The organism is Paracoccus sp. SJTW-4, from assembly GCF_047716885.1.
GTDB lineage: Bacteria > Pseudomonadota > Alphaproteobacteria > Rhodobacterales > Rhodobacteraceae > Paracoccus > Paracoccus solventivorans.
Genome location: NZ_CP136681.1, coordinates 168,640 through 222,627, shown reverse-complemented (window position 1 = coordinate 222,627; position 53,988 = coordinate 168,640). Strand labels below are relative to the sequence as shown.

Annotated in this window: 60 protein-coding genes and 1 tRNA gene (2 of these 61 cut by a window edge); 18 read left to right on the top strand and 43 right to left on the bottom strand. The window is 68.3% G+C overall.

The window, feature by feature from the left end; translation table 11 throughout:
- Window positions 1–363 carry the 5' portion of a Fur family transcriptional regulator gene (locus tag RSP45_RS01085; protein WP_073066350.1) on the bottom strand. 69 nt of this gene lie to the left of the window's left edge, so the window shows 363 of its 432 coding nt (coding positions 1–363); the start codon lies at window positions 361–363; its stop codon lies off the left edge, out of view.
- A 135-nt stretch (window positions 364–498) separates the two neighbouring features.
- On the opposite strand from RSP45_RS01085, the gene RSP45_RS01080 reads away from it, so the two are divergent.
- The 5 genes from RSP45_RS01080 (at window position 499) to RSP45_RS01060 (ending at window position 5,423) form a co-directional block, all read left to right on the top strand.
- Window positions 499–1,395 (top strand): metal ABC transporter substrate-binding protein, encoded by an 897-nt coding sequence (locus tag RSP45_RS01080; RefSeq protein ID WP_415392907.1) that lies wholly within the window; start codon window positions 499–501, stop codon window positions 1,393–1,395.
- On the top strand, window positions 1,392–2,285 hold the full coding sequence (locus tag RSP45_RS01075) for a manganese/iron ABC transporter ATP-binding protein (protein WP_415392906.1): 894 nt from the start codon (window positions 1,392–1,394) through the stop codon (window positions 2,283–2,285). The genes RSP45_RS01080 and RSP45_RS01075 overlap by 4 nt, the downstream gene beginning before the upstream one ends.
- Window positions 2,282–3,139 (top strand): metal ABC transporter permease, encoded by an 858-nt coding sequence (locus tag RSP45_RS01070; protein WP_415392905.1) that lies wholly within the window; start codon window positions 2,282–2,284, stop codon window positions 3,137–3,139. Before RSP45_RS01075 ends, RSP45_RS01070 begins: the two co-directional genes overlap by 4 nt.
- Window positions 3,136–3,972, top strand: a complete 837-nt coding sequence (locus RSP45_RS01065; RefSeq protein WP_415392904.1) for a metal ABC transporter permease — start codon at window positions 3,136–3,138, stop codon at window positions 3,970–3,972. The genes RSP45_RS01070 and RSP45_RS01065 overlap by 4 nt, the downstream gene beginning before the upstream one ends.
- Before the next feature lie 242 nt (window positions 3,973–4,214).
- Entirely contained in the window at window positions 4,215–5,423 is a 1,209-nt protein-coding gene (locus RSP45_RS01060) for an NnrS family protein (protein ID WP_415392903.1), read from the top strand.
- Between the two features lie 3 nt (window positions 5,424–5,426).
- Here RSP45_RS01060 and pqqE read toward each other — a convergent pair whose 3' ends face one another.
- The 7 genes from pqqE to rpsB form a co-directional block, all read right to left on the bottom strand.
- A complete protein-coding gene (gene pqqE, locus RSP45_RS01055) occupies window positions 5,427–6,491 on the bottom strand; it encodes a pyrroloquinoline quinone biosynthesis protein PqqE (RefSeq protein ID WP_415393968.1) in 1,065 nt (354 codons plus the stop codon).
- 80 nt (window positions 6,492–6,571) lie between these two features.
- Window positions 6,572–6,856, bottom strand: coding sequence for a pyrroloquinoline quinone biosynthesis peptide chaperone PqqD (pqqD, locus tag RSP45_RS01050; protein ID WP_415392902.1), 285 nt, complete (start codon window positions 6,854–6,856; stop codon window positions 6,572–6,574).
- Window positions 6,853–7,599 carry a pyrroloquinoline-quinone synthase PqqC gene (gene pqqC / locus RSP45_RS01045; RefSeq protein WP_415392901.1) on the bottom strand — a complete coding sequence of 249 codons (747 nt, stop codon included), beginning with the start codon at window positions 7,597–7,599 and terminating at the stop codon, window positions 6,853–6,855. The genes pqqD and pqqC overlap by 4 nt, the downstream gene beginning before the upstream one ends.
- A complete protein-coding gene (gene pqqB / locus RSP45_RS01040) occupies window positions 7,596–8,474 on the bottom strand; it encodes a pyrroloquinoline quinone biosynthesis protein PqqB (RefSeq protein ID WP_415392900.1) in 879 nt (292 codons plus the stop codon). Before pqqB ends, pqqC begins: the two co-directional genes overlap by 4 nt.
- A 12-nt stretch (window positions 8,475–8,486) precedes the next feature.
- A complete protein-coding gene (pqqA, locus tag RSP45_RS01035; RefSeq protein WP_073066373.1) occupies window positions 8,487–8,588 on the bottom strand; it encodes a pyrroloquinoline quinone precursor peptide PqqA in 102 nt (33 codons plus the stop codon).
- A gap of 563 nt (window positions 8,589–9,151) precedes the next feature.
- Window positions 9,152–10,039 (bottom strand): translation elongation factor Ts, encoded by an 888-nt coding sequence (gene tsf / locus RSP45_RS01030; protein WP_415392899.1) that lies wholly within the window; start codon window positions 10,037–10,039, stop codon window positions 9,152–9,154.
- Between the two features lie 79 nt (window positions 10,040–10,118).
- A complete protein-coding gene (rpsB, locus tag RSP45_RS01025; protein WP_159435570.1) occupies window positions 10,119–10,928 on the bottom strand; it encodes a 30S ribosomal protein S2 in 810 nt (269 codons plus the stop codon).
- A gap of 281 nt (window positions 10,929–11,209) precedes the next feature.
- On the opposite strand from rpsB, the gene RSP45_RS01020 reads away from it, so the two are divergent.
- Window positions 11,210–11,286: transfer RNA gene (locus tag RSP45_RS01020), tRNA-Arg, on the top strand.
- 329 nt (window positions 11,287–11,615) lie between these two features.
- Entirely contained in the window at window positions 11,616–12,968 is a 1,353-nt protein-coding gene (locus RSP45_RS01015; protein WP_415392898.1) for a ferric reductase-like transmembrane domain-containing protein, read from the top strand.
- 485 nt (window positions 12,969–13,453) lie between these two features.
- Here RSP45_RS01015 and istB read toward each other — a convergent pair whose 3' ends face one another.
- From istB to RSP45_RS00940, 15 genes are all read right to left on the bottom strand, one after another.
- Window positions 13,454–14,248: an IS21-like element helper ATPase IstB gene (gene istB, locus RSP45_RS01010; RefSeq protein WP_072464014.1), complete on the bottom strand. Its 795-nt coding sequence runs from the start codon at window positions 14,246–14,248 to the stop codon at window positions 13,454–13,456.
- Window positions 14,238–15,770, bottom strand: a complete 1,533-nt coding sequence (istA, locus tag RSP45_RS01005) for an IS21 family transposase (protein ID WP_083539302.1) — start codon at window positions 15,768–15,770, stop codon at window positions 14,238–14,240. Before istA ends, istB begins: the two co-directional genes overlap by 11 nt.
- Before the next feature lie 72 nt (window positions 15,771–15,842).
- Window positions 15,843–16,166 carry a YceI family protein gene (locus RSP45_RS01000; protein ID WP_415392897.1) on the bottom strand — a complete coding sequence of 108 codons (324 nt, stop codon included), beginning with the start codon at window positions 16,164–16,166 and terminating at the stop codon, window positions 15,843–15,845.
- Between the two features lie 439 nt (window positions 16,167–16,605).
- Window positions 16,606–16,821, bottom strand: a complete 216-nt coding sequence (locus RSP45_RS00995; RefSeq protein WP_415392896.1) for a hypothetical protein — start codon at window positions 16,819–16,821, stop codon at window positions 16,606–16,608.
- A gap of 64 nt (window positions 16,822–16,885) precedes the next feature.
- A complete protein-coding gene (napH, locus tag RSP45_RS00990; protein ID WP_415392895.1) occupies window positions 16,886–17,770 on the bottom strand; it encodes a quinol dehydrogenase ferredoxin subunit NapH in 885 nt (294 codons plus the stop codon).
- On the bottom strand, window positions 17,767–18,429 hold the full coding sequence (napG, locus tag RSP45_RS00985) for a ferredoxin-type protein NapG (RefSeq protein ID WP_324329983.1): 663 nt from the start codon (window positions 18,427–18,429) through the stop codon (window positions 17,767–17,769). Before napG ends, napH begins: the two co-directional genes overlap by 4 nt.
- Before the next feature lie 46 nt (window positions 18,430–18,475).
- Window positions 18,476–19,696: a cytochrome-c peroxidase gene (locus RSP45_RS00980; protein WP_415392894.1), complete on the bottom strand. Its 1,221-nt coding sequence runs from the start codon at window positions 19,694–19,696 to the stop codon at window positions 18,476–18,478.
- A 4-nt stretch (window positions 19,697–19,700) separates the two neighbouring features.
- A complete protein-coding gene (mauJ, locus tag RSP45_RS00975; protein WP_415392893.1) occupies window positions 19,701–20,606 on the bottom strand; it encodes a methylamine utilization protein MauJ in 906 nt (301 codons plus the stop codon).
- A 10-nt stretch (window positions 20,607–20,616) separates the two neighbouring features.
- A complete protein-coding gene (locus tag RSP45_RS00970) occupies window positions 20,617–21,003 on the bottom strand; it encodes an amicyanin (RefSeq protein ID WP_415392892.1) in 387 nt (128 codons plus the stop codon).
- Window positions 21,004–21,067: 64 nt separating this feature from the next.
- The gene (gene mauA, locus RSP45_RS00965) at window positions 21,068–21,634 is read right to left on the bottom strand and encodes a methylamine dehydrogenase (amicyanin) small subunit (protein ID WP_073066397.1); all 567 of its coding nucleotides are present in this window, start codon (window positions 21,632–21,634) and stop codon (window positions 21,068–21,070) included.
- A 43-nt stretch (window positions 21,635–21,677) separates the two neighbouring features.
- Window positions 21,678–22,271, bottom strand: coding sequence for a methylamine dehydrogenase accessory protein MauD (gene mauD / locus RSP45_RS00960; RefSeq protein WP_415392891.1), 594 nt, complete (start codon window positions 22,269–22,271; stop codon window positions 21,678–21,680).
- Window position 22,272: 1 nt separating this feature from the next.
- Window positions 22,273–22,833, bottom strand: coding sequence for a MauE/DoxX family redox-associated membrane protein (locus RSP45_RS00955; RefSeq protein ID WP_415392890.1), 561 nt, complete (start codon window positions 22,831–22,833; stop codon window positions 22,273–22,275).
- A gap of 1 nt (window position 22,834) precedes the next feature.
- The gene (gene mauB / locus RSP45_RS00950) at window positions 22,835–24,121 is read right to left on the bottom strand and encodes a methylamine dehydrogenase (amicyanin) large subunit (protein WP_415392889.1); all 1,287 of its coding nucleotides are present in this window, start codon (window positions 24,119–24,121) and stop codon (window positions 22,835–22,837) included.
- An 86-nt stretch (window positions 24,122–24,207) separates the two neighbouring features.
- Window positions 24,208–25,023 (bottom strand): methylamine utilization protein MauF, encoded by an 816-nt coding sequence (locus RSP45_RS00945; protein ID WP_415393967.1) that lies wholly within the window; start codon window positions 25,021–25,023, stop codon window positions 24,208–24,210.
- Between the two features lie 253 nt (window positions 25,024–25,276).
- Window positions 25,277–26,158, bottom strand: a complete 882-nt coding sequence (locus tag RSP45_RS00940; RefSeq protein ID WP_415392888.1) for a LysR family transcriptional regulator — start codon at window positions 26,156–26,158, stop codon at window positions 25,277–25,279.
- Between the two features lie 213 nt (window positions 26,159–26,371).
- Here RSP45_RS00940 and RSP45_RS00935 point away from each other — a divergent pair, with 213 nt between their 5' ends.
- A complete protein-coding gene (locus tag RSP45_RS00935; protein WP_415392887.1) occupies window positions 26,372–26,875 on the top strand; it encodes a hypothetical protein in 504 nt (167 codons plus the stop codon).
- Window positions 26,876–27,064: 189 nt separating this feature from the next.
- Here the strand turns inward: RSP45_RS00935 and cysW are convergent, their stop codons facing one another.
- The 6 genes from cysW to RSP45_RS00905 form a co-directional block, all read right to left on the bottom strand.
- Window positions 27,065–27,847: a sulfate ABC transporter permease subunit CysW gene (gene cysW, locus RSP45_RS00930; protein WP_415393966.1), complete on the bottom strand. Its 783-nt coding sequence runs from the start codon at window positions 27,845–27,847 to the stop codon at window positions 27,065–27,067.
- Window positions 27,848–27,906: 59 nt separating this feature from the next.
- Window positions 27,907–28,764: a sulfate ABC transporter permease subunit CysT gene (cysT, locus tag RSP45_RS00925; RefSeq protein WP_415392886.1), complete on the bottom strand. Its 858-nt coding sequence runs from the start codon at window positions 28,762–28,764 to the stop codon at window positions 27,907–27,909.
- Between the two features lie 10 nt (window positions 28,765–28,774).
- Window positions 28,775–29,767 carry a sulfate ABC transporter substrate-binding protein gene (locus tag RSP45_RS00920; RefSeq protein WP_415392885.1) on the bottom strand — a complete coding sequence of 331 codons (993 nt, stop codon included), beginning with the start codon at window positions 29,765–29,767 and terminating at the stop codon, window positions 28,775–28,777.
- Complete coding sequence (locus RSP45_RS00915; protein ID WP_415392884.1) at window positions 29,764–30,882, bottom strand: sulfate/molybdate ABC transporter ATP-binding protein; 1,119 nt, start codon at window positions 30,880–30,882, stop codon at window positions 29,764–29,766. Before RSP45_RS00915 ends, RSP45_RS00920 begins: the two co-directional genes overlap by 4 nt.
- 754 nt (window positions 30,883–31,636) lie before the next feature.
- Window positions 31,637–31,984, bottom strand: coding sequence for a cupin domain-containing protein (locus RSP45_RS00910; RefSeq protein WP_415392883.1), 348 nt, complete (start codon window positions 31,982–31,984; stop codon window positions 31,637–31,639).
- Window positions 31,985–32,011: 27 nt separating this feature from the next.
- On the bottom strand, window positions 32,012–33,388 hold the full coding sequence (locus RSP45_RS00905) for an NAD(P)/FAD-dependent oxidoreductase (protein WP_415392882.1): 1,377 nt from the start codon (window positions 33,386–33,388) through the stop codon (window positions 32,012–32,014).
- Between the two features lie 129 nt (window positions 33,389–33,517).
- Between RSP45_RS00905 and RSP45_RS00900 the strand changes: the two genes are divergently transcribed.
- The 8 genes from RSP45_RS00900 (at window position 33,518) to RSP45_RS00865 (ending at window position 41,729) form a co-directional block, all read left to right on the top strand.
- The gene (locus RSP45_RS00900; protein WP_415392881.1) at window positions 33,518–34,951 is read left to right on the top strand and encodes a PucR family transcriptional regulator; all 1,434 of its coding nucleotides are present in this window, start codon (window positions 33,518–33,520) and stop codon (window positions 34,949–34,951) included.
- Between the two features lie 872 nt (window positions 34,952–35,823).
- The gene (locus RSP45_RS00895) at window positions 35,824–36,129 is read left to right on the top strand and encodes a c-type cytochrome (protein ID WP_415392880.1); all 306 of its coding nucleotides are present in this window, start codon (window positions 35,824–35,826) and stop codon (window positions 36,127–36,129) included.
- Window positions 36,126–37,409, top strand: a complete 1,284-nt coding sequence (locus RSP45_RS00890) for an NAD(P)/FAD-dependent oxidoreductase (RefSeq protein ID WP_415392879.1) — start codon at window positions 36,126–36,128, stop codon at window positions 37,407–37,409. Before RSP45_RS00895 ends, RSP45_RS00890 begins: the two co-directional genes overlap by 4 nt.
- Window positions 37,406–38,437 (top strand): YeeE/YedE family protein, encoded by a 1,032-nt coding sequence (locus RSP45_RS00885; protein ID WP_415392878.1) that lies wholly within the window; start codon window positions 37,406–37,408, stop codon window positions 38,435–38,437. Before RSP45_RS00890 ends, RSP45_RS00885 begins: the two co-directional genes overlap by 4 nt.
- Window positions 38,434–39,777, top strand: a complete 1,344-nt coding sequence (locus RSP45_RS00880; RefSeq protein WP_415392877.1) for an FAD-dependent oxidoreductase — start codon at window positions 38,434–38,436, stop codon at window positions 39,775–39,777. Before RSP45_RS00885 ends, RSP45_RS00880 begins: the two co-directional genes overlap by 4 nt.
- A gap of 1 nt (window position 39,778) precedes the next feature.
- On the top strand, window positions 39,779–40,255 hold the full coding sequence (locus RSP45_RS00875; protein ID WP_415392876.1) for a thiosulfate oxidation carrier protein SoxY: 477 nt from the start codon (window positions 39,779–39,781) through the stop codon (window positions 40,253–40,255).
- 9 nt (window positions 40,256–40,264) lie between these two features.
- Window positions 40,265–40,591 carry a thiosulfate oxidation carrier complex protein SoxZ gene (locus RSP45_RS00870; protein WP_415392875.1) on the top strand — a complete coding sequence of 109 codons (327 nt, stop codon included), beginning with the start codon at window positions 40,265–40,267 and terminating at the stop codon, window positions 40,589–40,591.
- Between the two features lie 481 nt (window positions 40,592–41,072).
- The gene (locus tag RSP45_RS00865) at window positions 41,073–41,729 is read left to right on the top strand and encodes a hypothetical protein (RefSeq protein ID WP_415392874.1); all 657 of its coding nucleotides are present in this window, start codon (window positions 41,073–41,075) and stop codon (window positions 41,727–41,729) included.
- 26 nt (window positions 41,730–41,755) lie between these two features.
- On the opposite strand, the gene RSP45_RS00860 is transcribed toward RSP45_RS00865, so the two are convergent.
- From RSP45_RS00860 to RSP45_RS00845, 4 genes are all read right to left on the bottom strand, one after another.
- Window positions 41,756–42,196, bottom strand: a complete 441-nt coding sequence (locus tag RSP45_RS00860) for a cyclic nucleotide-binding/CBS domain-containing protein (protein WP_415392873.1) — start codon at window positions 42,194–42,196, stop codon at window positions 41,756–41,758.
- Window positions 42,197–42,208: 12 nt separating this feature from the next.
- Window positions 42,209–42,406 carry a hypothetical protein gene (locus tag RSP45_RS00855; protein WP_415392872.1) on the bottom strand — a complete coding sequence of 66 codons (198 nt, stop codon included), beginning with the start codon at window positions 42,404–42,406 and terminating at the stop codon, window positions 42,209–42,211.
- 360 nt (window positions 42,407–42,766) lie between these two features.
- Window positions 42,767–43,246, bottom strand: coding sequence for a DUF6522 family protein (locus RSP45_RS00850; protein WP_415392871.1), 480 nt, complete (start codon window positions 43,244–43,246; stop codon window positions 42,767–42,769).
- A gap of 21 nt (window positions 43,247–43,267) precedes the next feature.
- On the bottom strand, window positions 43,268–43,699 hold the full coding sequence (locus tag RSP45_RS00845; protein ID WP_415392870.1) for an RrF2 family transcriptional regulator: 432 nt from the start codon (window positions 43,697–43,699) through the stop codon (window positions 43,268–43,270).
- Between the two features lie 116 nt (window positions 43,700–43,815).
- Between RSP45_RS00845 and ytfE the strand changes: the two genes are divergently transcribed.
- A complete protein-coding gene (gene ytfE / locus RSP45_RS00840; protein WP_415392869.1) occupies window positions 43,816–44,484 on the top strand; it encodes an iron-sulfur cluster repair protein YtfE in 669 nt (222 codons plus the stop codon).
- A 426-nt stretch (window positions 44,485–44,910) separates the two neighbouring features.
- Here the strand turns inward: ytfE and RSP45_RS00835 are convergent, their stop codons facing one another.
- The 10 genes from RSP45_RS00835 to RSP45_RS00790 form a co-directional block, all read right to left on the bottom strand.
- Window positions 44,911–45,795, bottom strand: a complete 885-nt coding sequence (locus RSP45_RS00835; RefSeq protein ID WP_415392868.1) for a F0F1 ATP synthase subunit gamma — start codon at window positions 45,793–45,795, stop codon at window positions 44,911–44,913.
- Complete coding sequence (locus RSP45_RS00830; protein WP_415392867.1) at window positions 45,782–47,314, bottom strand: F0F1 ATP synthase subunit alpha; 1,533 nt, start codon at window positions 47,312–47,314, stop codon at window positions 45,782–45,784. The genes RSP45_RS00835 and RSP45_RS00830 overlap by 14 nt, the downstream gene beginning before the upstream one ends.
- Window positions 47,311–48,084 carry a hypothetical protein gene (locus tag RSP45_RS00825; protein WP_415392866.1) on the bottom strand — a complete coding sequence of 258 codons (774 nt, stop codon included), beginning with the start codon at window positions 48,082–48,084 and terminating at the stop codon, window positions 47,311–47,313. The genes RSP45_RS00830 and RSP45_RS00825 overlap by 4 nt, the downstream gene beginning before the upstream one ends.
- A 3-nt stretch (window positions 48,085–48,087) precedes the next feature.
- The gene (locus RSP45_RS00820; protein WP_073066476.1) at window positions 48,088–48,366 is read right to left on the bottom strand and encodes a F0F1 ATP synthase subunit C; all 279 of its coding nucleotides are present in this window, start codon (window positions 48,364–48,366) and stop codon (window positions 48,088–48,090) included.
- Window positions 48,367–49,107, bottom strand: a complete 741-nt coding sequence (locus RSP45_RS00815; protein WP_415392865.1) for a F0F1 ATP synthase subunit A — start codon at window positions 49,105–49,107, stop codon at window positions 48,367–48,369. It lies immediately after the preceding gene.
- Complete coding sequence (locus RSP45_RS00810) at window positions 49,107–49,403, bottom strand: hypothetical protein (RefSeq protein ID WP_415392864.1); 297 nt, start codon at window positions 49,401–49,403, stop codon at window positions 49,107–49,109. Before RSP45_RS00810 ends, RSP45_RS00815 begins: the two co-directional genes overlap by 1 nt.
- Entirely contained in the window at window positions 49,400–49,789 is a 390-nt protein-coding gene (locus RSP45_RS00805) for an AtpZ/AtpI family protein (RefSeq protein WP_415392863.1), read from the bottom strand. The genes RSP45_RS00810 and RSP45_RS00805 overlap by 4 nt, the downstream gene beginning before the upstream one ends.
- On the bottom strand, window positions 49,786–50,184 hold the full coding sequence (locus RSP45_RS00800; RefSeq protein WP_415392862.1) for a F0F1 ATP synthase subunit epsilon: 399 nt from the start codon (window positions 50,182–50,184) through the stop codon (window positions 49,786–49,788). Before RSP45_RS00800 ends, RSP45_RS00805 begins: the two co-directional genes overlap by 4 nt.
- On the bottom strand, window positions 50,181–51,584 hold the full coding sequence (atpD, locus tag RSP45_RS00795; RefSeq protein ID WP_415392861.1) for a F0F1 ATP synthase subunit beta: 1,404 nt from the start codon (window positions 51,582–51,584) through the stop codon (window positions 50,181–50,183). Before atpD ends, RSP45_RS00800 begins: the two co-directional genes overlap by 4 nt.
- Window positions 51,585–51,952: 368 nt before the next feature.
- Window positions 51,953–52,600: a helix-turn-helix domain-containing protein gene (locus RSP45_RS00790; protein ID WP_415392860.1), complete on the bottom strand. Its 648-nt coding sequence runs from the start codon at window positions 52,598–52,600 to the stop codon at window positions 51,953–51,955.
- 302 nt (window positions 52,601–52,902) lie between these two features.
- Here RSP45_RS00790 and RSP45_RS00785 point away from each other — a divergent pair, with 302 nt between their 5' ends.
- Window positions 52,903–53,988 carry the start of a nitrate/nitrite transporter gene (locus RSP45_RS00785; RefSeq protein WP_415392859.1) on the top strand. The gene runs 1,638 nt beyond the window's last position, so 1,086 of the gene's 2,724 nt are visible here — the first part of the coding sequence; the start codon lies at window positions 52,903–52,905; its stop codon lies off the right edge, out of view.

Below are 53,988 nucleotides of genomic sequence, written 5' to 3'. Positions count from 1 at the left end.
CAGCCGGTCCAGCAGCTCGCGGCGCAGGCGGTTGATCTCGTCGCAGGAAATCTCGATCACCTCGCCGCTGTCGATGTCGACGATATGTTCGTGTTCGGCGGCGGGGGTGATCTCGTAGCGGGCGGGTTCGTTTTCCAGGGTCAGTTTGCGGATCAGCCCGGCCTCTTCCAGCGCCGACAGCGTGCGATAGACGGTGGCCAGCGCCACGGAATCATCGACCGCCCGCGCCCGCGCCAGCAGCTCGTCGGCGTTCGGGTGGTCGGCCGAGCCCATCAGGATCGACAGCAGCACCATGCGCTGCGGCGTGACCCTCAGCCCCGCGTCGCGCAGCGCCTGCGCAAAATCCGTCGTCTCTGCGCCCATCGCCTGACCCTTTGCCCTGTCCTGTGCTGTAGCCTCTCTGGCTGCTGCAATCAAATGAGAATGGGTCTCATTCGCCTTGACAGTTGCGAATGCGTTGCATTTACATGACCGTGGAGCATCAGGAAGGGAGCCTTCATGGCGGGGCGGATGACACTGGCGGCGGCGCTGGTGATGCTGGCAGGCACGGCCGCGGCCGAGCCGATCAAGGTCGTGACCAGCTTCACCGTGATCGCCGACATCGCCCGCAACGTCGCGGGCACGCGGGCCGAGGTGGTCTCGATCACCCGCCCGGGGGCCGAGATCCACGGCTATTCCCCCACCCCGCGCGATCTGGTGGCGGCGCAGGGGGCGGATCTGGTGCTGTGGAACGGCCTGAATCTGGAGCTGTGGTTCGAGCAGTTCCTGCACAACCTGCGCGACGTGCCCGCGGCCGTGGTCAGCGAGGGGATCGAGCCCTTGCCGATCGCCGGCGGCGATTATGACGGCAAGCCCAACCCCCATGCCTGGATGGGGTTGGACAACGCGATGATCTATATCGACAATATCGCGGCCGCCCTGTCCGCGCACGACCCCGAAGGCGCCGCCGACTATGCCGCCAACGCCGAGCGTTACAAGGCCGAGCTGCGCGCTGCCATCGAGCCCTTGCGCGCCCGGATCGCCCTGATCCCCGAGGACAAGCGCTGGCTGGTCAGCTGCGAGGGCGCCTTCAGCTATCTGGCCCGCGACATGGGGCTGCGCGAGCTGTTCCTGTGGCCGATCAACGCCGACCAGATGGGCACGCCGCAGCAGGTGCGCCACGTCATCGACACGGTGCGCGCGCAGGAGATCCCGGCGGTGTTCTGCGAAAGCACGGTCAACCAGGCGCCGGCGAAACAGGTGGCGCGGGAAACCGGGGCGCATTACGGCGGCGTTCTGTATGTGGACAGCCTGTCCGCGCCCGACGGGCCGGTGCCCAGCTATCTGGAGCTGCTGCGCGTCACCTCGGCGACCGTCGCCGAGGGGCTGGCGGCGGGGATCGAGGCGCAGGAATGAGCGCGCAGGACAGCAGCGCGCAGGGCATCGTCGCGCGGGACGTGACCGTCACCTATCGCAATGGCCATACCGCCTTGCGAAACGCCAGCTTCACCACCCCGCAGGGCACGATCACCGCGCTGGTCGGCGTCAACGGCGCCGGAAAATCGACGCTGTTCAAGGCGATCATGGGCTTTGTGCCGCTGGCCGCGGGCCAGATCACCCTGCTGGGCCTGCCGGTGGCCGAGGCGCTGCGCCGCAATCTGGTGGCCTATGTCCCGCAGGCGGAAGAGGTGGACTGGTCCTTTCCGGTACTGGTCGAGGATGTGGTGATGATGGGCCGCTATGGCCATATGGGTTTCCTGCGCCGCCCCCGCGCCCCCGACCGTGCGGCGGTGGATGCGGCGCTGGCCCGGGTCGGCATGGCCGAGCTGCGCCACCGCCAGATCGGAGAGCTTTCGGGCGGCCAGCGCAAGCGGGTGTTCCTGGCGCGCGCGCTGGCGCAGGACGGCCGGGTCATCCTGCTGGACGAGCCCTTCACCGGCGTCGATGTGCAGACCGAGGACCAGATCATCGCGCTGTTGGGTGAATTGCGCGACGAAGGCCGGGTGATGCTGGTGTCCACCCACAACCTCGGCTCGGTGCCCGAGTTCTGCGACCGGGTGGTGCTGGTCAAGGGCACGGTGCTGGCCCATGGCCCGACCGAGACGACCTTCACCCGCGAGAACCTGGAACGCGCCTTCGGGGGCGTGCTGCGCCATATCACCCTGGGCGGCGCGGCGCTGCATGACGACGACGACCCGCGCCACGTCACCATCCTGACCGACGACGAACGCCCGCTGGTCCATTACGACGACCGCGCCCATGTGCGCGAAATCGGGGACGCTGCGGGCGAAGGGCCGGACCCATGATCCTGCTGGAGCCCTTTGCCTATGGCTACATGACCAATGCGATGTGGGTGTCGGCGCTGGTCGGCGGCGTCTGTGCCTTTCTGTCGGCGTATCTGATGCTCAAGGGCTGGTCGCTGATCGGGGATGCGCTGTCGCATTCGGTCGTTCCCGGGGTGGCCGGCGCCTATATGCTGGGGCTGCCCTTTGCGCTGGGGGCGTTCATCTCTGGCGGGCTGGCGGCGGCGGCGATGCTGTTTCTGTCGGAACGTTCGGGGCTCAAGGCCGATGTGGTGATCGGGCTGATCTTCACCGCGTTTTTCGGGCTGGGCCTGTTCATGGTGTCGCTGAACCCGGTGGCGATCTCGGTCCAGACCATCACCATGGGCAATATCCTGGCCATCGCCCCTGCCGACACCCTGCAGCTGGTGCTGATCGCGGCGGTGTCGCTGGCGGTGATGCTGCTGAAATGGCGCGACCTGATGGTGGTGTTCTTCGACGAGACCCACGCGCGGTCGATCGGGCTGCGGCCGCGGCTGCTGCGGGCGGTGTTCTTCACCCTGCTGTCGGCCTGTATCGTGGCGGCGATGCAAACGGTGGGGGCGTTCCTGGTGATCGCGCTGGTGGTGACGCCGGGGGCCACCGCCTATCTGCTGTGTGACCGCTTTCCGCGGCTGATCGCGCTGTCGGTCGCCATCGGCACGGTGACCAGCTTCCTTGGCGCCTATCTCAGCTATTTCCTGGACGGCGCGACCGGCGGCGTCATCGTCTGCCTGCAGACCGCGCTGTTCCTGGCCGCCTTTGTCTGGGCACCGAAACACGGGCTGCTGGCCGCCCGCGCCCGGGCCCGCGCCGCCATCGAGGAGCCGCTGCCGTGACCGAGACCCTGCTGCTGCCGTTCCAGTTCCCCTTCATGCAGAACGCCTATCTGATCGCGCTGATCGTGGCGGTGCCGACGGCGCTGCTGTCGTGTTTCCTGGTGCTCAAGGGCTGGGCGCTGATGGGGGATGCGGTCAGCCATGCGGTGCTGCCGGGGATCGTGCTGGCCTATATCCTCGGGCTGCCGCTGATCCTGGGCGCATTCGCCGCCGCCATGCTAACCGCCGGCGCCACCGGCTATCTGGCGGAAAACAGCCGCATCAAGCAGGACACGGTGATGGGGGTGGTGTTTTCGGGCATGTTCGGGCTGGGGATCGTGCTTTACACGGCGATCACCTCGGACGTGCATCTGGACCACATCCTGTTCGGCAACATGCTGGGGGTGGGCGCGGGCGACCTGTGGACGGCGCTGGCGATCGGGGCGGTGGTCTCGGCCGGGCTGCTGGTCTGGTGGCGCGACCTGATGCTGCACGCCTTCGATCCGGCGCAGGCGCGGGTGTCGGGGCTGCGGGTGGGGGCGCTGCATTACGGGCTGCTGACCGCACTGTCGCTCTCCATCGTCGCCACGCTCAGCGCCACCGGGCTGATCCTGGCGGTGGGGCTGCTGATTTCCCCCGGCGCCATCGCCTTCCTGCTGGTGCGCAGCTTCGGGCGGATGCTGGCGGTGGCAGTGGCGGTCAACGCGGCGTCGATGCTGGCCGGGGTGCATCTGAGCTTCTACCTCGACAGCGCGCCGGCGCCGACGATCATCCTGATCCTGACCGCCGCGTTCATCGCCGCCTTCCTGCGCCGCACGCGGCTCACCCGCCGCGCGCAGGCACAGGCCGGCTGACCCGACTGCTTCGGACGGTCATAAATGCTTTCAGCGGCGGGTTCCTCGCCGCCTTCGTCCGCCGCATCCGGCTTAGCCCTCGCGCGCGGGCTCAGGCCAACTGCTTCGGGCGATCTCAAATATCCTCGGGGATCGTCGTATACGACGATGGGGCAGACAGCCCCCGGCTCCGGCCGCGCCACCGCGACCAGCCTTCGCTGCCCCACCCTTCCATTCCCCACCGCACCCCCTATCCTGCGCCCATGCCAAAGCCCCCTCCCCGCCGCCCCGGCGGCATCCCCCGCGGGCTGGACCACCACGGCCCGGCGCTGTTTTCCTATGGGTTCCGCCCGTTCTTCCTGGGCGGGGCGGTCTGGGCCGTGCTGTCCATGGCGCTGTGGGTCGCGGCGCTGGCGGGCTTCGGCACGCCGGGGGGGAGCTATGGCGCCTCGCATTGGCACATGCACGAGATGCTGTTCGGCTTTGCCCCGGCGGTGCTGTGCGGTTTCCTGATGACCGCGGTGCCGAACTGGACGGGGCGGATGCCGGTGTCGGGGCCGCCGCTGATGGCCTTGGCGGCGCTATGGCTGGGGGGGCGGCTGAGCTTCAGCTTTCCGCCGCCCGCCGCGCCGCTGTGGCCGGCGATACTGCTGGAATCGCTGTTCCTGCCGCTGATGGCGGCGCTGTTTTGGCGCGAGATCGCGGCGGGGCGGAAATGGCGCGACCTCAAGCTGGTGGGGCTGGTGGCGGTGATCGCGGCGGCTAACCTGTGGTTTCACGCCCTGGTGCTGACGGGCGCCGACCCGCGCCCGGCGGCGCGGGCGGCGGTGGCGGGATATGTGGTGCTGATCCTGATCATGGGCGGGCGGCTGGTGCCGAGCTTTACCCGCAACTGGCTGGCCCGGCACCGCCCCGGCCCGGTCCCCGCGCCGCTGGACGGGTTCGACCGCGTATCGGTGGCCCTGTCGGTGGCGGCGCTGGCGCTGTGGGTGGCGCTGCCGGAAACCCCCGCCGCCGCCGCGTCCTGCGCCCTTGCCGCGGCGGTCAACCTACTGCGGCTGGCGCGCTGGCGCGGCTGGCGGGCGTGGCATGAGCCGATGGTCTGGGGGCTGCATCTGGGCTGGCTGATGGTGCCGCTGGGCTTTGCCGCGGTGGCATTGGCGGCGCTTGGCGGGCTGACGCAGGCCGCGGCGCTGCATGTGTTCGCCGCCGGCGCCATCGGGGGCGAGATGCTGGCGGTGATGACCCGCGCCACCCGCAGCCACACCGGCCGCGCCACCGAGGCGACATGGCCCACGACGCTGGCCTTCCTCGCCATCGCGGCCTCGGCCCTGCTGCGGGTCGGGGCCGAGTTCGCCGCCTGGAACACCCTGATCGCCGCCGCCGGCGCCGCCTGGATCGCCGGGTTCACGCTCTACATCGCCGAACACGCGCGGATGCTGCTGGCCGCCCGCAAGCCGCGCGGGCGCTAGGCGCTACCCCCGCCCCATCCGCCGATAGACGAAATCGGGCGGCGGCGCCGAGGATTCCGCCGCGATGATCGCGTCCAGCCGCGCGCGGTGGGGCGAGCGGCGGCAGACCGGGTCGGTCGCCCGCGCATCGCCCGCGATCGCCATCGCCTGGCAGCGGCAGCCGCCATAGTCGATGTCGCGGCGCTCGCAGCTCTGGCAGGGCTCGGGCAGAAAGTCGGTGCCGCGAAATTGGTTGAAGGCCGCGCCCTCGTTCCAGATCCGCGCCAGCGGCGTCGCCAGCACATTGTCAAAGCTCAGCCCCGGAATCGTCGCCGCGGCGTGGCAGGGCAGCACGGTGCCATCGGGGGTGACGTTCAGCCCGGTCGAACCCCAGCCGTTCATGCAGGCCTTTGGAAAATCGGCGAAATAATCGGGCGGAACAAAGTCGATGGCGAGCTTTCCGGCATAGTCGCGCCGCGCCTGCGCGACCATGCGCTTGGCCTGATCCACCTGTTCGCGGGTGGGTTGCAGGGCGGCGCGGTTCTTCAGCGCCCAGCCCTGGAACTGCACACAGGCGATCTCGATCCGCCGCGCGCCAAGCTGGTGGGCCAGCGCGATGGTCTGCGCCAGATCGCCCAGATTGTGGCGGTGCATCACCGCGTTGAGGGTCAGCGGCAGGCCGATGCGGGCGATCTCGGCCGCGACCTGCATCTTGCGGTCGAAGCCGCCGCGATAGCCGCCGACGAAATCCGCCACCCCCGCATTCACCCCCTGCAGGGACAGCTGCACATGATCGAGCCCGGCGGCGTCGAGTTCGTCCAGCCGCGCACCCGTAAGCCCGATCCCCGAGGTGATCAGGTTGGTATAAAGCCCGGCCTCTCGCGCCGCGGCGACGATGGCGACCAGATCGGAACGCGAGGCCGGTTCGCCCCCCGAGATATGCAGCTGCAGCACCCCCAGCGCCACGGCCTGGCGGAACACCTCGGCCCATTCGGCGGTGGTCAGCTCGCTGTCGCGGGCGGCCAGCTCCAGCGGGTTCGAGCAATAGGGGCAGGATAGCGGGCAGCGGTGGGTCAGCTCGGCCAGCATCGCCAGGGGCGGCGCCGGCGGTGGGCGGACCAGTCGCGCCGGCGTGGCGTCCGGCGAAAGCGTGGGTTGCGGAATTGCGGTCATGCGACCTCCACCAGCCGCTGCGCGGCCATGTTGCCCAGAAACTCGATCACGTCGGCCTCGATCACCTCGACCGGCGCGGCGTAGCGTTCGGCCAGCGCCGCGCTGATCGCGGCGATGTCGCGGGCGCCGTCCAGCTCGGCCAGCACCGCGTGGCCCACCGGATCCAGCATCAGCGCGGTTTCCGGACCCAGCAGCACCGGCAGGTCGCGCACCCGGTCGTGGTGCAGCCGCACCCCGCGCGGCAGGAACGGCCGGTCCGTGGGGGTCAGCGGCCCGGTCATCCCAGCAACCCTTCGCCCGGCTGCCAGCCGCCCGGGGGGATGCGGCCGGGGGCGACATAGGCCGAATACAGCGCGTCAAGCTGCGCCCACAGCACATCGGTCTTGAACACCAGCGCGGCGGCGGCCATGTCCTGCTGTTCGGCGGTCCGGGCGTGGTCCAGCACCCAGCCAAGGCCAAAGGCCACGTCCTTGGGGGCCTCGGTCAGGCGGTGCTGGAAATAGCTGATGGTCTGCGGATTGGCGAAATCGTAATGCGCCAGCAAGCCGGCGATGCGCTGTTCATGGATCGCCGGGGCGAAAAGTTCCGTCAGGGACGAGGCCACCGCCGCCAGCAGCGGCTGATCGCGGACATAGCGCACATAGGCGTCGACCGCGAAACGCGTGGCGGGCAGCACGCCCCGGGTCGAGGCCACGTAATCCGGGTCGAGCCCCACCCCCTCGGCCAGCCGCAGCCAGCGCCAGATGCCGCCGGGGTGATCCTCGGTGCCGTCGTGATCCTCGATGCGCGAACGCCAGGCCCGGCGCAGCGCCGGATCGTCCACCCGCGACATGAAGGCCGCGTCCTTCATCGGGATGCGCGACTGATAGTAATAGCGGTTGATCACCCAGGCCCGCACCTGGTCGATGTCGCAGCCGCCCGAATGCAGCAGCGCGTGGAACGGGTGCTTGTCGTGATAGCGCTCGGCCCCGATGCGGCGCAGCCGGGATTCGAAGGCGGAACGGTTCGGGGTGTGGTCGTTCACGGGTCGATCTCCATGCCGTCGTGGGCCAGTTCCCAGCCGGCGGCGGCCACTGCGGCGCGTTCGGGCGAGCCGGGCTGCAGCACCGGGTTGGTGTTGTTGATATGGGTGAAGATGCGGCGCGCCCGCAGCCCGGCCAGCCGGGCGATGCTGCCATGGGGACCGTCCATCGCCAGATGCCCCATGCGGGCGCCGGTCTTGACGCCGGTGCCGCTGCGTTCCATGTCGTCGTCGGCCCAGACCGTGCCGTCGAACAGCAGCAGGTCGGCGTCAGCCAGCCGGTCCAGCAGCTCGTCGGTGACCGCCGCGCAGCCGGGAATATAGAACGCCGTGCGGCCGCCGTGGTCCAGCCGCAGCCCCACGGTCTGTTCGCCGATCAGCGCGGTATCGGGCTCGCCCTCCTCCTGCCACAGCGCCACCTTGCCGGGGACGGCAAAGGCGGTAACCGTCAGACCCGGCAGCGGTTGGAACTTCTGGTCCAGACGGATGGGCGTGCGGGCGACGTGATCCTGGTTCAGCACCCGGAAGATCGGCTGGTCGAGGATCGCCAGCGTGGACGGCGTGGCGTGGATGGTGAACGGACTGTTCTCGCGCAGGCTCAAGAGCCCCGCGATGTGATCCACGTCGCCATTGGTCAGCACCACCGCCCGCAGCGGACTGCCGCGCAGCCCCGGCGGCACCAGCCCGCAGGCGGGCAGCTGCGCACGGATATCGGGCGAGGCATTCAGCACCACGGTTTCGCCCCCCACCGTCACCGCGACCGAGGATTGCGTCATCGGCGCAATCCGTCCCGTCCGCGCGTCACGGCAATTCGGGCAGCCGCAATTCCATTGGGGCAGCCCCCCTCCGGCGGCCGCCCCAAGAATCCTCAGCTTCACTGTGGACGGTCGTCAGAGAACGTCGCGGGCGTCGCGATCGTCCTCGGCCGGACCATACATGTTGATTTCCATCCCGCACCTGACTTCGCGGGCGATCGGTTTCGACCAGGCCATGCGTCACCTCCTCCGTTGTCGCATCTGGGATGAAGATTGGAAGCACGGGCGGGCAAGTCAACGCCGGGGGGCCGGGTGTCCGCCTTTGGTCGCAGGAAGTTGTGCCGCGGTGAGGAGTGGAACTGCGGCGCTGGATGGCGCGGCCGGAGCCTCCGGCGGGGATATTTGGAGGACAGAAGATGAGGCGGAGTGTAGGGGTTGCGCTGCCGCGGGCAACGGCTGTCCGGCGCCTGGAGCGCGGCAAAGGGGAAAGCCCGGGTCCAGAGGGGCTTGTCCGGCGGCGGGGGCTTGTGACCTGGGCGCTTACCATCTTCGCTTCGGCGCCGCGGGTAGCGGTCACTCCGATACCGGAAACCTGCAAGAAAACGCCCGCGCAGCACAGGGTCCTGTCCGGCGGGCGGGTGCACCTTGGCTGAGGCGCTTGCCGCACCGCTGTGGTGTAGTGGACGACAGTCAATCCGGCCTTTTAAACCAGCCCTGAACGCGCGACACCCATCCGGCATCTGCAACGAAAACGGCCGGCCCCCGTGGGGACCGGCCGGATCTTGGAGCAGAGGAGTTGCTCAGGCGCCTTGCAGGGTCTTGGCGACCTCGGCGGCGAAGTCTTCCTCTTTCTTCTCGATGCCTTCGCCGACGGCGACGCGGGCGTAGCCGGTCACTTCCAGCCCGGCCTCGGCCGCGGCCTGGGCCACGGTCACGTCGGGGTTGATGACGAATTTCTGGCCCAGCAGCGTCACTTCCTCGAAGAACTTCGACATGCGGCCGACGATCATCTTTTCGATCACCGCCTCGGGCTTGCCCGATTCGCGGGCCTGCTCGGTCAGCACCGATTTTTCACGCTCGACCAGCGCCGGGTCCAGGTCGGCCTCGGACAGCGAGGCGGGCGAGGTCGCCGCGATGTGCATCGCGATCTGCTTGCCCAGCTCCTGCGCCTTGTCGGCGTCGCCCTTCAGCGCGACCAGCACGCCGATCTTGCCCATGCCGGGGGCGGCGGCGTTGTGGACATACGAGACCACGTGGTCGCCACGGACCGCAACCATCCGGCGCAGAGTCATGTTTTCGCCGATGCGGGCGATGGCGTCGGTCAGCACTTCGCTGACCGGCTTGCCGTTCAGCGGCGCGGCGGCCAGCGCCTCGGTCGAATCGACCGACAGCGCGGTCCGGGCGATGTCGCCGACCATCGACTGGAACTCGGCGTTCTTGCCGACGAAATCGGTTTCCGAGTTCACCTCGACAGCGACGCCCTTGCCACCCTCGACGGCGACGGCCACCAGACCTTCGGCGGCGATGCGGCCGGATTTCTTGGCGGCTTTCGCCAGGCCCTTGGTGCGCAGCCAGTCGACCGCGGCTTCCATGTCGCCCGAGGTTTCCTGCAGCGCCTTCTTGGCGTCCATCATGCCGGCGCCGGTCGATTCGCGCAGCTCTTTCACCATCGCGGCCGTGATAGCCATGGTCATCTCCTTGCTTGAACGGGTCAGGCGGGGAATGCCCCCGCCTGCATGTGGTTGGGTGCCTGCGGCCGGTCGCGGCTTACGCGTCGACGGCGCTGGCCTGTTCCTCGGCAGCGGCGGCGGCTTCGTCCCCGGACAGATCGTCCAGTTCCTCGGCCGGCAGCTCGGCCAGCGCACCCAGGTCGACGCCGGCGGCGCCCATCTGCGCGCTCATGCCGTCCAGCGCGGCGCGGGCCACCAGGTCGCAGTACAGCGCGATGGCGCGGGCGGCGTCATCGTTGCCCGGGATCACATGCGCGATGCCCTTGGGCGAGCAGTTGGTGTCCACGATCGCCACCACCGGGATGCCCAGCTTGTTGGCTTCCTGGACCGCGAGGTCTTCCTTGTTCACGTCGATCACGAACAGCAGGTCCGGCAGGCCGCCCATGTCGCGGATGCCGCCCAGGCTGGCCTGCAGCTTGGCCTGCTCGCGCTCCATCCCCAGGCGTTCCTTCTTGGTCAGCCCTTCGGCGCCCGAGGCCATCTGCTCGTCGATCTGCTTGAGCCGCTGGATCGACTGCGAGACGGTCTTCCAGTTGGTCAGCGTGCCGCCCAGCCAGCGGTGGTTCATGTAGAACTGCGCGGATTTTTCCGCGGCATCGGCCACTGCGCGCTGCGCCTGGCGCTTGGTGCCGACGAACAGCACCCGCCCGCCCTTGGCGACGGTATCGCGGATCACCTGCAGCGCCTGGTCCAGCAGCGGGACGGTCTGGGTCAGGTCGATGATATGGATGCCGTTGCGGTCGCCATAGATGTATTCGGCCATGCGCGGGTTCCAGCGCTGGGTCTGGTGGCCGTAGTGAACGCCAGCTTCCAGCAGCTGACGCATGGAGTATTCGGGAAGCGCCATGTCCATGTCCTTTCCGGTTTGCGCCTTGGGCAAGGGATCAGGGGTCGCCCCCAACCGGTGGACCTGAACGGATGTCTCCCGCCCGCGGCCCGCCCTTGCCTGTGAAGTGCGCGCCACATATGCGCGATCGCCGGCGATTGCAAGCCTTGGCGGCGATTTCCGCGCGCCCGGGGTGGCGGGGCGGCGGGGCGGCGGCGCCCGCCCTGCCCGCCCCCGCCCCGCCGCGCCCCGCACGAATACGGGTTGCGGGCCGCGACGGCTTGCACTAAACGACCCGGACGGCACCCGTAGCTCAGCTGGATAGAGTGCTGCCCTCCGAAGGCAGAGGTCACAGGTTCGAATCCTGTCGGGTGCGCCATTTCAGAACAGAACTACACCGCGTTTCATACCAGAAGCGGCGATTAGCGTTCGCAGCAATTCCGATTTCGATCCCATGATGCGAATCTCGTCGTCGGCAATCTCGACGCGCTGCGCCAATGCGCGCCGCCCTCTCAAGCTCTGACGCTATTGTGGCTGACGGCAGCAATGCGCGCCCCTACGCCCCGAACTGTTGCCCGCAGGTCCGGTTGATTTTCACAATTTCGCGACAGGCGCACGGCGTGCCCCACTCTTGACCTGCGTCAACGAGCTCGAAGCCTTCGAGCAATACACAAAGCGCAATGGCCACTACAAAAAGAACCTGCCACGATGCGACATATCAAGTTCACCTTCTGGGGCGCTCTGGCGCTGTTGACCGTTTTGTGGTTGGCGGCAGAACCAACAGTGTTCCAGACAACCGGCTTCTTCGCGTTCCGTGGGGTGATAGTCCAGTACACCGGCATTATTGCCATGGCAGCCATGAGCATCGCCATGATTCTGGCACTACGGCCGCAATGGCCGGAACGGTGGTTCGGTGGGCTGGACAAGATGTACCGCCTGCACAAATGGCTGGGCATCACGGCTCTCGTCGTCGCTGTGATCCACTGGCTTTGGAGCAAGGGGCCGAAATGGGCCGTAGGCTGGGGCTTGCTCGAGCCGCCGGTACGAGGCGAAAGACCGCCCCTGGAAAATACCATCGAACAATTTTTCCTGAGTCAGCGCGGGACAGCAGAGGGTGTAGGCGAATGGGCATTCTACGCTGCCGTACTGCTGATTGCGCTGGCACTTATCAAATATTTCCCTTACCGGCCGTTCTATAAAACGCACCGCCTGCTGGCCGTCGTCTATCTGGTACTCGTGTTCCACACTATTGTCCTGACCACGTTCAGTTATTGGATGTCGCCAATCGGGGCGGTAATGGCATTGCTTCTTGCGGCAGGGACTTGTGCGGCGGTTGTGGTTTTGCTGCGCCTCGCCGGCGCAAGACGGCAGGTTCGGGGCAAGATCGTCTCTCTCCAATACTACCCAGGTGTGAAGGCTCTCGAGATTGAGATCGAGGTGCTCGAGGGCTGGCCCGGCCACAAGCCCGGCCAGTTTGCGTTCGCCATGTCTGATAGCGCCGAAGGGGCTCATCCCTACACGATCGCCTCTGCCTGGAACGAAAAGGATCGACGCATCATCTTTATAACCAAACAACTCGGCGACCACACCAGCCGCCTGCGCGAGAAGCTGAACGTGGGCCAAGAGGTCAGGATCGAAGGGCCATATGGCTGTTTCAATTTCGAGAACGGTCAGCCCCGGCAGATCTGGATAGGCGGCGGCATCGGCATCACGCCGTTCATCGCCGGCATGAAGCATCTGGCGCAGGAACGACACGCACATCCAGACCATCCTCATCCAGTAATCGACCTGTTTCATACGACTGCCGAATACGACGAACAGGCTATCACCAAGCTGACAGAGGATGCGGCGGCAGCGGGAATCCGCCTTCATGTCCTGGTTGATTCCCGCGACGGCTTATTGACGGGCGATCGCATTCGTACGGCTGTGCCGGATTGGCGCAACGCCAGCATTTGGTTCTGCGGTCCGGCAGGGTTCGGTGAGGCGCTCCGACAGGATTTTGCCGCACAGGGACTGCCAGTCGCGAAGCGGTTCCATCAAGAGCTATTCGCCATGAGGTGACCACTAGCAGGCCGGTGAAATAACGCGGATCCACATATGTGCGCTCTGCGCCGTCCGGCGCAGAGCGGGTTTCGACAGGAGGCATCTTCGCCGTCGAGGCCGTTCACCTTTAGGCAACCAGCAACCTTGACAATCGTGCCAGGTTGCTGGCGGTCATGATGTCGATGGAACAGGATCTCGGTTGACCTTAATTTCAATGTTGGGCGTCCTGAACTCTGGGTATCTGTCCCGGAAAAGTCGGCTGATCGCTTCGGGGAAGCCTTCAGTCCGCCCACCATCGCGATCAGGATCTCCTGTAGGATCCGGTTTTCCAATTCACTCATCACCGAGAGCCGGAGTTTGGCGCCTTCATCTTCGCCGACAGAGCCGCGCAAAGCCGCGAGATCGGGAAAATGCGACTAGATGTCCCGGACTGTTGATTTTCACCCAGAACTGAGCCGGGTTTTCCATCGAGAATTGAGCCACCTCTGACTATGGATTGAGGGTCAAGCTGGGGTCAAGGCATGTGACGTCCCCTCCTTTTTCTGGGCTGCTGCGGCTGAACTGGCCTTGAAGCGGAAGCTGTCGTTTCCGGTCTCCAGGATGTGGCAGCGATGAGTAAGCCGGTCGAGCAGCGCGGTGGTCATCTTGGCATCGCCGAAGACCGTCGCCCATTCGCTGAAGCTGAGATTGGTGGTGATAACGACGCTGGTGCGTTCGTAAAGCTTGCTCAGCAGATGGAAGAGCAATGCACCGCCGGAGGCGCTGAAGGGCAGGTATCCCAGTTCGTCGAGGATCACGAGGTCGAGGCGGGTCAGGCTTTCGGCGACCTGCCCGGCCTTGCCCCTGGCTTTCTCCTGTTCGAGGGTGTTGACCAGTTCTATGGTCGAGAAGAAGCGAACCTTTCGGCGGTGATGCTCGATGGCTTGGATGCCGAGTGCGGTCGCGACATGGGTCTTGCCGGTGCCCGGCCCGCCGATCAGCACGATATTTTCGGCGCCGCTCATGAACTCGCAGCGGTGCAACTGGCGCACCGTCGCCTCATTCACCTCGCTGGCCGAGAAGTCGAAGCCCGCCAGATCCTTGTAGGCAGGGAAACGCGCGGCTTTCATGTGATAGGCGATGGAACGGACTTCACGCTCAGCCAATTCGGCCTTCAGCAGCTGCGACAAGATCGGGATGGCGGCTTCAAAGGCCGGGGCGCCTTGCTCGATCAGATCAGTGACAGCCTGCGCCATGCCATGCATCTTCAGGCTGCGAAGCATGATGACGATGGCGCCGCTGGCGGGATCATGACGCATGGCGGCCTCCGGCGATTTGGGTGCGCAACCCGTCATAGCGCTCGACATTGGCCTTGGGCTCACGGCGCAGGGCCAGCGCGTGTGGCGTATCCAGCGGCGGTCCCCCCACCACCTTGCCGTCGACCAGCCGGTGCAGCAGGTTCAGGACATGGGTCTTGGTGGGCACGCCCTCGGCCAGGGCCAGTTCCACGGCGGTGAGCACGGCTTGCTCATCGTGATGGAGCACGAGAGCGAGGACATCGACCATCTCGCGATCACCACCGGGCTTGCGTAACATGTGCTCCTGCAACTGCCGGAAAGCCGGCGGCAATTCCAGGAAGGGCGCGCCATTCCGAAGCGCCCCGGGCTTGCGTTGCACGACCGCCAGGTAATGTCGCCAGTCATAGATCGTTCGCGGTGGTAGCTGGTGGCTGCGCTCGATGATCCGCCGGTGTTCGCACAGGATGTTGCCCTCGGCCGCCACGACCAGCCGGTCCGGATAAATCCGCAGGCTGACAGGCCGGTTCGCAAAGGGTGCCGGAACGCTGTAGCGATTGCGCTCGAAGCTGATCAGGCAGGTGGGCGAGACGCGCTTGCTCTGCTCGACGAAGCCATCAAAGGCTGTGGGCAACGGCATCAAGCTCGCCCGCTCCTCGCCCCAGACATCGGCGATCGAGCCCGGCAAGGTGCCGTGTGCCGTCTCGCGCCACAGGTCCTGACAGCGCTGCTCCAGCCAGACATTCAGCGCGGCAAGGTCGGGAAAGTCCGGCATCGCTTGCAAGATCTGGTGGCGGGAATCCCGGACGTTCTTCTCGACCTGCCCCTTCTCCCACCCTGCCGCCGGATTGCAGAATTCCGGCTCAAAGACATAATGGTTTGCCATCGCGAGGAAGCGGATGTTGATCTGCCGTTCCTTGCCGCGGCCGACGCGATCCACCGCCGTCCGCATATTGTCGTAGATCCCGCGACCGGGCACACCGCCGAAGACGCGGAAGCCATGCCAATGGGCATCGAACAGCATCTCGTGTGTCTGCAAGAGATAGGCGCGAACCAGAAAGGCGCGGCTGTGCGCCAGCTTGATATGGGCCATCTGCAGCTTCGTGCGCTCGCCGCCCAGAACGGCAAAGTCCTCGCTCCAGTCGAACTGGAAGGCTTCGCCTGGGCGGAAAGACAGCGGAACGAAGGTTCCGCGCCCCGTGGTCTGCTGCTCACGCTGCCGATCTGCCCGCCATTGCCGTGCAAAGGCTGCAACCCGGCCGTAAGAGCCGGTGAAGCCGAGCGCCTCAAGATCGGCATGCAATTGCTTCAGCGTCCGCCGCTGCTTGCGCGACTTCCCGGCCTCGGTCTTCAGCCAGCCGGCCAGCTTCTCGGCGAAGGGGTCAAGCTTGCTCGGCCGCTCCGGCGTGGCAAAGGTCGGCTCGATCGTGCCCGCCGCAAGATGCTTCGTCACGGTATTCCGTGACAGTCCCGTGCGCCGCGCAATCTCGCGGATCGACAGATTCTGCCGCAAATGCATTCGTCGGATGATGTTCAAAAGTCCCATGTGGATCACTCCGTTGCCCCCGCCGCTCACTGCGTTGGGGAAAGGTTCACATGGCTCAATTCTCAGTGAAAATTATGCGCCTACCCGGCTCAGTTCTGGGTGAAAATCAACAGAGCTCGGATCAATAACAACTTCAATCGAAGATTCCTCGATCTTCCCGGGATCAAGCTTCAATACTGCACTAATTTCACTGAATCTCGCAGTATAATTGGAAATTCCGTTGTGCTTGACCGACCACAACAATATCGCATGCGTTGGGTCCAGCTCATAAGTGCCAGCAGGAGCTTGCACCTGGACATTCGACTGCAGATCTTGTGCAACTACGGAACTAGATGCAGCTCCGATCAATGCGGAAGCAACGAAAATTGACGCTACGGCCTTGGTGACGACCTTCATATCAACAGCATCCTTTGGTGGGATAAGAAGCGGGCGGAAACTTAGCGGATATCGTTATTTTTTTAGTTGATATTCATCAAGATGTCGTCCTGCTTTTAGCCGACAGCAGTGCGACAAAGCGAAGCACTCCAGAACGCGCATTTTCTTCATCGGTATCTTTTGTTTTCAGTCTCCTCCTACGAATTCAGGTTCAGGGAACCTTCATATGATCAACGCCAGACATAATAACACCCGCACTCCTCGAGAGCGCGCGGGCCGCGCAACCGCAGCAGATGCCAGTGAGTCAGGTCACGCTGCCTGCCGCTCACCGGCAACGATCGTATACTTCACAACCATTCCCATACCGGCCTGCGCAACAGGTTATTATCCGGTTGAAACCGGCACAAATTGAGGAAGCAGCACGACCACGACGCCCCCTCATTTTCACAATTTCAGCGGATTACATTTTCTCGCGTGGTTCGAAATGTGCTCTCATGAGGGTACCCCCGCCGATGCGGAAGTCGATGACACCATTGACGTCGCGCAAGCTGACGCGGGCGGCCACGGTCGCCTCCGTGGCCTTCAGCATTTCATTCGCGGGCATGGCACCTACAACCAATAAATCTTCCGATGTGGCGGAATATTGGAGGCGCCCCGGTTCAAGGTTGAGCAGCACCCGCCGCCCGTGTCGGTCATGGTCAGGCGGCCAGGGGTTGCGCGACGACGGCGGGTCGTCGTCGTTACCCGCGGCCTTCTGTAAGTAGCGCGCGAGCCCCTCCGCGCCCGTGGGTCGAGAGGTGGAAGACCTTCACCGGGCAGGAATCGATGCAGCCGCCGCAGTTCTGGCAGTCTCCGGACAGGATCAGGGGGCTGCCCTCGCCTTTCAGCGCGGGGACGATCACATGCGGCTCGGGGCAGATGTTGAAACAGGCGCCGCAGTCGGTGCAGGCATCGCGGCGGGCGGCCGAGACCCGGACGACCGAGGCCCGGCCGACCAGCCCGTAAAAGGCACCGACCGGGCACAAATGGCTGCACCAGGCCCGGCGCGCCACGACCAGATCCAGCAGGAACACCGCGAGGATAATGGTCCAGCCAAAGCCGATGCCGGAGATCAGGCCGCGCTGCAGCAGGCTGACCGGGTTGACGAACTCCCACGCGATGGTGCCGGTCAGGCCCGAGGCGACCAGCGTGGCCCCGAGGATCACCAGCCGGCTGCGCCGGTCCAGCTTGCGGTCCCGGGTCAGGCCGGTCTTTTCGCGCAGCCAGTGGGCGGTGTCGGTGACGATGTTCACCGGGCAGACCCAGCCGCAATAGGCGCGGCCGCCGACCACCAGGTAGAGCAGCAGGATCAGCAGGGCGCCGACCACCACCGGGGCGATGGGCACGGCCCCGCCCGCCAGCGATTGCAGCAGCACATAGGGATCGGCCAGCGTCACCACCCCGCCGATGTCGCTGGCGGCGAAATTACCGCGAACCAGCCAGATCCCCGCCATCGGCCCCAGCATGAACGGCCCCAGCACCCAGACCTGGCAGAGCCGGCGCAGCAGCCACCATTTATGCGCGGGCAGCAGCCCGCGGGAAGCGACCGCCAGCTTGCGGCTGTCCGAGATCCACCAGCCGATCACGTCGCCCGCCCGGCCCGGTTGCGGCCGTCGCCGCCAAGGCCCAGATCGCGCGGCAGCACCCGGATCGAGGCGTGGCCGGTGACGCAGTGCTTCTCGCAGGTGCCGCAGCCGGTGCAATGCGCGGAATGCACGGTCGGGACCATGATCTTGCGGCCGTTGAACTCGCCCTCCTCAAGCGTGATGGCGTCGCCGCGGATCGGGCAGACCCGCACGCAGATGCTGCAATTCATGCCCTTGTAGTTCAGGCAGTCCTCGTGCCCGACCAGCACCGCGACCCCCATGTCCGCGTCGCTTATGGCGATGTCGCGGTCCAGCGCCCCGGTGGGGCAGGCGCGCGCGCAGGGCACGTCGCGGCACATGTAGCAGGGCACCTCGCGCGGGGTGAAGAACGGCGTGCCGACGGCGGGTTCCTGCCCCCATTCGGCCAGCGACAGCGTGCCATAGGGGCAGGCCTGCACGCACAGGCCGCAGCGCACGCAGGCCGACAGGAAGTCCGGTTCCGGCTGGGCGCCCGGCGGGCGAAGGGCGCGGGCGTCGGCCTGGTCGGCCGAGCGGACCAGCGCCGCCAGCGACAGTCCGCCCAGACAGACCGCGCCGGCGGTGCGGGCGACCTCGGCGATTGCGGTCCGCCGGTTCATCTTGCGTTTGCCGGATGCCATTCTGCGCCCTCCTTCCCGGGGTGCGTGGTCCTGGGGTGCGTGGTCGTCACCTGCCGGCGGCGGCCTCCTCTCTTGCGCGTTTCTGTTCGGCCAGCAGCGGCTCGTAGCGCCGGTCGGTCAGGGTCTCGAGAAAGGCGACCAGCGCATCGATGCGCGCATCGTCCAGCATCAGCCCCGACTGCAACTCGGTCAGCGACAGGTTCTCGGCCACCTCGGGGTCGCCCCAGGGCGCGCCGGTTTCCGGGTTGATCTGCGACTGCGGCCGGCGGCTGGTGTATTTGTTATAGAACAGAACCGCGGTGCGCAGGTCGCTGAACACGCCGTTGTGCATGTAGGGGCCGGTCACGGCGACATTGCGCAGCGTCGGCACCTTGATCCGCCCCGCCTGGGCCGGATCGTCGATCCCCGGCCGCGACAGCAGCCCCTGATCGACATGCCCTGCGCCCAGCCCGTTCACCCGGCGCACCTTATGGTTCACCGGCACGCCGATATTGTGGAACTCATAGCTGGTGAAGGTTTCCTGCGCAACGAAGCTGGGTTGGCGGACCTGATGGCAGAGCCGGCAGTTCCAGGTGATGAACACGGTGTGGCCGAACTCTTCCTGCGGGGTCAGGGTGGCCTCGCCGCGCAGATAGCGGTCGAACCTGGAATCGAAGGGCGCGAACTCCTCGGTCTGCTGATAGGCGGCCAGCGCCGAGGCCGCGTGGTCGAAGGCGCGGTCCACATCCGCCAGCGCATCCTCGCCGAACAGCCCGGCAAAGGCGGTGCGATATTCGGGGCTGGCGCGCAGGCGGGAAACCACCGTCTCGCGATCCGGCATCGCCATTTCGGCCGGGTTCAGCATCGGCTGGCCGGCCTGGTCGCGCAGGTTGTCCGCGCGCCCGTCCCAGAACTGCCCGCCCTTGAAGGCGCCGGGGGCGGTCTGGTGGAAATCGGGGCTGAACGCGGCATAGGACAGGGTCGGGGTGTTGCGGTCGCCATGGGACACGCCGTCGTCGCCCAGCGACACCGCCCGCCCGGCCGTGGTTTCCCGCGGGTCGGTAAAGGCAAACTCGGGGTCGTGGCAGGTCGCGCAGGACTGGGTGCCGTCGCGCGACAGCCCGCGGTCGTGGAACAGTTCGCGCCCCAGCGCCGCCAGCTGCCCTTCGTCGCGGGGCGAGGGGTCATGCCGGCCCTGCTCTGGCGTCGCCGCCAGCACCACCCCGGCCGCGGCAAGCAGGACCGGGGACAACAGGACCAGGGCGCGCGGCAGCGGTGGCCTCGTCATCACCCTACCCTCCCTCGACCAGTTCGGGGACAGGCGGGCGGGCGGCGGGCGCGCGAGAGTCTTGCCGCGCCCGGATCTCGCCGACGATCAGGCGATGCGCGGCCAGGTCGGCAAGGTTCGCCAGCACCGCAAGGCGCCGCTGCCCCGTCAGATCGTCCAGCACCGGCAGCAGCACCCCGTCCGCGCCGACCAGCCGCTCATGCTCGGGGCGCAGCGTGGCGACAAGCTCGGGCAGCGACAGGTCCAGCAGCTGGTCCGACAGCGCCAGCGCGCCGGCATGGACCAGCATTTCCTGGGTGACGCGCAGCGCCCCTGCCCCGCAGCCGGCCATGGCGGGATGGCGAAGCGCCGCGACCAGCACCGCGAACCCCGCCAGCAGCCGGCTGGCCGCATCGGGGGCGTTGCGGGCGCGCTGGAACAGCTCGACCACCGGCGCCAGATCCGCGTCCAGCGGCGACAGCGCCGCATGGTTCACCTGCATCGCGCTTGGCCGGAACGGCGTGCAGCGCCAGCGCGCGCCATGGGCCATGTCCGCGACCCGCCAGCCGGCGATGGCCATGCCGCGGCCGATCTCGACCAGCCAGCGCAGCATCCGGCGCTGCATGTCGGCATGGGTCAGCTCCAGCGCCTCGGTCGCAGAGCGGGCCGGCAGGCGATAGATCACCTCGGCCAGCTTGCCGGCCTGGTTGGGATGCAGGCTCAGATACGCATCCGGCAGCTCGGGCCCGGCCGGCAGCTCGGCCGAGCCCTCGTCCGCCACCAGGTCCAGCTCCCACGCCTGGGTGACCGGGTTGCGCAGGAAGAACCCGACCACGAAATCCCGCGGGCGCGGATCCGCCTGCGACAGCCGCAGGGTGTCCCTGCGGCTGTCGGCCTTGAGCGAGGCGCGGATGTCGTAAGGAATCCACATCCCGACCGGCCTATTCGACGATGACCTTGCCGCGCATGAACGGATGCGGCGTGCAGAAATACTCGAAATCACCGGCCTCGTTGAAGGTGATGGCGTAGGCCTGATCCTTCTTCAGCATCTCGCCCCGGAAATCCCCGTCGCCGACGATGCCCTTCTTGAAGGCGACGTTGTGGGGCATCACCTCCTTGTTGACCCAATAGACGGTGTCGCCGGCTTGGACGGTCAGTTCCGGCACGTCGTATTTCATCTTGTCGATGTTCACGACGATGGCATCGGCCGGCACTTCGGCGGCCGCCACCGGCGCCTCGGTCAGCACGGCGATCCTGTCCTGTGCAAATGCTCCGGTGGCGCTGACGGCGGACAGCAGGAAAGCGGCAAGCGCGGATCGGAACGTCATTGCGGAAATCATGGAAACCTCCTGGGGGAATTGGACCGGGCGAACCGCCGCCCGGCCAGGATCGTCAGCTGGCGCGGCCGACGATGGGCGAGATGGTGCAGTGATAGGTCATGGCGTCATCCTCGGCGCCGAAGCACCAAATGATGTCGTTGGCGAATTCCGGGCGATAGACCGGCAGCTCGCCCTCGGTGTTCAGGCAGGGGCAGCGGCCGGGCATGTTGGTGCCGCAGCAGTCGCGATAGGCGATCAGGTAGCTTTGCCCGTCGGTCGGGTTGTAGCAGCTGGCCACCCAGGACGCCGTCGCCAGCTTGGTCCCCGGCGGGCAGTTGGTCAGCGACCCGCCCGAGCAGTCGCAGATGTTGCCGTCGATGGAACAGTGCCGCCAGTAGTCGCAGGACTGGATATCGGTGTCCTGCGGCTGCCACTTGGCGCGCGGATCGCTGCCCTCGGCCGGCGTGGCGGCATTGGCGCGGCTGACGCGGCCGCGGCGGTCCACCGGCAGCAGCGGCACCAGCGCCACCCCGGCCAGCACCGTGCCGATGCGGCCGATGGCGCCGCGGCGGCTGGTGCGGCCGGCCACCCGGCGCGACATCTTCTCGACCATGGAATCGAACCTGAAGTTCCCCAGCATCGTTTATCCTCCCTCTGCTTGGGATTGCGTGGAATCGGCCGGGTCAGGCCGCGGTTTTCTTGCGGCTGGCCATGAACTGCTGCAGCGAGGCAAAGCCGGTCTTGTCGGCCTCGAGCAGGCTTTCCAGATGCTCGCGGGTGTTGGTCAGGCCCTTGGCGCGGATGATGCCGCCGGCATCCAGCAGCACGCCGTAGGGGATCTTGCCGACCTGGAAGGCCATCCCCAGCTCGGCCGAGACGACATAGCGGATCTGGCCAAGCTCGTGGGTCTTCAGGAACCGGGCGTGTTCCTCGGGGGCGCCGTCGCTGATCATGACCACGCCGATATTCTCGGCCCGGGCAATCGACTTGATGATCGGGAACAGCTTGTCGCAGACCGGGCAGGTCGGCGCGGTGAACATCAGCAGCGTCGGGCGTTCCGAGGCCCCGCCGATATGGACCGGGCGGCCGAAGTAATCCGGCAGGTCGAACTCGGGCGCGTTGTCGCCGATGTCGGGGCCGTGGTCGGTGATCATCGCCCCCATGGGCGAGGAGCGTTCGTGCAGCAGCCCCACCTGCCGCATCAGCCCCAGCATGACCACGGTCACGCCCAGGAATGCGACCCACAGCAGGATGTTGGAAACCATCAGGAACGTCATGTCAGCGACCTTTCACGGCAGCGGTTGAGGGGCGCCGGGCGGGCAATCCGCCCAGCATCGAGGCGCTGAGATAGAGAAGGATCAGGACCAGTCCCGCGATGATGCCGGTGGCGGCATCGACCAGCCCGGCCGCGCGGGCGCCGGGCAGCGCGAGCGCCGCGGCCAGCGCCATCGCGCTCAGCACGGCGTTGCGGGCGACCATGGCCCAGCTGATCCGCTGCTTCATGCCGTTGCGGAAACAGCCGCAGTCGATCTGGGTCCGCCCGCGCAGCACGTTGATCGCGATGGCAAGGCCGAACCCGGCCAGCAGCAGCGCCGCGGCCAGCGCCGCAGGCCCCGCCAGCGGCGTGATCAGCAGCCCCGCGGCCACCGCCAGCTCTGCCACCGGCAGGACCATCGCCACCGCCCTTGCCAGCGCATCGGGCAGCAGGCGGAAGTTGCGAACCACGCCGTAGAACTCTTCCATGCCGGTCAGCTTGGACAGCGCCGCGGTGGCGAACAGCGCCGCGAGAAAGCTGCGCAATGCCCAGTGAAGCAGCGGTTCTTGCACGAGCTGCTGCATGTCACGCCCCCATGTCATGGGTCATGAGGATCTGCGGACCGCGGCCAAGCTGGTCGACGCTGCGCAGCTCCTGACCCGAGGCGGCGTCGTAGATGTGCAGGGTCCTGCTGCCCGACGACAGCCCGTAAAGCAGCGGCTCGGCATCCTGGCTGACGTTGATCGAGTCGATCTCGTGCCCCAGTTCCAGCATGTCGATCCGCTCGCCGGTCGCGGCGTTCATCACCACCACGAAGCGGCTGGCGGTCTTGTGGCGCCATTCGTCGCGCTGGTCGACCAGCAGGTAGATGCGGTCCGAGGGGCGGTGATAAGCGGTCTGCTGCCAGCCGCCGGGACGCCAGTCGTCGGCGCGCTCGGCCTCGGTCAGGGCCTCGAAGGGCGGGCGGAAGTTCACGCCCTCTGCCGTCAGGTCCATCTGGAAGATCTTGCCGGTATAGGTCGGCCAGACCAGCCGCCCCGAGCGCAGGGAAAACGCCGGGTGGTTGATCAGCAGCTCTTCCTCGGTGTGGAAGACCTCGGTGTTGGTGACCTCGGTTTCGCCACCTGCAAAATCGACGCGGGCCAGGCTGCCGTCGCGGCAGTTCATGTAGAACACCGTCGGAGAGGCGGGGAAGATGTGATAGCAGTCCGGCACATCCAGAAGCCGGTCGAACTTCTGCTCTTCCAGGTTGACGACGCCGACGGCGGGCGCAGGCGAGAACTGGTAATACAGCAGGGTCTTGTTGTCGGGGGTCAGCGCGTTCATCCACTGATAGGTGCCGACCAGGAACCGCTGGGCGTCGTCGGGAATCGCGATATCCGCGATCGGCCGGAAGGTCTCGGAATCGAAGACCTCGACGTAATCCTCGCGGTCGCCCCGCGCGATGCGCGACCAGACCGAGCTGACCTGCGCAAAGAAGGACCCGTCCTCGGCCGCCAGCGGATGCGGCAGGAAGCCGCCGTCCGTCATGCCCAGCACCCGGCCGCTGGCGCCGTCGATGACATATTGCTGGGTAACGGCGGCGAAATGCGCCGGGTCCTGGACATAGACGCGCCTGGTATCGGGGGGCGGGGCCTTCAGGATCACCGGCTCGTCCGCCTCGCCGGCGGCAAGCGCCGCGGCAGCCTCGGCGGCGGCGCGCTGGCCGTGGGTCTGGCCGTCGGCAGCAGCCGCGGCCGCCGCTTCGGCATCCTCGGCGGGCTCGGGTCCGGTCTGGGCCTGCGCGGCCCCCAGGGCCAGGACCGAACAGGTCAGCCCGGCGCCGAGCAGCCTCAGATAGCCCGGGGTCGATTCACGTGGAAGAGCAGCCATCGTTTCCTCCCTTGGATGGCACCCGGAACCGCAGCGACGGATCGCGGGAAAGGATTTCAGGGTCGTGGGATGTCAGGGCGGGTGCGTCAGGCCAGCGCCAGCACCGCAAGGGCCGCGCCGATCGCCGTCAGGATCGCGCCGTCGGCGATTGCCGCGCGTTCCTGATGCCGGCCCAGCCAGGACTGGATCTGGTAGTCGCTGACCGGAGCCAGGTTCACCGCCACCGGCAGATAGCGGCCCAGGTTGAACACGGCGATGATCGCAATGGCGTGGACGATATTTCCGGTCAGCACCGCCGCCGCCGTGGTCATGTACAGCAGGGGCGTCTGGACATAGGTCAGGTAATCCAGCCCCAGCGACAGGCCGTAAAGCCCGCCGACCACCCATTTCGGAAACCGCTGCCTTGCGTCATGGGGCACCTGCGCGCGGCGCTGCGGATAGGGCACGCGCAGGAAATCCAGCTGGTGCGCGCCATAGGCCAGCCCGATCAGCGCCAGCAGCGCCAGTCCAAAGCCGGTCGCGACCCCGGAAAACCCGGCCAGCACCCCGATGGCGCCCAGCAGCGTCCCGAGGATCACCGCCCCCGCCGCATAGCCCAGCCCGTGCGCCGCGAATGTCGGCAGCCAGTCCAGCATCGCCCGCGGGCCCTTGCCGGTCGGCCGCAGCAGCGAGATCGAGGAATACCCGCAGGGCGACCAGGTGGACAGCACCCCGCCTGCAAAGGCGGCCGCAACCAGCAGCGGGGCGACCATCCCCGCGTTCATGGCGAACCCCGCCCCGGCGCCTGCGGCCATACTGCCGGCCAGGATCGCCAGCCGCCGCGTCCTTGAAAACTGTTCGGGAAAACTGACGCAATCCGGCACGCCGGTCACGTAATCCGGGTCGATCCCGACCTCACCCATGCTGCTCACTGGACGCCTCCTCCTCATCGGGTCCCCAGGGCGAACTGCAGCCGGCGCATTCTCGGGAACGCGGACGGCTGCCGTCACCCTGGATGACCCGACAGTGAGACAAGATGTCGCATCGGAGAAATTGCTAAACATGCAGCATGGGGCTGCAAAAATGCGGGTCGGGCGCGGAGTCGGATATTATTTATGTAAAATATAGCGTTAGTTTGAACCGCACCGCGGCGGGATGCGCCCGGAAAGCCGTATTTTAGTATGAGGGCGGGACCTGCGCGGGCGGGGCGTCGAACAGATCGGCGCACCATTCCGCGATGCGGCGGGCCAGCGGATCGTTGCGCAGATGCGGCTGCGTCAGCAGCCAGACCTCTCGCGCGGCGACGTCCGGCACGATCTCGAACGTCGGGGACTGCAGGAACTCGCCCAGCATGAAATCCGGCAGCACCCCGGTGGCGGTGCCGCTTTTCAGAAACCGGCGCATGATCTCGAGACTGGCGGTCTCGAGCCGGACGCTCCGCGCGGGCGCATGGCTGGAAAGCGCGTGCATCTCAGGCATTTCGCCCAAGGCGTCGGGATAGGCGACCAGCGCGGGCGTGCCGCCCGCCCCGTCCTTCGGCCGCACCAGGCTGAACGAGACCACGCCGACCTTGCGCATCAGAAAGGTACCCTGCCGCGGCCGGTTCAACCGCAGGGCGAAATCCGCCTGCCAGCGCGACATGTCGACATTCCGGTCCGAGGTGTCGATGGCCAGGATCAGCCTGGGCAGGTCGGCGAGCAACCCGGCCAGATGCGGCGCCAGGCAGTATTCGGCCAGCGCGGCGATGGTGGTCAGGCGGAACTTGCGACTGGTAAAGTCGGATTCGCGCAGTTTCCGGGTGGCGTCCTCGGCGGCCGCCGCCATGTCGTGCAACTCGGCCAGGATGGCCCGGCAGGCATCGGTGGGCTGGCGCTCTCCGTTCACCGCCTCGAACAGGGCGCGCCCCATCAGCCGCTCGAGCCGCCCGACCCGGCGGCTGACCGTGGTTTCGTTCATCCCCAGCAACCGCGCCGCCCGGGTGAACGAGGCGGTGTCGCAGACAGCCGAGACGATGCGGAAATCGTCCCAGTTCAGCGTCGATTGCTCTGATTGCTGCATGATGCTCCCCGGGATTCGCTCATCGACTCGGACTTTCGCCCAAGTTGCAAAAAAGTAAATGGAACCGGGACATGCGACCTTACCGCGGGCGCGAAGGGCGGTGACCTTGCGGGGATGGTGAGCGGCCGGCGGCATGGGGCGCCGTCAGGCGGCAGGCGCAGGACGCCGCGGCCGCGCATGGAACGCCCCTCGGGCGGCGAGGGTTGAGAGGCAATGATCTGGCAACCGGAAACCCCGATGCGCTTCGTCCTTCCCCTTGGTCTGGCTTTCGCCTTGGCGGCCCCGGCGGTCGCCGGGCCGCAGGCAGAGCGGTATATCGACGACCGTTCCTCGCCCGAGCGGGTGGTGGTCTCGCTCTACAACGCCATCAATCGCGGGGAATACCTGCGCGCGTGGAGCTATTTCAAGGCGGACACCGCCCCTCCGCTCGGTGATTTCAGCGCCGGCTATGCAGACACCGCCCAGGTCGAGCTGCGCCTGGGCGAGGTGCAGACCGAGGGCGCCGCCGGCTCGATCCATTCGCTGGTCCCGATCGCCCTGCAGGCCACCGGCAAGGACGGCACCGTCACCGTCTTCACCGGCTGTTACCGACTGACCCAGGTCCAGCCCGGCGCCCAGGGCGAGCCGCCGTTTCGCCCGATCCAGATCGACGACGGCCGGCTGGAGAAAAGCGACGCCTCCTTCGACGCGGCGATGGGGCGGTGCGAAGCGCCCTGAGCGGGCCGGGGCCGGTTGCCTGTCGGCCGATCCTCAGGCGCCCCGGGCGGTCAGGTCCAGATCGTCCACGCCTTGCCGATGCAGGCCACTCTCCCATCCCCTCCTGGCTTCCGACGAATGGTTGTATTTTCCGAACACAACCAAAGCACGCCAAAGGATATATTGCGGCCTCGATCCCCCGGCAGCCGCTTACCCCCGGCGCGTTTCCAGCAGCGACTTGACCACCAGCGCGATCACCGCGATCAGCGTCAGCACGGAGGAGGCGGCAAAGGCGCCGACCATGTTCAGATCGTTGAACAGCAGCTCGATCTGCAGGGGCAGCGTGTTGGTCTGGCCCCGGATCGAGCCCGAGACCACCGAGACCCCACCGAACTCGCCCACCGCGCGGGCGGTGCACAGCACCGCGCCATAGACCAGCGCCCAGCGGATATTGGGCAGCGACACAAGCCGGAACACCTGCCAGCCCGATGCGCCCAGCGTCAGCGCCGCCTGTTCCTGTTCGGACCCCTGCGCCTGCATCAGCGGCAGCACCTCGCGCACCACGAAGGGGGCGGTCACGAACATGGTGACCATGACGATGCCCGGCAGCGCGAACAGGATGCGGATGTCATGGGCCATCAGGAACGGCCCCAGCAGCCCCTGCCGGCCGTAGAGCAGCAGATAGCAGATCCCGGCGATGATCGGGGAAATCGAGAACGGGATCTCGATCAGCGTCAGCAGCAGCCGGCGGCCGGCAAAGCGGAACCGCGCGATCACCCATGCGGCGCAGAGGCCGAAGACGATGTTGACGGGCACCGCGATCACCGCGACCAGCGCGGTCAGCCCGATGGCGTGCAGGGTGTTCGGCTCGGTGATATTGGCGGCGAACACCTGCCAGCCGGCCGCGAAGGCGCGATAGAAGATATAGGCCAGCGGCACCACCACCAGCAGAGCCGTCAGAGCCAGCGCCGCCCCGATCAGCAGCCGCCGCATCGCGATGTCGTGGCTCAGCGCGGCGCGGGCGCTGTCCTGCGGGGTGATGGCCGTGACGTTCATGCCGCATCCGCCTTGTAGCGCAGCGCGCGCGATTGCAGCAGGTTCGACACCGCCAGCAGCGCCAGCGCGATCACCAGCAGCACCAGCGCGATGGCCGCGGCGCCGTTGTAGTCGTATTCCTCCAGCCGGATCACCGCCAGCAGCGAGGCAATCTCGGTCTTCATCGGCAGGTTGCCGGCGATGAAGATGACGGCACCGAACTCGCCCAGCGAGCGGGCGAAGGACAGGGTGATGCCGGTCAGATAGGCCGGGAAGATCACCGGCAGCACCACGCGCCGGAAGATGGTGAACGGCTCGGCCCCCAGCGTGCGGGCGGCCTCTTCGATCTGGGGGTCGAGATCCTCGAGCACCGGCTGCACCGTGCGCACGACGAAGGGCAGCGAGGTGAAGGTCATCGCGATCACCACCCCCGCCAGCGTATAGACCACCTGGATGCCCAGGGGTTCAAGGATCGCGCCATACCAGCCGTTCCCGGCGAACAGCGCCGACAGCGCCAGCCCCGCCACCGCCGTAGGCAACGCAAAGGGAATGTCCATCAGCGCGTCCAGCACCCGCTTGCCCGGAAACTGGTAGCGGACCAGCACCCAGGCCATCAGCAGCCCGTAGACCGCATTGATGACGGTGGCGATCGCCGCTGCGGTCAGCGTCAGCCGTAGCGCCGCCAGGGTGCGCGGCGCGGTCAGGATGTCCCAGAACCGCGCCGGCCCGATGCCCGCCCCCTTGACCACCAGCGCCGCCACCGGGATCAGCACGATGATCCCCAGATAGGTCAGCGTCACGCCCATGGTCAGGCCGAAGCCGGGCAGCACGCGCCGCTGCCGCGCGGGGGAAAAGCCGGGCATTGCAGGGCTCATCGGGCAAGGCTCATTGGTTCACGAACACCTTGTCCAGCAGCCCGCCTTCGGCGAAATGCTCGTCCGCGACCCGGTCCCAGCCGCCGAAGGCCTCGTCGACCGTGACCAGCTCCAGTTCCGGGAAGCTGTCGGCGAACTCGGCCTGCACCGCCTCGTCATGGACGCGATAGAAATATTCGGCCAGGATCCGCTGCCCCGGGGTGGAATAGAGAAACTCGAGATAGGCCCGCGACACCTCTTCGGTGCCCTTGGTGCCGGTGTTGCCGGTCACCACCGCCACCGGGAACTCGGCCATCACGCTCAGCGAGGGGGTGACGCGCTCCAACCCCATCTCGGCGTATTGCCGAGCGATGCCGCCGGTCTCGGCCTCGAAGGTCACCAGCACGTCGCCGATTTCCTTTTCGGCAAAGGTCGCGGTCGCCGCACGCCCGCCGGTGTCGAAGACCGGCACGTTCGAGAACAGCTTGCGCACGAACTCTTCGGTCTGCGCCTGGTCGCCGCCGTATTGTTTCTGCCCGAATGCCCATGCGCCCAGATAGGTGTAACGGCCGTTGCCGCTGGTCTTGGGGTTGGGGAAGATCACCTGCACGTCGTCGCGGGTCAGGTCGTCCCAGTCCTGGATGTTCTTGGGATTGCCCTTGCGCACCAGAAACGCCGGCAGCGAGTAATAGGGCGAGGCGTCGTTGGGATAGGCCTCGCGCCAGCCGGCATCGACCAGCCCGCCCTCGGCCAGCACGTCGATGTCGGTGACCTGGTTGAAGGTGACGACATCGGCGGGCAGCCCCTCAAGGATCGCGCGCGCCTGTTTGGACGAGCCGGCATGAGACTGCTCGATGCTGACCTCGCGGCCGGTCTTTTCCTTCCATTCCGCGGCAAACGCCGGGTTGACGGCGGCGAAAAGCTCGCGCGCGATGTCGTAGGACACGTTCAGGATGCTGTCCTGCGCCGCGGCCGGAAACGCCAGCCCAAGGCTCAGCGCGGCAGCCAGAAAGCTGGTTCTCATCTCAGGGACTCCTTGCTGGAATGATCGTATCGAAGGGGGACGGGGCGGCTGTCGGTGGCGGGGGTTTCGGCGGGGGTGCCGTCGCGGAACACCTGCCCGGCCTCGACCCGCAGCGTCACCCGCTGGCCCAAGGACAGATGCAGGCCGCGCCGGCGCGGCACCTCGGTTTCCACCGCCAGCCCGCGGTCGTCGGTCAGCTGCACATGCAGCAGCGCCCCGGTCGAGCTGATCGCGGCCACCCGCAGCGGCCCGTCCTGCGCGGGCACCGGGGCCAGGTCGGCCGGGCGGGCGAACAGTATCGCCGGCCCGTCCGCCATCGCCCGGCGCGGCAGCGCCGCGGCGTCCAGCCCCGGCGCCTCGACCCGGCCCGCGCGCAAGCGGACCGGCAGCTCGACCGACAGCCCCAGGAACCGGGCGACAAACGGCGTCGCCGGGTGGTCGTAGATCTCGTCGGGCCGCCCGATCTGCTCGATCCGCCCTGCCCCCATGATCACCACGCGGTCGGCCAGCTCGAACGCCTCTTCCTGGTCGTGGGTGACAAAGATCGAGGTGGTTTTCGAGCTTTCCAGCACATCGCGCAGCCAGCGCCGCAGGTCGCGCCGCACCAGCGCGTCCAGCGCGCCGAAGGGCTCGTCCAGCAACAGCACGGCCGGCGAAATCGCCATCGCCCGGCCCAGCGCGACGCGCTGGCGCTGCCCGCCCGACAGCTCGGCCGGAAAGCGGTCGGCCAGCGCGGAAATCTGCAGAAACCGCATCAGCTCGTCCACCCGCGCCCGGATCGCGGCGGCCGAGGGCCGGTCGCGGCGCGGCAGCACGGTCAGGCCAAAGGCGATGTTGTCGCGCACCTTCATGTGGGGAAACAGCGCGTAATGCTGAAAGACGAAGCCCGCGCGGCGGTCCTGCGCGCGTTTGGCCAGCCAGTCCTGCCCGTTCACCGTCAGGCTGCCGGTATCGGGCCAGTCCAGCCCGGCGATGATCTTCAGCAGCGTGGTCTTGCCCGAGCCGGACGGACCCAGCAGCGCGACCAGCTCGCCTTCCGCGATAGCCAGGTTGATGCCGCGCAGCACTTCGGTGCGGTCAAAGCGGCGGGTCAGATCGGCGATCTCGATGGTCATGGGGAATGGTCGTTACGGGTCTGGATGCTGTCAACGGCAGATGTCTAGGTTTGGCGTGCCGGGCTGACAAGGAACGCCGGGCGGCGGCGGCGGATGCCGGCGCGGAAAATATTCCGTTGCGCCTGAAGGACTTCCGCGGCGGGAGCGCCTTCCGTGGCCGGCACCCCGCAGCTGGTGTCCTGCGGCTGCATCCCGCTGGAATATCGTTCATTTCCGGGCCGGCCCCCATGCAAGCGCCCGCGGCGCCAGCGGCGCTTTTCCACCCGGCAAGCGCGGTCCGCCGCCCCGCGGCTTTCCGCCGCATGTTCCGCATTCCCCGCCCCCGGCCCGCGGATTTCCCCCGCAAACCGGACCACCACGGACAGGTTTCTTATTTGCCGATACGGCAGCGGCGAGAGAGCGGCCAGAGGCGAACCTTGCAGTGATGGTTCGGCCGCCGGGTTCGGATTGGCCGCCGGGAACCGCAGCAGGCAGTTTGCCAGTTGGGCCAGCGTGCAGACACGTCAGGAATCGGGTCGGGTGATCGCCCCAATTCGCAAGGTTGCCGGTCAGCCAGCGTGGAGACGCGTCAGTTCCGGCGATCGGCCGCAAGCAATCGGGCCGCCGCGGTTGGTCCAAGGGCCGGCCGCCATGGACCGCCAGGATTAGGGCCACCCCGGATTGCCGACCGGAATCCGCAGGGGAGTCCGGCCATTCGATGAAGGCCAGATCCGCGCCGCCCGACGCCCAAATCGAACGCAGGCGGCTCCACCTCTCAGTAAATCGCAAACACCTTGCGGACCGTCTCGATCACGTCCCAGCGGCCGGTCCAGCCGGGGGGCAGGATAACCAGATCGCCCGGACCGATCTCGGTGACGGTGCCGGTGGCCGCGTCGGTCAGCCGGGCGCGGCCCGAGATGATATAGGTGAACTCGGTATCGGGGCGGTTCACCACCGGCCAGCCGCCCGGGGTGCATTCCCAGATGCCGGTACTGCCCCTGGCCTCGGGCGCCAGCATCCGCATCCCCAGCTGCGGATCGCCGCTGTCGGCGCCGGCGCGCTGGCCGGCCGCGGGCAGCGCGGCGCTGATATCAGCCGCCTTCACGATCACCATCGACGTCATGGTCCCCTCCTTCTTCAACAGGGAGCTTCAGTGTGCGCCGGTCAGCGCCTCCAGCAGCCTTGCCACCCGCGACGGGCGACCGGTCAGCCGTTCCTCGCCATCGCCAAGACCGGCGGCGGTCAGGCCGAGATTCACCCCCAGCCAGCGCAGCGGCTCGCGTTCCCACAGCGGCGAGCGGTGGTTGACGATGGGCAGGCGGTTGATCGGCTCGTCGCGCTTCAGGATCAGGTTGCAGAGCAGCCGCCCCGCCAGATTGCTGGTCGCCACCCCGTCGCCGACATAGCCTCCGGCCCAGGCCATGCCGGTGCCCTCATCCAGCCCGACCGAGGGGCAGAAGTCGCGCGCGACGCCAAGCGCCCCGCCCCAGCGATGCGTGATCCGGCTGTCACGCAGGGCCGGGAAGAACTCGACCAGCGTGTCCTGCAGCTTCACGTGAATGCCATCAACCAGATCGCTGGTCATCCTCGAGCCCAGCCGATAGGGCGCGCCGCGCCCGCCAAAGACCAGCCGGCCGTCGGCCGTCATCTGCGCATAGACCCGCAGATGCCGCAGGTCGTTGAAGGCGCGGCGGTGGTCCAGCTTCAGCGCCGCCCGAAGCTCTGCGGACAGGGGCTCGGTCGCCAGCACCAGCGAATACAGCGGCACCACGCTGCGTTTTTGCCCGTGCTGCTGGCAGGTGAAGGCCTCGGTCGCCCGCAGCACGATGGGGGCGCGAAGCTGCCCGTTCGGGGTGGTGACGCAACGCGGCGCGATGCGGATCGCCGGCGTATTTTCGTGGATGGTGGCGCCCAGCAACTCGACCAGTCGCGCCAGGCCGCGCACCAGCTTGCCGGGATGGATCAGCGCGCAATGCTCGGTGTAAAGCCCACCGCTGACCCCCTGGACGCCGATCATGGTCGAGGCGGCTTGCGCATCCAGCGCCTGCCACTGATCCGGCAGCCCGAACGCGGCCGACGCCCTGACCGTGCCCGCCATCCGCTCAAGCTGCGCGTCGGAGCGCGCCAGCGACAGCAGCCCCTGCTTGGCATAATCCGCCTCGATCCCCTCGACTGCCAGCACCCGGCCGATCTCGTCCACGGTGTCGTTCATCGCCGCCTGCAGATGCAGCGCCTCGGCGTACGAGGACAACTTCGCCACCTGCTGCAACGAGACCGGAAAGATCGCCGAGGCCCAGCCGCCATTGCGCCCCGAGGCGCCAAAGCCGACATGCGCGCGGTCGATGAGGGTGACCCGCAGCCCGGGCCCGGCCTTCAGCAGATAATAGGCGGTCCACAGCCCGGTATAGCCGGCGCCCACGATGGCGACGTCGCAGTCGCTATCCTGCCGCATCGCCGGGCGGCGTGGCGCCTCCTGAAACCACAGCGGCACGTTCGGCAGCTTCAGCATTTCGGATCTGGCGGTCACGGCTGGCTCCTCGCAGCGGATTCCTCGCCAGTTAAAAGCGGCCCACCCAGTCTTGCCATTCGCATCTTGCGGACCACCGACCGATGCGATCATACAATTGTCCAAGAGCTATCCGGAGGGGTCGCGCCGATGCTGACCGTCGCCGAGCTGGTGGCGATGCGCTCGCTGGGGCTGTCGTTCCTGGCGGGCGCGTCGGGCGGGCACCGGCTGATCACCTGGGCCCATGCGGTCGATCTGCCGGACCCGTGGCGCTGGGTCTCGGCCGGGCATCTGATCATGACCGTCGGCAGCGGCATTCCCCACGACCCCGGCGAACAGGGCGACTGGCTGCGCAAGCTGGCCGATACCAATGCCAGCGCGCTGGTGATCGCGCGCAGCGATCAGGCGCCCGAGATCCACCCGCAGATGCTGACGGCGGCCGAGGGCTGCATGTTCCCCGTCATCGCCGCCAGCTTTGAGCTGGAGTTCGTGAAGCTGTCGCGCGAGGTGATCGAGCGGGTGCTGCAAGCGCAGCGCAACCGCTTCGACGCGGCGCAGCGCCTGTTCCAGGCCTATGCCGCCGCCCTGCGGGATGAACCCGACATGGCCGCGCGGCTGGATGCGCTGGGGTATCGCATGGGCATCCACCTGCAGATCGAGGACGCCGAAAGCGGCGTTCCGATCCTGCGCGGCAAGCGCACCATGCCGGCGCAGGGCAGCGTCGGCAGGTTCGAGATTCCCGGGCGGGCCAGGGCGGCGCTGACGATCCGCCGCCCCGTCGCCGAGGCTTTCGACGACATCTTCCTGATCCGGGCGCTGGTCGGGCTGCTGGGTGTCGAGCTGGAGCGGATGATGATCGAGCGCGACCACCAGCGCCGCGATGGCGAAGCGCTGCTGCGCGACCTGATCGGCGGCGAGCTGGAGCTGGGCGGCGTGCAGAAACTGCTGCATCGCCGCGGCCTCGACGGCACGCTGGTGGCCATGGCCATCGAGCCTGCCGGCAAATCCGATTGGGCCGCCGGGGAGATTCACCACGCCCCCGAGCTGCTGGGTTTTTCCCCGCTGATCCTGCCCGACGACCTGCTGCTGATGGTCCTGCCGGACCGCGAGCCGCTGCTGCGGGCGGTGGTCTCGCGGCTGGGGCCGGGCAGCCGGGCGGGGGTCAGCGGCCCGATCACCGTCGCCGGCGGAATCCCGGAAAGCATCCGGCAGGCGCGGCTGGCCCATGTGCTGGCGCGCGAGACCGGGCAACAGCTGCAACGCTATGACACCGCCGAGCCCGCGCTGACGTTGGGACCGAGAACGGTGGCCGAGGCGCGCGCCCTCGTCGCCCGCTACCTTGGCCCGCTGATCGATTATGACCGCTCGAGCACGCTGTCGCTGCTGCAAACGCTTGACGTCTTCCTGCGCAACGACGGCAGCTGGAAGGCGACCGCCGCCGATCTGGGCATCCACCGCCAGACGCTGGTCTACCGCCTGCGGCTGATCGAGCAGCTGACCGGGCTGAAGCCGACGAGCAGTTCCGGCACCGCCCGCTTCTGGATGGCCCTGCAGGCGGGGCGTGGCGCCGGATTGCTGCCGTGAGAGACCCCGCCCGGGTCAGGGGGAGATGCGGGCCAAGGCTTATGAATCCATTTACACAAAAGGAGGATTGGCCCGCTGCGCTGAACCACCCGCCTCCATGTCCTCTATGCCCTGTTCGAGGTGCGCCAGTACAAGAGTTACCGCATCCGGCTGTGCTGACCCCCCCGTTTCCGCCCCTCTCTGTCCCACGGGGAAATGATGAAGGTTCCCCTTAGCTACGCGCAGTGCTCCGGGCTTCATTGACAGACCGGGGCGGGCGCGCAAGAATGCACACAGGCTGCGGATGCGCCTTGAGTGTTTCATGCCCGGTGCGGGCTGCAAGATTCAGTCATCTGCAAGGCGGAGCGCGTGGCCTTCCGGTCCTCATCATCCATTCGCAAAGCGCGGATTGCGCGCGCCGGCGTGCGCTTGGCGCCCTGCGGGACTGCGGGTCTTTGGGTCCGGCAGGCAGGCGCCCGGGCGATGGCGGCGCCGACCTGCCCCAGCAGTCTCCCGACCCTGCGGATCGAACAGTCCCATGCAACCGACCCCACACCGGGCGTTGCGCGCGCCGGCGGCGTGCGCTTGGTGCCCTCCGGGATTGCGGGTCTCAGGGTCCGGCAGGACGCCGTGGCGGTGGCGGCGTCGGCCTGCCCCGGCAGCCTCCCGACCCTGCAGATCGGGCAGCCCCATGCAGCGAACTCCACGCCGGACGGTGGCCCGTCAACCGGCCCGGCAATCCGCGCCGCCGGCATATTGCGATTGCCGGCCCGGAGTGCGAGGGCGTCGCATCTGCCGAAATTCACCGCCGGGACTGCGGCGCCGAACCTCTGCCGAAGCCGGTGCGCGTCCTTCGGCCTCGACCCCACCCTCAGCCAGCGAAGGCCCCGGCCATGATCCATCTTCTGTCCATCCTCCTGCTTGCCGCCGGGCTGGGCGCGGCAAGGGCGCAGGAGCTCGACCCGGCGGCGGTGCAGGTGCTGGCCGGGCCCTGCGCCAATTGCCACGGGCCCGAGGGGCGCTCGCCCGGCGCCATTCCCCCGATCGCCGGCCTGCCCGCGGATGCTGCGGCCAAGCGGATGCTGGCTTTTCGCGAGGGTGCCGATCCCTCGGCCACGGTGATGCCGCGGCTGATGAAGGGCTATGGCGAGAACGAGATCCGGGCGCTGGCCCGCTGGTTCGCAGGGATTCCGAAATGAAGACGACGCGGCGGGAAATGCTTCTGGCGATGGGGGCCGGCGTCCTGGCGCTGCCGCATGTGGTGCGCGCGCAGGCGGGGGCCCAGACGGGGGCGCATGTGGTGGTGGTGGGCGGCGGCTTCGGCGGGGCGACGGCGGCGCGCTATCTGCGGCGCGCCGATCCCGGCCTGCGGATCACGCTGATCGAGCCGCAGCAGCGGTTCGCGACCTGCCCGTTTTCCAACCTCTATCTGGGCGGGCTGCGGGACTGGGACAGCATCACCCATGGCTACGACGGTCTGCGCGCGGCCGGGATCGAGGTGATCCATGCAAGGGCCGAGGACGTGAACGGCGCGGCGCGCAGCGTCACCCTGTCGGACGGCACCCGGCTGGGCTGGGACCGGCTGGTGCTGTCGCCCGGCATCGACTTTCGCTGGGGCGCGCTGGCCGGCTATGACGAGGCGGCTGCGGAACTGGCGCCCCATGCCTGGAAGGCCGGGGCGCAGACGCAGCTGCTGCGCGCGCAGCTCGAGGCGATGGAGGACGGGGGCAGCTTCGTCATGGTGGTACCCGAGGGCGCCTTCCGCTGCCCGCCCGGCCCCTATGAGCGCGCCAGCATGGTCGCGCATTACTTCAAGACCCACAAGCCGCGCAGCAAGATCCTGATCCTGGATTCGCAGGACAAATTCTCGAAACAGCCGCTGTTCCAGCAGGGCTGGCAGGCGCATTACGGCGAGATGATCGAATGGGTCGGCCAGAGCGACGACGGGCTGGTGGCCGAGGTGGACGCCAGCGCCCGCGCGGCCGTCACCGCCTTTGGCACCCGCCACAAGGCCGGGGTGCTGAACGTGATCCCGCCGCAAAAGGCCGGGGTGATCGCGGAACGCGCCGGCGTCGCCGACCAGACCGGCTGGGTGCCGGTGGTGGCCGAGCGTTTCGAATCGACGCTGGTTCCCGGCATCCATGTGCTGGGCGACGCCACCATCGCCGCGCCGATGCCGAAGTCGGGCTTCTGCGCCAATGCGCAGGCCAAGATCGCCGCCGCCGCCATCGCCGCCGATCTGGCCGGGCGCGAACCGCCGCCGGCCAGCTTTGCCAACACCTGCTACAGCCTGATCGCCCCCGGCTGGGGGATATCGGTCGCCGGGGTTTATCGCGCCCAGGACGGCAAGGTGGTCGAGGTCGAGGGCGCGGGCGGGGTCAGCCCGCTGGACGCCGGCCCCGAGTTCCGCCGCGCCGAGGCCAATTACGGCGCGGGGTGGTATGCCTCGATCTGCGCCGACATCTGGGGCGCGGCATGAGCGCGGTGGCCCTTGGCCTGATCCTGGGCGCGATCTTCGGCGCCGCCGCACGGGCGGGCGGGTTCTGCCTGCTGCGCGGGGTGCAGGGGCTGCGCCCCGGCGGCGAGCTGTCGGCGCTGCGCGCCTTTGCGCTGGCGATGCTGGTGGCGCTGCTGGCGACCCAGGGCCTGGACCTTGCGGGCGGCACCGATCTCGACGCGGCGATGCCGCTGCGGGCCGGCAATCCCTGGCCGTCGATGGCGGTCGGAGGGGTGATCTTCGGCATCGGCATGGTGCTGGCCAATGCCTGCGGGGCGCGGTCGCTGGTGCTGCTGGCGGGGGGCAATCTGCGCGCGCTGCTGGTGCTGCTCTGCTTGGGGCTTGCGACGCAGGCGACGCTGACCGGGGTGCTGGCGCCGCTGCGCATGGCGGTGCAGGGGCTGGGACAGGGGGCGCCGGCCGCGCCCTCGCTGCCTCAGGCTCTCGCCGGCGCGGGGATCAGCTTTCCGCTGCTGGTCTCGGTCGCGGTCCCTGCCCTGCTGCTGGGCTGGTTCGCCCTGCCCCTGCTGCGCCGCAACCAGCGCGAGGCGGCGATGGCGGTGGTCATCGGCCTGACCATCGCCGGCGGCTGGTGGATCACCCATGCCACCGACGACCCCTTTGACCCCAGGCCGCTGACCTCGCTCAGCTTCGTCGGGCCGATGGGCGAGAGCCTGCTGTGGACGATGCTCTCGACCGGGCGTCCGCTGGGTTTCGGCGTGGCCGTCATCGGCGGCACGCTGGCCGGCGCCTTTGCCACCGCGATCCTGACCCGCGGCTTCCGCCCCGAAAGCTTCGGCTCGGCCCCGCAGATGCTGCGCGCCGTTGCCGGCGGGCTGCTGATGGGTTTCGGCGGCGTGCTGGCGCTTGGCTGCTCGATCGGCCAGGGGCTTTCCGGCTTTTCCACCCTGTCGCTCGGCAGTTTCGTCGCGCTGGCCGGCATCGTGGCCGGAGCCTTCGCGGCGCTGTCGCTTTTCCCCCGCCCCACCCATGCCGGAGCCATGACATGAAGATCCGCCGCCGCACCCTTCTTTCCGCCGCGCCCGGGCTTGCCCTGGGCGGCGCGCTTGCCGGAATCTCGCCCGCGCTGGCCGCCCCCGCCGCGCTGACCGGGGACACCGTGCTCAAGCCCCGCAGCGGCCGCGCCCCGCGCATCGTCATCTGCGGCGGCGGCTGGGGCGGGCTGACCGCGGCCCGCTATCTCAAGGCCGAGCTGCCCGATGCCGAGGTGATCCTGCTGGAGCGCAACCCGTTCTTCTGGTCGGCGCCCTTCTCGAACAAATGGCTGATCGACGTGGTGGACACCGGCTTCCTTGTCCACGACATGCAGCGGCCCGCCAACAGATACGGCTATACGCTGGTGCAGTGCGAGGTCACCGGGATCGAGCGCGACCGCAAGATCGTCCGCACCTCCAAGGGCAATGTGGACTATGACTTCCTGATCCTGTCGGGCGGCATCCGCGACGCCTGGGACGTATGGTTCGGCGACGATCAGGCAGCGATCGACCACACCCGCACGCATTACGCCTCGGCCTATATCCCGCAGGGGCAGATGCTGGGGCTGAAGGACCGGATCCGCAATTTCCAAGGCGGCACCATCGTGATGACCCTGCCGCCGCCGCCGCATCGCTGCCCGCCCTCGCCCTATGAACGCGCCTGTCTAATGGCCTGGCATTTCAAGACCAACAATATCCCGGCTAAGATCGTGATCCTCGATCCCAAGCCCCAGGCCGCCCCCATCGGCGAGGGGTATCGCACCGCCTTCCGCGAGCTTTATCCCGACATCATCACCCATGTGCCCAATGCGCGGGTGAAAGAGGTCGATCCGTTCAACAAGCGGATCATGACCGAGGCGGGGGATTTCGACTTCGACGACGCCATCTTCATGCCGCCGCACCAGGCGGCCGAGATGGTGTTCCACGCCGATCTGATCGGCACCGATGCCGAGGGCAGGCCCACCGGCTGGGCCGACATGCACCCGCGGCTCTACCACGCCAATTCGGACGACAGCGTCTATATCGTGGGGGATTCGATGGGCGCGATCTCGCCGCATTTCGGGCATTACCCGAAAAGCGCCCATGTCGCGCACTACATCGCCAAGATCGTGGCGAAGAACATCGGCGAGCGCGTGCGGGGCGAAGAGGTGGTGGCGCGGCTGCCCGACAATCTGTGCTACATGCTGGTGAACGGCGACCCGCGCGAGGCGATCTCGGTCGAGTTCACCTATGAGCTGGGGCCGGACGATCTTGTGCATCAGACGCAGATCGACATCGACGTCCGCACGCCCGACCTGATGGAAGAGGATTTTGGCTGGATCAACGGGATGTTCGATGACTTCGTACGTGTCTGACATGCGCCGCCGCCGTCTGCTGGCCGGCGGCGCGGCGGTGGCCGGGCTGGCGGCCTATGGGCTCTGGGGGACTGCTGCAAGGGCGCAGGCCAGCCTGGCCATGCCGCAGCCCGATTCCGCCGAGGCCGACCGGATCGCCGCCGCGTTCACCGGCGGCGCCGAGCCGCTGGCCGAGGGGCTGGCGCTGGAACTGCCGGCGCTTGGCGACAACCCCGCCGCCGTGCCGGTCCGCGTCCACGTGACCGAGCCGATGACCGAGGCGTCGTGGTGCGACGAGATCATCCTGATCGCCGATCTGAACCCCAAGCCGCTGGCCTGCCGCTTCCGCTTCACCGCCGCCACCGGCTCGGCCGATGTGGCGGTGCGGCTGCGGCTGATCCAGTCGATGCCGATCCGCGCCTATGCGCGGATGAACGACGGCCGCCTGCTGGCGGTCCGGCAAGAGATCACCGTCGCCGCCGGCGGCTGCGGATTGTAGGAGACCGCGATGGCCCGTCCCCCCCGTATCTGGATCAGCAACGAGACCCCGGCCCCCGGCGAGGTCGTCCGCGTCCGCGCCCAGGTGGTCCATGTCATGGAAAGCGGCTTCCGCGTGGATGCCGAAGGCCAGCCGATCCCCGAGGATCTTCTGACCGGCTTCACCGCCATGCTGGACGATGCGCTGCTGATGGAATGGCTGCCCGAGACCGCGATCTCGCAGAACCCCTATATCGAGTTCACCTTTGCCGCCCGCCACAGCGGCAGGCTGCGCATGATCTGGTCCGACGGCAGCGGCATCACCGACGAAGCGGAGCGCGAAATCCGGGTCGGCTGAGGGGCGGCGGTCGGCGGCGCTGTGCTGTCTATGCGGCACAGCGCGAAAGACAGCGCGCCCTCCGCCACGACGCGATCCGGGAGACTGAGAGACTGAGAGACTGAGAGACTGAAAGCCTGAGAGCCTGAAAGCCTGAAAGCCTGAAAGCCTGAAAGCCTGAAAGCCTGAAAGCCTGAAAGCCTGAAAGCCTGAAAGCCTGAAAGCCTGAAAGCCTGAAAGCCTGAAAGCCTGAAAGCCTGAAAGCCTGAAAGCCTGAAAGCCTGAAAGACCGCAAGGCCGCAACGGAAAACTGCCCCCGGCGCACTCCGTCAAAGCCTTCCCGCGCTGCCACACTTGGCGGCCGCCTGCACAGGCACGGCATCAGCCGGCGGCGTCACATGCATATTCCTCTGGCCCGCCGCCGTGACGCGGTGGAATAAATGGCCGTGACCTGCGCGCGCCCCGTGCAGGTCGCGACCGGCGGCACGAGGGGAGGAGGACCATGCGCTATTTCGACTTCAGCAGTTGGCAGGGCGTGCTGACGACCCTGCTGGGCCTGGCGCTGTTCGCGCTGGTCGGGGTCGGCATCAGGGTGCTGATGCTGCTGACCATCCAGCAGCGCCAGCAGCGCATGAACCGCCAGATCAACGAGCGGCTGCGCACGCTGATCGCCGCCTACAAGGTGCTGGGCGGCTCTTTCACCGGCGAGCTGCTGGTCGATCCGACCCATCTGCGCGAACTGCGGCAACGCGCGCAGGAGGCAGGCGCGGAAGATGCCACCGGCTCGGACCGCGCCCGGCGCATCCGCGACGCGGTCGAGGCGGCGCTGTCCGACATCATCCTGCTGGGCACGCAGGAACAGCTGCGGCTGGCCAGCCGTGCCGCGACCGACATGGCCGCCGGCCGGCCGATCCACACGGCCGAGCTGGTGGTCTCGCTGCGCGACTTCATCCGCAAGGCGCTGGACCTGGAGCCGGTGCCCCCCGACGTCAGTATCCCCTCGCAGGGCCCGGCGCGGCACACTGGCGGCGCATCCCGGGGCGGCCGCGGCGACGGCGGCGGCAAGGGCGGCGGAGGTGGCGGCGGCGGTATGGGGGGCAGCGGCGGCATGGGCATGGGGCTCGGCCCCGGCGGCCGCACCGACGACAGCCCGGCCTGAAATCCGGGATTTCCCGGCATCCCCGCTCAGCGATAGCCGATGTTCATCACGTAATCCTGCAGCAGGGTTTCCTCCTCGCGGACCTCCTGCAGCAGGGTCTGCAGCACATCGCGGGCATTCAGCACGCCCAGCGGCCTGCCGTCCGGGTCGAGGACCGGGATGTTCTTGAAGCCGCGGGTCTTCATGAGCTCCCAGACATCCTGCAGCCAGCCGTCAGCCGTGACCGCGGTGACATTGCGGGTCATCGCCTCGAGCACGGGCGCGGTGCAGCTGGCGCCGGAGCAGCGGCCGGTCTGTCGCACCACGTCGGTCTTGGTCAGGACGCCCGTCATCCGGCCGCCGGTATCGCAGACCACCAGCATGTCGCAGCCGTTGCCAAGCCGCCGTGCCGCCTGCAGCAGCGCCGCGCCCACGTCGATCGCCTGCAGGCGCTGGCGCGCGTTGGGCAGGAGTTTCTGGACAAGCACCTGAGGGCCCTCCTATGCGGCCGGCGCGATGGGCGGCACCGCAACGACGCCGGCCAGACCGGCCGGCGGGTTCACCGCCAGCAAGGCGGATTGCGCGTAGCGGATGTCACCCGCGGCCAGCACCTGATGCCCCAGGGCCGCATGATGGGTCCCGGTCACCAGCCGGAGGATGATCCGCAGCGCTGCGGCCGGCCGGACCACCACCTCCACACGATCCGCCCCGCCTCCAGCCAGCGCCGCGACAAACCACACCAGCGCCCCGGCCGGAACAAGCTGCGCCCGCCGGCGGCTCGCCCCCCGACCGCGCAATCCTGCGAAGGGCGAGAAAGCCCAGCCCGTCCTGGCCGCGCCCATTCCTGGCCCGGGCTGCGCCCCCCGGCGGCCCGCACCGGGACCGTGCACCCGTGCGACGGTCGAGAGAGCGCGGCCCATCATCGCCGTCCCCATTCCAAGCGCGGGTGCGCCGCCCGGCCCCCCCCTGGACCGCGCACCTCCACGAAGGGCGAGAGAGCCCAGCCCATCATCGTCGCGCCCATTCCCGGCGCGGCAACGGGTCCGGGCGACCAGCATTCACGGCGCCTTCCCCGGCGGGGGCGATACCCGGCCCGGTGCCTCGATGCTGATCGCGATCGGGTCGCTGGCGGGAAAGGTCCCTTGCAGGGCCAGTTCCAGCAGCATCTCGAGACGGGCTTCGCGGTCATCTGCCGCCGCTTCCGGGGCCTGCGAGCCCAACGTGGCGGCCCCAAGGGGCGCATGACCCACATCAACGGCCTGCGCCGGGCCGGCAAAGCCCGGTGGCCCGGCAAGATCCGCCGCGCCGCAGGTCAGGACCTTGCCGCTTTGGTCCGCGGTGATGCGGATGCGGCGGGCGGGCGAAAAGAACAGCAGCCGCACCCGGCCGGCATCCTCGCCCTCGCCGCGCTCGAACCGGCTGGTGATGGTGCCGTCGCGCATCCCGTGCTTCAGATCGTCGGCGCTGATCCCGAACGCCCGCGCCAGGACGGCGGCATCAATGCTGACGTTGTCGTTGCCGAACTCGAGTTGGGTCATCGGTTCCTCCATTCCCCGGCCTCATCCGGCCGCTGCCGTCCCCTGGTCCTGGGCGGTCCAGGCGCATTCCTCGATGGTGGTGCGGTCAAGCTCGGCCATGAACGCCTCGCGCGCCGCGGCCAGCTGGGGCCGCAGGCGACAGTGCGGTTTCAGGACGCATTCGCCGCCGTCGGCGCGGAAACATTCCACGATGGCGAATTTGCGTTCCAGATGGCGCACCACCTCGCCCAGCGTGATCTCATCCGCGGGGCGCATCAGCCGCAGCCCGCCCGAGCGGCCGCGTTCAGAGCGCAGGAAGCCGCCGCGGCCGAGATCGCTGACCACCTTGGCCAGGTGATGCTGCGAGATCGCGAACTCGCTGGCGATCTGCCCGGTCGAGACCGCCTGCCCCGGCGCCCCCGCCAGGCGCATCAGGACCCGCAGCCCATAGTCGGTAAAGGTGGCAAGACGCATCGTCGCCTCTAATCGGTATTGACAATGCCGATTATGCAGGATGATATTCAGCATTGCAAGTACCGAATTAAACACCGTCCGCTACCCCCCTGAAGTCCCGGCTTATGGAGACAGAGATGACCCAGACCACCCCCCTGCATGACCGCACGGTCGGCCAGATCGCCGCACAGCTTCCCGGCGCCTCCGGCGTGTTCCGCCGGTTCGGCATCGACTTCTGCTGCCACGGCGATGTGCCGCTGGCCGAGGCCGCCAATCGGCGCAATCTCGACCTGGGCGCGCTTGAGTCCGCGCTCAGCGCCCTCGATCCCGCGGCCGCGCCCGATGCGCCGCAGGACACCGGGGCGCTGATCGACCATATCCAGACCCGCTACCACGCCACCCATCGCCAGCAGATCCCCGAGCTGATCGAGCTGTCGCGCAAGGTCGAGGCGGTCCATGCCAACCACCCCGAGGTGCCCCGCGGCCTGTCCGACGCGCTGCACCGGATCTGGGGCGAGCTGGAGGTGCACATGAAAAAGGAAGAGCTGGTGCTGTTCCCGGCCATGCGCCGGCAGGCGGCCGACCGGCTGGCGGTCCCCATCAGCGAGATGCGCCACGACCACGACGACCATGGCGCCTTCCTGGACCAAGTGGCGCAGCTGACCCACGACTATACCCCGCCGCAGGACGCCTGCCGGTCCTGGCAGGCGCTTTACGCCGGGGCGGCGCAGCTGAAGGCGGATCTGATGGAGCATATCCATCTGGAGAACAACGTCCTGTTCCCGCGCTTCGAAACGACCGCCTGAGCCCGCTACCGAGAGCTGCCGCGCGGCCCCTGGCAAGGCGGAGAACTGGGTGGCCATTGCGAGGCGGGGCCCGGTCGGGACGGTCCTCTGCGCCGAGCGAACCGGCCGGGGCGCGGCCGGCTGGCATCCAGCGGGGCGGTGCCGGTGATGGCGCCGACTCGCACCGCGCCGTCGCCGGTGGATGAGCGGTTGGCGGCAGATTTCCCCGCGCTCACTCACTGGCGCACGGGCAGCTGCGCTTTGGCAAGGCGGGGAACCGGGTGACCAACTCCGACTCGGGGACGGTCGCGACGGCCCTCAGGCGCCCGGCCGAACCGGCCGGGGCGCGGCCGGCCGGCATCCAGCGGGGCGGTGCCGGTGATGGCGCCGTCATGTGCCGCGCCTGTCGCCGCCGGGATCAGCGGTTGGCCGCGGACCTCCCCGCCCTCACTCGCCGGTTGCGGCCTGATAGCCGGCGATCAGGTCCAGCAGTTCGGCCGAGATCGCGGCCTGCCGTGACAGGCGGTAGCTGAACTGCATTTCTTCCAGCTTTTCGGCGATAGAGCTGTCGGCAGCCTGCATCGCCACCAGCCGCTCGACGTTTTCGGCGGCGCGCGACTGGATCAGCGCCAGATGCAGCCGCGCGAACAGCAGCTGCCGGACGAGGCTGCCCAGCAGCGCCCCGGTCTCGCCCATGCCGCGGGGAAGGCGCCGCGACCCCCAGCGGCGGTCGCGCAGCGCGCGCAGCCAGCCCGGATCGAGCGGCAGCAGATCCGCCTGTTCCGGCGCGGCACTCAGCGAGTCGCCCGAGCGGTGGCAGAACAGCAGCACCCGCCCGGCCCCCCGCTCCTCGCGCCAGAGATCGAGCTGCGACAGGATCTCGGCGACACAGGGCGCCAGCGCCGCGATGGTGGCCGGGGCCTCGATGCGCAGATCGGGCGGGGACTCGGCGGCCTCCCAGCTGGCGGCAAGCGTGGTGCCGACGGTCAGGACCAGGCGCGCGTGGGGCGCGATCCCCAGCGCCGCCAGCCGGGTGCGGGCGAAATCCACCAGCCGTTCGTTGAACGACCCGCACAGCCCGATTTCCGAGCCGATCACCACCACCGCCGCGGCTTCGCCCGGGGCGGGCGGCGGGGCCAGGGCTGCGTCGGGCAGCTCGCGCAGCACCACCTGCAACCCCATCTCGACGGTCTGTAGATGGCCGCGCATGGCGCGTTCGGCCTGTTCGTGCACGCGGATATTGGCGGCCGAGGTCGCCTTCATCGTGCGCACCACCGATTGCAGGTCCTCGGCCGAGCCGATGCGCCGCGACAGCTCTTCAAGCGTCGCCATCGCCCGTCCCCGCCAGCGCCAGTGCCGCCCGCACCGCCGCCAGCAGCGCCGCGCGGCGGGTCTCGTCCAGCTTCGCGCCCTGTGCGATCTCCGCGGCCTCGGGCAGCGCGGCGACCGCGCGCGACAGGCGCGGCAGCAGCGCCGGCAGGGCATCCTCGGACATGTCGTCCAGCAGCCCCGCGGTCGCGGCCAGCAGCTGGGCGATCTGCCCGGCGACCGGCAGCGGACTGGCCTCGGCCTGGCGCAGGACGGCGCGCACCCTTGCGCCGCGCTGCAGCTCGGCGCGGCTGTCGGCGTCCAGCCTTGCCCCGAAACGGGCAAAGCTCTCCAGCTCCTCGAACTGCGCATAGGCCAGTTTCAGCGGCCCGCCGAGCGCACGGAACCCGGGAAGCTGCGCCTTGCCTCCCACGCGCGAGACCGAGCGTCCCACATCCACCGCCGGCAGCTGCCCCAGCCGAAACAGCACCGGCGACAGGTAGATCTGCCCGTCGGTGATCGAGATCAGGTTGGTCGGGATATAGGCGGCAAGGTTCTGCGCCTGGGTTTCCACCACCGGCAGCGCGGTCAGCGAACCGCCGCCGGCCTCGGGGCGCAGCTGCGTGGCGCGTTCCAGCAGGCGGCTATGCAGATAGAACACGTCGCCCGGATAGGCCTCACGCCCCGGCGGGCGGCGCAACAGCAGCGACAGCTCGCGCCAGGCGCGGGCGTGGCGGGTCAGGTCGTCGTAGACGATCAGCACGTCGCGCCCCGCGCGCATGAAGCGCTCGGCGATCGAGGTGGCGGCGTAGGGGGCCAGATACTGCAGCCCCGGGGGTTCATCCGCACCGGCCACCACGATCACGCAGCGGTCCATCACCCCGGCCGCGCGCAGCCGCGCCTGCACCCGCGCCACCGCATCGCCGCGCTGGCCGATGGCGCAATAGACCGAGATCACGTCGCTGCCGGCCTGGTTGAGGATGGTGTCGATGGCGATAGCGGTCTTGCCGGTCTGGCGGTCGCCGACGATCAGCTCGCGCTGGCCGCGGCCGATGGGGACCAGCGCGTCCACCACCTTGATCCCGGTCTGCAGCGGGCGGGTGATCGGGGCGCGCTCGATGATCGCGGGGGCGGGCTGTTCCACCGGGTCCAGCCGGTCGGCGCGGACCGCGCCAAGGTCGTCCAGCGCCCGGCCCAGCGGGTTGATGCTGCGCCCCAGCAGCGCCGCCCCGGTGGGGACGGTGGCGACCCGCCGCGTGCGCCGCGCCCCGTCACCGGGGCGCAGGCCGCGCGGGTCGTCCAGCACAACCACCCCCGCCCAGCCCGGGCGCAGGTCCAGCGCCAGCCCCCAGCCGCCGCCCTCAAAGGCGATCAGCTCGTCGGCCATCAGGTCGGAAAACCCCTCGACCTCGACCACCGCGCGCGACACCCGGGTGACGGTGCCGCGCTCGTCGCCGCCGAAATGCGGCGGCCGCCTTGCCTCGCGCTCGATGGCGTCGAACAGCGCGTCGGTCAGGCCGGACAGCCCGTCGGCCGCGGTCATGCCGCGCCCTCGCGCCGGGCCTGGTCGGACAGAAGCCCGCCGATGTCGCCCTCGAACGCGTCCAGGTGCTCGCCCAACGTCCAGCCGACGTGGCGCGAGCCGACCACCAGCAGCACCCCGCTTTCCAGCGCCGGATCGGCGCGGAACCCGGGGTCGGCGGCGCCGGTCAGCCGCTCGACCGCCTCGGCGACGATGGCGCGGGTGGGGGTGGACAGTTCCTCGCTGGACAGCACCTCGACGGGTTCGCCAGCGCGGGCCGCATCGGCCAGCCGCGCCCGCTCGTCGGGGTCGAGCGTGGCCAGGCGGCGGGCAAAGACCCGGGCGATCTGTTCCAGCAGGTCGCGGTCGGACATCTCGGCCAGCGCATTGCGGGCCAGCGTGACGAAGGCGGCACCGGCACGGCGGCGCAGCCGGTCCAGAAACGCCGATTTCTCGTCGGCGAGCTGCTGGCTCCAGGCGCTGCGGCGGGCGGCGATCTCGTCATGCGCCTGCCTTGTCAGAAGGTCGCGCAGCGCCTCGGCCTCGGCCTCGACGGCAGACAGGCGCGCGGCGCGGTCCTCCTCGAACGCCCGCAGGGCAGCAAGATGCCGGGCCTCGGCTTCGGCGGCGCTTGCCTGCGCGGCCTCGGCCTCGGTCAGCTCGTGCCGCACGGCCTCGGCGCGTTCGTCCAGCGCCCGCGACAGCGGCCGGTACAGCACCCGGTTCAGCAGCCACACCAGCACCAGAAAATTGACGATCTGCGCGGCGACGGTGATCCAGTCGATCTGCAAGGATCAGCCCCCGGCCGACTGGATCGCCCAGTTCCAGAACGGATTGGCAAACACCAGGATCATCGCCAGCACAAAGCAGTAGATGCCGCTCGATTCGATCACCGCAAGGCTGACGAACAGGGTGCGGGTGATGCTGTTGGCCTCGTCCGGCTGCTGGGCGATGGATTGCAGCGCCTGCGCGCCGGCGCGCGCCTCGCCCAAGGCCGCGCCGAAACAGCCGATGGCCAGCGTGATGCCGGCGGTGATGATCGAGGCAAGGGCAATGACAGAAACCGGATCCATTCAGCGCGTCCTTTGGCGGAAGTGTGAGGGTTCGGAGGGGCGCGGCGTCTGGGCCGCGCCGGGTTCGTCGCCGATGGCGGACGAGATGTAGACCATGGCGAGCACCGCGAAGATATAGGCCTGGATCGCCCCGGTCAGCAGCCCGAGGATCTGCATGACCAGCGGGAAGAAGAACGGCACGATCGACAGCAGGATCGCCACCAGCACCGTCCCGCTCATGATATTGCCGTAAAGCCGCACGGCCAGCGCCACAGTGCGCGAGACCTCGCCCATGACGTTGATCGGCAGCATCAGGGGCGTCGGCTGCAGGTAGCTGCGCAGATAGGCGCGCAGGCCGCGCCGGCTGACCGCATAAAGCGGCACCGCCACCATCACGCACAGCGCCAGCGCCGTCGCCGTGGACAGCGAGCCGGTGGGCGCGGTGAACCCCGGCACCACCGCCATCAGGTTCGACAGCAGGATGAACAGGAACAGCGAGCCGACCACGGGCAGGTAGCGGGTCGGATCGCCGCCGCCGATGTCGCGGATCTGGTCGCGGATCATCTCCACCAGCAGCTCGACGGCGATGCGCCAGCGCGACACCGGCGGCGCCGGGCCGATGCCCAGCGTCGCCAGCCGCCCGACCGCGACCAGGATCGCCATGACGATCCAGGTGTTGACGATGGTGGCCGACACCGGAAACTCGCCCAGCGAACCGAGGGGCAGCGTGAAGACGATGCGGCTGTCGGGGGAAATCTCCATCAGCCGTCCCTGCCCCGCCTGAGGATGCGCAGCGCGGTCATGCGAAACAGGGTGAAGGCGGCCAGCCCGGCGAACATCGCCAGCCCCGGGTTGCCGGCAACCGCGCCGATCGCCGCGAAACCTGCGGCCAGCAGCGCCAGCCGCAGCGCGCCGCCGGCCAGCAGCACGCCCAGCCCGCCGTCCGCGCCCAGCCGCCGCGTGGCCAGCCACAGCAGCCGCAGATGCAGCGCCGCCAGCGCCATGCCGCCCAGAAGCCCCAGCGCCAGGTCGGGGGCCAGATCGGAAATGCCGGTCATGCGTCCTCCTCCTCCGTTCTCGGCGGCTCTGGTGGCGCGCCATCCTGGATGCCGGTGCGCCGGACCCACCACCAGGCATTGAACGAGCCCAGCAGCACCCCGCAGACCAGCCCGGTCAGCGCCCAGGACGGCCCGTCGGGAAAGCGCCGGTCGAGCCAGACCCCCAGCGCGATGCCCGCCACCGTCGGCACGGCCACGGCCCAGCCGACCAGCCCGAACATGCCGATGCCGAACCAGATCGAGTGCCGCCCCGCGCGCAGCGACTGCGCCCGCCGCGCCGCCTTGCGGGCGATGGTCCGCTCGAGCCGCGCATTCTCGCGCCGCAGCCTGTCGCCCCGGGGCTGCTCGGGGGGCCTGCTGCCGGGCGGGGTCGGCGCGGCGCTCATCGCTCGATCTCCATCAGGGCACGGATCGCCCCGGTCTCCAGCCGCGCCAGCGCGCTGCGGGCGCTTTGCTCGTGGTCGTCGAGGTCAAGGAACTGCTGCGCCACCGCGTCCCACAGCCGCTCCAGATCGTCGCTTTCCACCGCGCGGCGCAGCGCCACGCGCAGCTCGGATCCGCATTTGACCAGCACGCCCTCGTCCACGCCCAGGAAATGCTCGTCCTCGTCCGGGGTGACATAGCGCAGAAGCCCGGGCTTCAGCGCCGCCACCATGTCGATGTGGTTGGGCAGCAGGATGAAGAAGCCCTCGGGCCCCTCGGCCTCGACCTTGCTCACCTCACGGTCGATCAGCTGCTCGCCCGGGACATGGACCAGCAGGCGCATCGCCCCGACCGTCATGCCTCGCCCCCGGCTTCCGAGATCGCGCCGATCATGTAGAGCTCGCGCTCGGGGCGGTCGTTGAACTCGCCCGACAGGATGCGCTCGCAGCCCTCCAGCGTCTCGTCCAGCGCCACGCGCTTGCCGGGGGTCGAGGTGAACTGCTCGGTCGCGTGGAAGGGCTGGGTCAGGAACCGCTCCAGCCGCCGCGAGATCGCCACCGTGCGGCGGTCGTCCACCGAAAGCTGCTCGATCCCCAGCATGGCGATCACGTCCTTGAGCGATTCGTATTCCGCCAGCACCCGGCGCACCTCGCGCGCGACCCGTTCGTGGCGGGCCGAAACCACGCCGGGGGTCAGCATCTTCGAGGTCGATTCCAGCGGGTCGAGCGCGGGATACAGCCCCTGCGCCGCCCGCTTGCGCGACAGCACCACCGAGGCGGAGAGATGCCCGAACACATGCGTCGCCGCCGGGTCGGTGAAATCGTCGGCCGGCACATAGACCGCCTGGATCGAGGTCATCGCGGCGCTGGCGGTCGAGCAGATCCGTTCCTGCAGCTCGGCGATCTCGGTGGCCAGCGAGGGCTGATAGCCCACCCGCGACGGGATCTGCCCGAGCAGCCCCGAGACCTCGGCCCCCGCCTGGACAAAGCGGTAGATGTTGTCGATCAGCACCAGCACGTCGGTGTTCAGCTCGTCGCGGAAATATTCGGCGACGGCGATGGCGGCATGGCCGACGCGGGCGCGCACCGCCGGGCGCTCGCTCATCTGGCCAAAGACCATCATCGTCTTGTCCAGGACGCCCGCGTCCATCATGTCGCGGTGGAACTCCTCGGCCTCGCGCGAGCGTTCGCCGATGCCGCAGAACAGGCTGACGCCGTTGTAGCTGCCGGCCATGTTGTAGATGATCTCGGCGATCAGGACGGTCTTGCCGACGCCGGCGCCGCCGAACAGCCCGGCCTTGCCGCCGCGCTCGATCGGGCACAGCAGGTCGATGGCCTTGATTCCGGTTTCGAACAGCTCCGACCTTGTGCGCCGCGCCTTCAGCGGCGGCGGCGGCGCATGGATCGGGCGGCGCGGCGCGCGGTCGAGCGGCGGGCCGCCGTCCAGCGGCTCGCCGAACAGGTCCAGCATCCGGCCCAGCGCCTCGCGCCCGACCGGCACCTCGATGGTGCCGCCGGTGGCGCGCAGCCGGTCGCCGATGGCCAGCGGCCGCCCGGCCGACAGCAGCAGCCCGCGCGCCGCGCCGCGGTCCAGCAGGGTGACCACCTCGATCCGCAGGCCGGGGTCGGTGACGCCGACGAACAGCGCCCGCGGCGCGGGGGCGGGCCCGTCCAGTTCCAGCTCGACCATCTGCCCGGAAATCCGCGACACCCGCCCGAGGGTCGGACACTCCGCCGCGCCCGGCGCGCTGTCCGCCACGCCGCCGTTCTCACATGAAATTGAGCCGGTCGAAATCATCGGGCGTCAGGGTGGCAAATCTGGCGCGTGCAGGCAACCGCCAAGGCACCTGCCGGCCGCTGCGCAAGCGGACGCGAATCGCAGCGGTTCGAGGCGATCCGGCGCAGCGCCTTGGGCCACGGGCCGCGAATACTGGAAAATGCGGGCATCGCGGGACACGCGGCCGCGCGAGGCGCCGCACCCGGGCAAGCGCGGAAATGCCGCAGAATCGGTGTCGGCCAGCGCGCCGCCACGCGCGCGGCCGCAGCACGAGCCCCCGCAAACCTGCGGTCCCTGCCCCGTCGGCGGCCCCCACGTCCGGGGCGCCCATCGCTCTGCAACCCGCGGTCCTATGAGGACGGGTCGTCGATCAGCGGATGGGGCTTGGCAAAGCGTTCCAGGTCCTGCTGGTTGCTGATGGTGATCTGCATCCCGTCCACCGATACCCCATAGGGCTGCAACCCCTTGAACGCCCGGCTGAGGTTTTCGGGGGTCATTCCCAGGAACGACGCCAGCCGGCGCTTTTCGAAGTCCAGTTCGAAGACCGCGCCCCCGCCGGCGCGCTTTTGCTGCCGCAACAGGAAATTGGCCAATCGTTCCAGAGAGCTGCGCAGCTGCAGGTCCTTCTGCGTCTTGATGACGGAGCGGTAGCCCTGCGCCAGTTCGGTCACCACGGCGCGCGCGAAGTTGTTGTCGACATTGAACACCGCGCGCACGTCCTGGCTGGGGATCAGGACGATCCGGCTTTTTTCCAGCGTCCGGGCCGACATCAGATAGACCGCATCCTTGATCGTCGCGGCAAGGATGAAGGTCGAGACCGGGCGCATGGTGGCAAGACAGGCGTCCTTGCCGTTCCACGACGCGAACAGGTCGACGGACCCCGAGATCAGCACATGCAGGAAGTCGCTGCGCTCGCCCTCGGTCAGCAGGTCGACCTGCGGCGGAAAGTTCTGCACATAGGCGCCGCGCATCAGCGCCGCGAAGTTCTCGTCGGACATCTGCGAGAAGAGATGCAGCTGGCGCACCGCCTGGATGCTCTCGCTCGGGCAGTTCCCGGCCCATCTCTCCTCCTCGGGAACCTGTTGGCCCGATTGATTATTGTCCGGCCCGGAGTTGATTTCTGCCATCGTAGCCTCACTAGATTGTCGTCCCGCGAAATGACAATTTTCGGTAAGCTATTTATTTCATTACGATTTATTCCGCACCATGACGTAGATCAAGTTCAGCGCGATATTTTTTCCGGAAGAGCGTGGGGACCGTCCTGCCCTGGGTCGGCCCAATCTTTCCGGAGGCCCCTGCCATGCAGACCCTAGCCCCAGCCTCTCGCGCGGACCAGACCCGCGCGCTCGGGCTGAGTACCATTGCCTTCACCGCGTGTTTCGCCGTCTGGACGATTTTCTCCATCATCGGCGTCGCCATCAAGGACGAACTCGGGTTGAACGACACCCAGTTCGGCCTGCTGGTCGCCACCCCGGTCCTGACCGGATCGCTCGTCCGCATCTTCCTGGGCGTCTGGACGGAAAGATACGGCGGACGCATCGTCTATTCGGCGCAGATGCTGCTGACTGCGCTGGCGACCTGGGCGCTGACGCTGGCCGACAGCTATCCGATGTATCTGCTTGCCGCGCTTGGCGTCGGGCTTGCCGGCGGCTCGTTCATCATCGGCGTCGCCTATGTGAGCCGCTGGTACGACATGTCGCAGCAGGGCACCGCGCTTGGCATCTTCGGCGCGGGCAACGTCGGCGCCGCGGTCACCAAGTTCCTGGCCCCCTTCGTCATGGTCGCCTTTGGCTGGCACGGCGTGGCCTATGTCTGGGCCGCCGGGCTGGCGCTGATGGGGGTGGTGTTCTTCCTGTTCGCCAAGGACGACCCGCAGCTGATCGAGCGGCGCCGGACCGGGGTGCGCGCGCCCTCGTTCGCGGAACAGTTCGCGCCCCTGAAGAACCTGCAGGTGTGGCGCTTCTCGCTCTACTACTTCTTCGTGTTCGGCGCCTTCGTGGCGCTGGCGCTGTGGATGCCGCACTATCTGATCAACGTCTACGAGGTCGATGTCCGCACCGCCGGCATGGCGGCGGCATCGTTCAGCCTGTCGGCCAGCCTGTTCCGCGCCTATGGCGGGCATCTGTCCGACAAGTTCGGCGCCCGCTCGGTCATGTATTGGACCTTCGGCTTTTCGCTGCTGTTCCTCTTCATGCTGTCCTATCCGCCGACGGCCTACACCATCCAGACCAAGGAAGGCCCCGTCGCCTTCGCGACCTCGATGAGCCTGTGGCCCTTCGTCATCATCCTGTTCGCGCTGGGTTTCTTCATGAGCCTGGGCAAGGCGGCGGTGTTCAAGCACATCCCGGTCTACTACCCCAACCACGTCGGCGCGGTCGGCGGGCTT

What these genes read in the sequence shown, in the direction of transcription:
- RSP45_RS00800 (WP_415392862.1), bottom strand. Translation starts at nt 50,184, where the DNA reads ATGACGGTCGGGGCGATGCGCCTGCTGGTCCATGTCCCGGGCGAGCAG.
- mauB (WP_415392889.1), bottom strand. Translation starts at nt 24,121, where the DNA reads ATGGCTGCTCTTCCACGTGAATCGACCCCGGGCTATCTGAGGCTGCTC.
- RSP45_RS00920 (WP_415392885.1), bottom strand. Translation starts at nt 29,767, where the DNA reads ATGAGAACCAGCTTTCTGGCTGCCGCGCTGAGCCTTGGGCTGGCGTTT.
- RSP45_RS00830 (WP_415392867.1), bottom strand. Translation starts at nt 47,314, where the DNA reads ATGACCGCGGCCGACGGGCTGTCCGGCCTGACCGACGCGCTGTTCGAC.
- RSP45_RS00875 (WP_415392876.1), top strand. Translation starts at nt 39,779, where the DNA reads ATGCGCCGCCGCCGTCTGCTGGCCGGCGGCGCGGCGGTGGCCGGGCTG.
- RSP45_RS00845 (WP_415392870.1), bottom strand. Translation starts at nt 43,699, where the DNA reads ATGCGTCTTGCCACCTTTACCGACTATGGGCTGCGGGTCCTGATGCGC.
- RSP45_RS00980 (WP_415392894.1), bottom strand. Translation starts at nt 19,696, where the DNA reads ATGACGAGGCCACCGCTGCCGCGCGCCCTGGTCCTGTTGTCCCCGGTC.
- mauD (WP_415392891.1), bottom strand. Translation starts at nt 22,271, where the DNA reads ATGACGTTCCTGATGGTTTCCAACATCCTGCTGTGGGTCGCATTCCTG.
- napG (WP_324329983.1), bottom strand. Translation starts at nt 18,429, where the DNA reads ATGGCATCCGGCAAACGCAAGATGAACCGGCGGACCGCAATCGCCGAG.
- mauA (WP_073066397.1), bottom strand. Translation starts at nt 21,634, where the DNA reads ATGCTGGGGAACTTCAGGTTCGATTCCATGGTCGAGAAGATGTCGCGC.
- RSP45_RS00940 (WP_415392888.1), bottom strand. Translation starts at nt 26,158, where the DNA reads ATGCAGCAATCAGAGCAATCGACGCTGAACTGGGACGATTTCCGCATC.
- RSP45_RS00885 (WP_415392878.1), top strand. Translation starts at nt 37,406, where the DNA reads ATGAGCGCGGTGGCCCTTGGCCTGATCCTGGGCGCGATCTTCGGCGCC.
- RSP45_RS00805 (WP_415392863.1), bottom strand. Translation starts at nt 49,789, where the DNA reads ATGAGCGCCGCGCCGACCCCGCCCGGCAGCAGGCCCCCCGAGCAGCCC.
- RSP45_RS00810 (WP_415392864.1), bottom strand. Translation starts at nt 49,403, where the DNA reads ATGACCGGCATTTCCGATCTGGCCCCCGACCTGGCGCTGGGGCTTCTG.
- istA (WP_083539302.1), bottom strand. Translation starts at nt 15,770, where the DNA reads ATGGGACTTTTGAACATCATCCGACGAATGCATTTGCGGCAGAATCTG.
- tsf (WP_415392899.1), bottom strand. Translation starts at nt 10,039, where the DNA reads ATGGCTATCACGGCCGCGATGGTGAAAGAGCTGCGCGAATCGACCGGC.
- RSP45_RS00955 (WP_415392890.1), bottom strand. Translation starts at nt 22,833, where the DNA reads ATGCAGCAGCTCGTGCAAGAACCGCTGCTTCACTGGGCATTGCGCAGC.
- RSP45_RS00835 (WP_415392868.1), bottom strand. Translation starts at nt 45,795, where the DNA reads ATGGCGACGCTTGAAGAGCTGTCGCGGCGCATCGGCTCGGCCGAGGAC.
- RSP45_RS00820 (WP_073066476.1), bottom strand. Translation starts at nt 48,366, where the DNA reads ATGGATCCGGTTTCTGTCATTGCCCTTGCCTCGATCATCACCGCCGGC.
- istB (WP_072464014.1), bottom strand. Translation starts at nt 14,248, where the DNA reads ATGCGTCATGATCCCGCCAGCGGCGCCATCGTCATCATGCTTCGCAGC.
- RSP45_RS00890 (WP_415392879.1), top strand. Translation starts at nt 36,126, where the DNA reads ATGAAGACGACGCGGCGGGAAATGCTTCTGGCGATGGGGGCCGGCGTC.
- RSP45_RS00790 (WP_415392860.1), bottom strand. Translation starts at nt 52,600, where the DNA reads ATGTCCGACGAGAACTTCGCGGCGCTGATGCGCGGCGCCTATGTGCAG.
- pqqA (WP_073066373.1), bottom strand. Translation starts at nt 8,588, where the DNA reads ATGGCCTGGTCGAAACCGATCGCCCGCGAAGTCAGGTGCGGGATGGAA.
- pqqD (WP_415392902.1), bottom strand. Translation starts at nt 6,856, where the DNA reads ATGACCGGGCCGCTGACCCCCACGGACCGGCCGTTCCTGCCGCGCGGG.
- RSP45_RS01070 (WP_415392905.1), top strand. Translation starts at nt 2,282, where the DNA reads ATGATCCTGCTGGAGCCCTTTGCCTATGGCTACATGACCAATGCGATG.
- cysT (WP_415392886.1), bottom strand. Translation starts at nt 28,764, where the DNA reads ATGAGCCCTGCAATGCCCGGCTTTTCCCCCGCGCGGCAGCGGCGCGTG.
- RSP45_RS00865 (WP_415392874.1), top strand. Translation starts at nt 41,073, where the DNA reads ATGCGCTATTTCGACTTCAGCAGTTGGCAGGGCGTGCTGACGACCCTG.
- RSP45_RS00910 (WP_415392883.1), bottom strand. Translation starts at nt 31,984, where the DNA reads ATGACGTCGATGGTGATCGTGAAGGCGGCTGATATCAGCGCCGCGCTG.
- RSP45_RS00815 (WP_415392865.1), bottom strand. Translation starts at nt 49,107, where the DNA reads ATGGAGATTTCCCCCGACAGCCGCATCGTCTTCACGCTGCCCCTCGGT.
- rpsB (WP_159435570.1), bottom strand. Translation starts at nt 10,928, where the DNA reads ATGGCGCTTCCCGAATACTCCATGCGTCAGCTGCTGGAAGCTGGCGTT.
- RSP45_RS01060 (WP_415392903.1), top strand. Translation starts at nt 4,215, where the DNA reads ATGCCAAAGCCCCCTCCCCGCCGCCCCGGCGGCATCCCCCGCGGGCTG.
- RSP45_RS00945 (WP_415393967.1), bottom strand. Translation starts at nt 25,023, where the DNA reads ATGGGTGAGGTCGGGATCGACCCGGATTACGTGACCGGCGTGCCGGAT.
- pqqE (WP_415393968.1), bottom strand. Translation starts at nt 6,491, where the DNA reads ATGCTGGCCGAGCTGACCCACCGCTGCCCGCTATCCTGCCCCTATTGC.
- RSP45_RS00880 (WP_415392877.1), top strand. Translation starts at nt 38,434, where the DNA reads ATGAAGATCCGCCGCCGCACCCTTCTTTCCGCCGCGCCCGGGCTTGCC.
- RSP45_RS01000 (WP_415392897.1), bottom strand. Translation starts at nt 16,166, where the DNA reads ATGAAGGTCGTCACCAAGGCCGTAGCGTCAATTTTCGTTGCTTCCGCA.
- RSP45_RS00895 (WP_415392880.1), top strand. Translation starts at nt 35,824, where the DNA reads ATGATCCATCTTCTGTCCATCCTCCTGCTTGCCGCCGGGCTGGGCGCG.
- RSP45_RS00970 (WP_415392892.1), bottom strand. Translation starts at nt 21,003, where the DNA reads ATGACGTTCCGATCCGCGCTTGCCGCTTTCCTGCTGTCCGCCGTCAGC.
- RSP45_RS00870 (WP_415392875.1), top strand. Translation starts at nt 40,265, where the DNA reads ATGGCCCGTCCCCCCCGTATCTGGATCAGCAACGAGACCCCGGCCCCC.
- RSP45_RS01015 (WP_415392898.1), top strand. Translation starts at nt 11,616, where the DNA reads ATGCGACATATCAAGTTCACCTTCTGGGGCGCTCTGGCGCTGTTGACC.
- RSP45_RS01075 (WP_415392906.1), top strand. Translation starts at nt 1,392, where the DNA reads ATGAGCGCGCAGGACAGCAGCGCGCAGGGCATCGTCGCGCGGGACGTG.
- RSP45_RS00935 (WP_415392887.1), top strand. Translation starts at nt 26,372, where the DNA reads ATGATCTGGCAACCGGAAACCCCGATGCGCTTCGTCCTTCCCCTTGGT.
- RSP45_RS01080 (WP_415392907.1), top strand. Translation starts at nt 499, where the DNA reads ATGGCGGGGCGGATGACACTGGCGGCGGCGCTGGTGATGCTGGCAGGC.
- cysW (WP_415393966.1), bottom strand. Translation starts at nt 27,847, where the DNA reads ATGCGGCGGCTGCTGATCGGGGCGGCGCTGGCTCTGACGGCTCTGCTG.
- RSP45_RS00915 (WP_415392884.1), bottom strand. Translation starts at nt 30,882, where the DNA reads ATGACCATCGAGATCGCCGATCTGACCCGCCGCTTTGACCGCACCGAA.
- ytfE (WP_415392869.1), top strand. Translation starts at nt 43,816, where the DNA reads ATGACCCAGACCACCCCCCTGCATGACCGCACGGTCGGCCAGATCGCC.
- mauJ (WP_415392893.1), bottom strand. Translation starts at nt 20,606, where the DNA reads ATGTGGATTCCTTACGACATCCGCGCCTCGCTCAAGGCCGACAGCCGC.
- RSP45_RS00850 (WP_415392871.1), bottom strand. Translation starts at nt 43,246, where the DNA reads ATGACCCAACTCGAGTTCGGCAACGACAACGTCAGCATTGATGCCGCC.
- RSP45_RS00900 (WP_415392881.1), top strand. Translation starts at nt 33,518, where the DNA reads ATGCTGACCGTCGCCGAGCTGGTGGCGATGCGCTCGCTGGGGCTGTCG.